This window comes from Streptomyces sp. NBC_00457 (assembly GCF_036014015.1).
In the GTDB taxonomy this organism is placed as follows: Bacteria; Actinomycetota; Actinomycetes; order Streptomycetales; family Streptomycetaceae; genus Streptomyces.
This window is the reverse complement of record NZ_CP107905.1, coordinates 3,498,753-3,555,971: the sequence shown is the minus strand read 5'-3', so window position 1 is coordinate 3,555,971 and position 57,219 is coordinate 3,498,753. Positions and strand designations below refer to the sequence as shown.

The 57,219-nt window shown below is 70.0% G+C and carries 53 protein-coding genes, 5 tRNA genes and 1 pseudogene (2 of these 59 running past the window's edge); 39 read left to right on the top strand and 20 right to left on the bottom strand.

The genetic code is table 11. The features are described from left to right. The 5 genes and pseudogenes from OG828_RS15985 to OG828_RS15970 all read left to right on the top strand — a co-directional run. Positions 1-654: the 3' end of an AAA family ATPase gene (locus OG828_RS15985; RefSeq protein ID WP_328438402.1), read on the top strand. The gene continues 834 nt to the left of window position 1, outside the view; only the last 654 of its 1,488 coding nucleotides appear in the window; the start codon falls outside the window, past its left edge; it ends in the stop codon at positions 652-654. 140 nt (positions 655-794) lie between these two features. Then, positions 795-947, top strand: a pseudogene (locus tag OG828_RS15980) (ATP-binding protein); the annotation flags it as partial. A 41-nt stretch (positions 948-988) separates the two neighbouring features. Continuing rightward, positions 989-2,599, top strand: coding sequence for a carbohydrate binding domain-containing protein (locus tag OG828_RS15975; RefSeq protein WP_443062405.1), 1,611 nt, complete (start codon positions 989-991; stop codon positions 2,597-2,599). A gap of 9 nt (positions 2,600-2,608) precedes the next feature. Further along, positions 2,609-2,995 carry a hypothetical protein gene (locus tag OG828_RS49545; RefSeq protein ID WP_443062404.1) on the top strand — a complete coding sequence of 129 codons (387 nt, stop codon included), beginning with the start codon at positions 2,609-2,611 and terminating at the stop codon, positions 2,993-2,995. Between the two features lie 92 nt (positions 2,996-3,087). Continuing rightward, positions 3,088-4,437, top strand: coding sequence for a hypothetical protein (locus OG828_RS15970; protein ID WP_328501515.1), 1,350 nt, complete (start codon positions 3,088-3,090; stop codon positions 4,435-4,437). A 137-nt stretch (positions 4,438-4,574) separates the two neighbouring features. Here the strand turns inward: OG828_RS15970 and OG828_RS15965 are convergent, their stop codons facing one another. Beyond that, positions 4,575-5,357, bottom strand: a complete 783-nt coding sequence (locus OG828_RS15965; protein WP_328356365.1) for a serine protease — start codon at positions 5,355-5,357, stop codon at positions 4,575-4,577. 218 nt (positions 5,358-5,575) lie between these two features. Between OG828_RS15965 and OG828_RS15960 the strand changes: the two genes are divergently transcribed. After that, a complete protein-coding gene (locus tag OG828_RS15960; RefSeq protein WP_328501514.1) occupies positions 5,576-6,145 on the top strand; it encodes a YdeI/OmpD-associated family protein in 570 nt (189 codons plus the stop codon). 30 nt (positions 6,146-6,175) lie between these two features. Here OG828_RS15960 and OG828_RS15955 read toward each other — a convergent pair whose 3' ends face one another. After that, positions 6,176-6,787: a YceI family protein gene (locus tag OG828_RS15955; RefSeq protein ID WP_328501513.1), complete on the bottom strand. Its 612-nt coding sequence runs from the start codon at positions 6,785-6,787 to the stop codon at positions 6,176-6,178. A gap of 403 nt (positions 6,788-7,190) precedes the next feature. Between OG828_RS15955 and OG828_RS15950 the strand changes: the two genes are divergently transcribed. Further along, the gene (locus OG828_RS15950) at positions 7,191-8,786 is read left to right on the top strand and encodes an acyl-CoA carboxylase subunit beta (protein WP_328501512.1); all 1,596 of its coding nucleotides are present in this window, start codon (positions 7,191-7,193) and stop codon (positions 8,784-8,786) included. Positions 8,787-8,843: 57 nt separating this feature from the next. Continuing rightward, positions 8,844-9,035 carry an acyl-CoA carboxylase subunit epsilon gene (locus tag OG828_RS15945; protein WP_328438398.1) on the top strand — a complete coding sequence of 64 codons (192 nt, stop codon included), beginning with the start codon at positions 8,844-8,846 and terminating at the stop codon, positions 9,033-9,035. A gap of 166 nt (positions 9,036-9,201) precedes the next feature. Here OG828_RS15945 and OG828_RS15940 read toward each other — a convergent pair whose 3' ends face one another. The 8 genes from OG828_RS15940 to OG828_RS15905 all read right to left on the bottom strand — a co-directional run bounded on the left by OG828_RS15940 (position 9,202) and on the right by OG828_RS15905 (position 19,770). Further along, entirely contained in the window at positions 9,202-9,783 is a 582-nt protein-coding gene (locus tag OG828_RS15940; protein WP_026243582.1) for a GTP-binding protein, read from the bottom strand. Further along, positions 9,764-10,348: a DUF742 domain-containing protein gene (locus OG828_RS15935; protein ID WP_210577338.1), complete on the bottom strand. Its 585-nt coding sequence runs from the start codon at positions 10,346-10,348 to the stop codon at positions 9,764-9,766. The genes OG828_RS15940 and OG828_RS15935 overlap by 20 nt, the downstream gene beginning before the upstream one ends. Positions 10,349-10,442: 94 nt before the next feature. After that, positions 10,443-10,856 carry a roadblock/LC7 domain-containing protein gene (locus OG828_RS15930; protein ID WP_033321188.1) on the bottom strand — a complete coding sequence of 138 codons (414 nt, stop codon included), beginning with the start codon at positions 10,854-10,856 and terminating at the stop codon, positions 10,443-10,445. A 10-nt stretch (positions 10,857-10,866) separates the two neighbouring features. Continuing rightward, positions 10,867-14,148 (bottom strand): nitrate- and nitrite sensing domain-containing protein, encoded by a 3,282-nt coding sequence (locus OG828_RS15925; RefSeq protein WP_328501511.1) that lies wholly within the window; start codon positions 14,146-14,148, stop codon positions 10,867-10,869. Positions 14,149-14,536: 388 nt separating this feature from the next. Continuing rightward, the gene (locus OG828_RS15920) at positions 14,537-15,112 is read right to left on the bottom strand and encodes a GTP-binding protein (RefSeq protein WP_301984520.1); all 576 of its coding nucleotides are present in this window, start codon (positions 15,110-15,112) and stop codon (positions 14,537-14,539) included. Then, a complete protein-coding gene (locus OG828_RS15915; protein ID WP_210577342.1) occupies positions 15,093-15,488 on the bottom strand; it encodes a DUF742 domain-containing protein in 396 nt (131 codons plus the stop codon). Before OG828_RS15915 ends, OG828_RS15920 begins: the two co-directional genes overlap by 20 nt. Positions 15,489-15,600: 112 nt before the next feature. Beyond that, positions 15,601-16,014: a roadblock/LC7 domain-containing protein gene (locus tag OG828_RS15910; protein WP_030231800.1), complete on the bottom strand. Its 414-nt coding sequence runs from the start codon at positions 16,012-16,014 to the stop codon at positions 15,601-15,603. A gap of 9 nt (positions 16,015-16,023) precedes the next feature. After that, positions 16,024-19,770: a sensor histidine kinase gene (locus tag OG828_RS15905; RefSeq protein WP_328501510.1), complete on the bottom strand. Its 3,747-nt coding sequence runs from the start codon at positions 19,768-19,770 to the stop codon at positions 16,024-16,026. Positions 19,771-20,317: 547 nt separating this feature from the next. Here OG828_RS15905 and OG828_RS15900 point away from each other — a divergent pair. The 10 genes from OG828_RS15900 to OG828_RS15855 all read left to right on the top strand — a co-directional run bounded on the left by OG828_RS15900 (position 20,318) and on the right by OG828_RS15855 (position 24,799). Beyond that, on the top strand, positions 20,318-20,506 hold the full coding sequence (locus OG828_RS15900; RefSeq protein WP_210577346.1) for a hypothetical protein: 189 nt from the start codon (positions 20,318-20,320) through the stop codon (positions 20,504-20,506). 124 nt (positions 20,507-20,630) lie between these two features. Then, positions 20,631-21,407 (top strand): fumarylacetoacetate hydrolase family protein, encoded by a 777-nt coding sequence (locus tag OG828_RS15895; protein WP_210577348.1) that lies wholly within the window; start codon positions 20,631-20,633, stop codon positions 21,405-21,407. After that, entirely contained in the window at positions 21,400-22,884 is a 1,485-nt protein-coding gene (gene gltX, locus OG828_RS15890) for a glutamate--tRNA ligase (protein ID WP_328501509.1), read from the top strand. The genes OG828_RS15895 and gltX overlap by 8 nt, the downstream gene beginning before the upstream one ends. Before the next feature lie 56 nt (positions 22,885-22,940). Further along, a complete protein-coding gene (locus tag OG828_RS15885) occupies positions 22,941-23,456 on the top strand; it encodes a hypothetical protein (protein WP_328356339.1) in 516 nt (171 codons plus the stop codon). 45 nt (positions 23,457-23,501) lie between these two features. Continuing rightward, complete coding sequence (locus tag OG828_RS15880; protein WP_328438394.1) at positions 23,502-24,233, top strand: HAD family hydrolase; 732 nt, start codon at positions 23,502-23,504, stop codon at positions 24,231-24,233. A gap of 91 nt (positions 24,234-24,324) precedes the next feature. Continuing rightward, positions 24,325-24,396, top strand: a tRNA-Gln gene (locus OG828_RS15875). 21 nt (positions 24,397-24,417) lie between these two features. After that, a tRNA-Glu gene (locus tag OG828_RS15870) sits at positions 24,418-24,490 on the top strand. Between the two features lie 29 nt (positions 24,491-24,519). Next, positions 24,520-24,592 (top strand) — tRNA-Glu (locus OG828_RS15865). A 20-nt stretch (positions 24,593-24,612) separates the two neighbouring features. Continuing rightward, a tRNA-Gln gene (locus tag OG828_RS15860) sits at positions 24,613-24,684 on the top strand. Between the two features lie 42 nt (positions 24,685-24,726). Continuing rightward, a tRNA-Glu gene (locus OG828_RS15855) sits at positions 24,727-24,799 on the top strand. A 153-nt stretch (positions 24,800-24,952) separates the two neighbouring features. Here OG828_RS15855 and ndgR read toward each other — a convergent pair. Beyond that, positions 24,953-25,669: an IclR family transcriptional regulator NdgR gene (gene ndgR, locus OG828_RS15850; RefSeq protein WP_007384919.1), complete on the bottom strand. Its 717-nt coding sequence runs from the start codon at positions 25,667-25,669 to the stop codon at positions 24,953-24,955. Between the two features lie 221 nt (positions 25,670-25,890). On the opposite strand from ndgR, the gene leuC reads away from it, so the two are divergent. The 4 genes from leuC to OG828_RS15830 all read left to right on the top strand — a co-directional run bounded on the left by leuC (position 25,891) and on the right by OG828_RS15830 (position 29,225). Continuing rightward, on the top strand, positions 25,891-27,324 hold the full coding sequence (gene leuC, locus OG828_RS15845) for a 3-isopropylmalate dehydratase large subunit (protein WP_328356333.1): 1,434 nt from the start codon (positions 25,891-25,893) through the stop codon (positions 27,322-27,324). A gap of 11 nt (positions 27,325-27,335) precedes the next feature. After that, positions 27,336-27,929, top strand: a complete 594-nt coding sequence (gene leuD / locus OG828_RS15840) for a 3-isopropylmalate dehydratase small subunit (protein WP_328371888.1) — start codon at positions 27,336-27,338, stop codon at positions 27,927-27,929. Positions 27,930-28,217: 288 nt separating this feature from the next. Further along, positions 28,218-28,448 (top strand): hypothetical protein, encoded by a 231-nt coding sequence (locus OG828_RS15835; RefSeq protein WP_210577360.1) that lies wholly within the window; start codon positions 28,218-28,220, stop codon positions 28,446-28,448. A 138-nt stretch (positions 28,449-28,586) separates the two neighbouring features. Next, a complete protein-coding gene (locus OG828_RS15830; RefSeq protein ID WP_328501508.1) occupies positions 28,587-29,225 on the top strand; it encodes an HU family DNA-binding protein in 639 nt (212 codons plus the stop codon). A 77-nt stretch (positions 29,226-29,302) separates the two neighbouring features. On the opposite strand, the gene OG828_RS15825 is transcribed toward OG828_RS15830, so the two are convergent. Both OG828_RS15825 and cofC read right to left on the bottom strand, forming a co-directional pair. After that, a complete protein-coding gene (locus tag OG828_RS15825) occupies positions 29,303-29,506 on the bottom strand; it encodes a hypothetical protein (RefSeq protein ID WP_328356325.1) in 204 nt (67 codons plus the stop codon). A gap of 116 nt (positions 29,507-29,622) precedes the next feature. Further along, complete coding sequence (gene cofC, locus OG828_RS15820; RefSeq protein ID WP_328504878.1) at positions 29,623-30,261, bottom strand: 2-phospho-L-lactate guanylyltransferase; 639 nt, start codon at positions 30,259-30,261, stop codon at positions 29,623-29,625. A 141-nt stretch (positions 30,262-30,402) separates the two neighbouring features. On the opposite strand from cofC, the gene OG828_RS15815 reads away from it, so the two are divergent. The 3 genes from OG828_RS15815 to OG828_RS15805 all read left to right on the top strand — a co-directional run bounded on the left by OG828_RS15815 (position 30,403) and on the right by OG828_RS15805 (position 33,411). Then, positions 30,403-31,179 carry a lysophospholipid acyltransferase family protein gene (locus tag OG828_RS15815; protein ID WP_328501507.1) on the top strand — a complete coding sequence of 259 codons (777 nt, stop codon included), beginning with the start codon at positions 30,403-30,405 and terminating at the stop codon, positions 31,177-31,179. Further along, positions 31,176-32,186 (top strand): NAD(P)H-dependent glycerol-3-phosphate dehydrogenase, encoded by a 1,011-nt coding sequence (locus OG828_RS15810; protein ID WP_210577382.1) that lies wholly within the window; start codon positions 31,176-31,178, stop codon positions 32,184-32,186. The genes OG828_RS15815 and OG828_RS15810 overlap by 4 nt, the downstream gene beginning before the upstream one ends. Before the next feature lie 70 nt (positions 32,187-32,256). Then, on the top strand, positions 32,257-33,411 hold the full coding sequence (locus OG828_RS15805; RefSeq protein ID WP_328501506.1) for a D-alanine--D-alanine ligase family protein: 1,155 nt from the start codon (positions 32,257-32,259) through the stop codon (positions 33,409-33,411). Between the two features lie 18 nt (positions 33,412-33,429). Here the strand turns inward: OG828_RS15805 and OG828_RS15800 are convergent, their stop codons facing one another. Then, positions 33,430-33,912: a DUF3515 domain-containing protein gene (locus OG828_RS15800; RefSeq protein WP_328501505.1), complete on the bottom strand. Its 483-nt coding sequence runs from the start codon at positions 33,910-33,912 to the stop codon at positions 33,430-33,432. A 19-nt stretch (positions 33,913-33,931) separates the two neighbouring features. After that, entirely contained in the window at positions 33,932-34,165 is a 234-nt protein-coding gene (locus OG828_RS15795; RefSeq protein WP_003997603.1) for an Lrp/AsnC family transcriptional regulator, read from the bottom strand. Positions 34,166-34,371: 206 nt separating this feature from the next. Between OG828_RS15795 and OG828_RS15790 the strand changes: the two genes are divergently transcribed. After that, complete coding sequence (locus tag OG828_RS15790) at positions 34,372-35,337, top strand: thiamine-phosphate kinase (RefSeq protein WP_210577387.1); 966 nt, start codon at positions 34,372-34,374, stop codon at positions 35,335-35,337. Beyond that, entirely contained in the window at positions 35,334-36,131 is a 798-nt protein-coding gene (thiD, locus tag OG828_RS15785) for a bifunctional hydroxymethylpyrimidine kinase/phosphomethylpyrimidine kinase (protein WP_328501504.1), read from the top strand. Before OG828_RS15790 ends, thiD begins: the two co-directional genes overlap by 4 nt. A 98-nt stretch (positions 36,132-36,229) precedes the next feature. On the opposite strand, the gene rpmB is transcribed toward thiD, so the two are convergent. Next, on the bottom strand, positions 36,230-36,415 hold the full coding sequence (gene rpmB / locus OG828_RS15780; RefSeq protein ID WP_003993230.1) for a 50S ribosomal protein L28: 186 nt from the start codon (positions 36,413-36,415) through the stop codon (positions 36,230-36,232). A gap of 254 nt (positions 36,416-36,669) precedes the next feature. Between rpmB and OG828_RS15775 the strand changes: the two genes are divergently transcribed. Beyond that, entirely contained in the window at positions 36,670-38,430 is a 1,761-nt protein-coding gene (locus OG828_RS15775) for a DAK2 domain-containing protein (RefSeq protein ID WP_328504877.1), read from the top strand. A 20-nt stretch (positions 38,431-38,450) separates the two neighbouring features. Here the strand turns inward: OG828_RS15775 and OG828_RS15770 are convergent, their stop codons facing one another. Next, entirely contained in the window at positions 38,451-42,140 is a 3,690-nt protein-coding gene (locus OG828_RS15770) for a hypothetical protein (protein ID WP_328501503.1), read from the bottom strand. Then, positions 42,137-43,966 (bottom strand): HSP90 family protein, encoded by a 1,830-nt coding sequence (locus OG828_RS15765; protein WP_328504876.1) that lies wholly within the window; start codon positions 43,964-43,966, stop codon positions 42,137-42,139. The genes OG828_RS15770 and OG828_RS15765 overlap by 4 nt, the downstream gene beginning before the upstream one ends. A gap of 167 nt (positions 43,967-44,133) precedes the next feature. On the opposite strand from OG828_RS15765, the gene recG reads away from it, so the two are divergent. From recG to mutM, 8 genes are all read left to right on the top strand, one after another. Continuing rightward, positions 44,134-46,332, top strand: coding sequence for an ATP-dependent DNA helicase RecG (gene recG / locus OG828_RS15760; protein WP_328501502.1), 2,199 nt, complete (start codon positions 44,134-44,136; stop codon positions 46,330-46,332). Between the two features lie 83 nt (positions 46,333-46,415). Beyond that, positions 46,416-47,003, top strand: coding sequence for a 16S rRNA (guanine(966)-N(2))-methyltransferase RsmD (rsmD, locus tag OG828_RS15755; protein WP_328356300.1), 588 nt, complete (start codon positions 46,416-46,418; stop codon positions 47,001-47,003). A 26-nt stretch (positions 47,004-47,029) separates the two neighbouring features. Then, on the top strand, positions 47,030-47,509 hold the full coding sequence (coaD, locus tag OG828_RS15750; protein WP_328371877.1) for a pantetheine-phosphate adenylyltransferase: 480 nt from the start codon (positions 47,030-47,032) through the stop codon (positions 47,507-47,509). 157 nt (positions 47,510-47,666) lie between these two features. Beyond that, positions 47,667-48,740, top strand: a complete 1,074-nt coding sequence (locus tag OG828_RS15745) for an ATP synthase F0 subunit B (protein ID WP_328501501.1) — start codon at positions 47,667-47,669, stop codon at positions 48,738-48,740. Positions 48,741-48,884: 144 nt separating this feature from the next. Continuing rightward, positions 48,885-49,532: a YceD family protein gene (locus OG828_RS15740; RefSeq protein ID WP_328371875.1), complete on the top strand. Its 648-nt coding sequence runs from the start codon at positions 48,885-48,887 to the stop codon at positions 49,530-49,532. A 2-nt stretch (positions 49,533-49,534) separates the two neighbouring features. Further along, entirely contained in the window at positions 49,535-49,708 is a 174-nt protein-coding gene (rpmF, locus tag OG828_RS15735) for a 50S ribosomal protein L32 (protein ID WP_007493396.1), read from the top strand. A gap of 19 nt (positions 49,709-49,727) precedes the next feature. Further along, positions 49,728-50,582: a ribonuclease III gene (gene rnc / locus OG828_RS15730; protein WP_328371872.1), complete on the top strand. Its 855-nt coding sequence runs from the start codon at positions 49,728-49,730 to the stop codon at positions 50,580-50,582. 80 nt (positions 50,583-50,662) lie between these two features. Continuing rightward, positions 50,663-51,523, top strand: a complete 861-nt coding sequence (gene mutM, locus OG828_RS15725) for a bifunctional DNA-formamidopyrimidine glycosylase/DNA-(apurinic or apyrimidinic site) lyase (RefSeq protein ID WP_328501500.1) — start codon at positions 50,663-50,665, stop codon at positions 51,521-51,523. Here the strand turns inward: mutM and OG828_RS15720 are convergent. Then, the gene (locus OG828_RS15720; protein WP_328501499.1) at positions 51,496-51,897 is read right to left on the bottom strand and encodes a winged helix-turn-helix transcriptional regulator; all 402 of its coding nucleotides are present in this window, start codon (positions 51,895-51,897) and stop codon (positions 51,496-51,498) included. The two genes, mutM and OG828_RS15720, sit on opposite strands and share 28 nt — an antisense overlap. Before the next feature lie 49 nt (positions 51,898-51,946). Beyond that, positions 51,947-53,071 (bottom strand): CAP domain-containing protein, encoded by a 1,125-nt coding sequence (locus OG828_RS15715; RefSeq protein ID WP_328501498.1) that lies wholly within the window; start codon positions 53,069-53,071, stop codon positions 51,947-51,949. 161 nt (positions 53,072-53,232) lie between these two features. Between OG828_RS15715 and OG828_RS15710 the strand changes: the two genes are divergently transcribed. The 3 genes from OG828_RS15710 to smc all read left to right on the top strand — a co-directional run. Further along, a complete protein-coding gene (locus tag OG828_RS15710; protein WP_328501497.1) occupies positions 53,233-53,514 on the top strand; it encodes an acylphosphatase in 282 nt (93 codons plus the stop codon). A gap of 380 nt (positions 53,515-53,894) precedes the next feature. Then, complete coding sequence (locus tag OG828_RS15705; protein ID WP_210577425.1) at positions 53,895-54,128, top strand: hypothetical protein; 234 nt, start codon at positions 53,895-53,897, stop codon at positions 54,126-54,128. 229 nt (positions 54,129-54,357) lie between these two features. Then, positions 54,358-57,219, top strand: partial view of a chromosome segregation protein SMC gene (smc, locus tag OG828_RS15700; protein ID WP_328501496.1) — the 5' portion only. It continues 723 nt past the right edge of the window; the window shows 2,862 of its 3,585 coding nt (coding positions 1-2,862); it begins with the start codon at positions 54,358-54,360; the stop codon falls past the right edge of the window.

Sequence of the window (57,219 nt, the reverse complement as noted above, 5' to 3'; positions counted from 1 at the left end):
ACAGCCGGCGGCATCGCCGGCTGCCTGGAACGGCCGACCAGCGACATCACCCACCCGCTGACCGTCCTCCAGGACTGCGGTCTCGTACGACGAGAAGTGGACGCCTTCCGCCGCAACCGGAGCGTCTACCGGGTCGGCGAACCACTGATCGCCTTCGACCACGCCATCGCGCGGCCCAGACTCCCGCTCCTCGACCGGGGGTTGGCCGAACAGGTCTGGCGCAGCGCACAGAGCCGTTTTCAGTCGGGCGTCGTGGGCCCGCACTTCGAGCAGGTCTGCCGTGACTGGGTACTGCACTTCGCCGCGCCGGAGACCTTCGGCGGGATGCCGATCGACGTCTCGTACGGCACGGTCGCCGACCCGCACACCCGCACCAGCCACGAGGTCGACGTCGTGGTGCGCGGGGCGGTGGGCCAGGACAACGGCGTGCTGCTCTCCCTCGGGGAAGCGAAATGGGACCGCGTCATGGGCACCGGCCACCTCGACCGGCTCCGCCACATCAAGTCCCTGCTCGCAGGGCGCGGCCAGGACACCTCGGCGGTACGCCTGGCCTGCTACAGCGGCGCCGGCTTCACCGACGACCTGAGGGCGTCGGCGGACGCGGCCGGTGATGTGGTGCTGGTGGATCTGGGGCGGCTGTACGGAGGGGAGTGACGAGTCATGGGAGGCCGCTCCTGTGGCTGGGGCGGGGCGCGGTTTCCCCCTCTTCCTACACGTGCCTGTCCTGCCGCGCGAGCCCAAGGAACGCGGCCCAAGGTTCTGGTGTCACGGTGAGGTTGGGGCCGGTGTACTTGGAACACGGCCGCGGCCTGCTGCTCGTGGCCGCGCTGGCCGACAAGTGGGGCGTGAGGGAGCGGGATCCGGGCAAAGTCGTCTGGTGCGAGTTCAGGGTGGCCGGGTGCCTTGACGGCTCTCTGGGGCACCAGTTCACTCACGCCGTGAGGTAAGTGTGGACCAAGAGAGCCAAGGGGGAAGCTCTGTGCGTTCCATGCGACGAACCGCCCTGCTCGTCTCCGCCGCCCTGCTGACCGGATTGCTGCCGCTGACCGCCGCGAGCGCGGCGGCCGGCGCCGATGAACCCACTCCCGTCCCCGTCGACCGCTTCGAGGGCGAGGTCCCCTTCGCGAGCCCGCCCGCAGAGGGCCTCTTCACCTGGGGCAGCGACACCGACGACCCGCCCGCCCTCCAGCTCAGCCCGAGATCAGACGCCCCCGAGGGCGAGAAGGTCCTGGCCGGCAGCTACGACATCAGCGGCTACGGCGGCTTCACCCACAACTTCGCCTTCGACAAGCCGGCCCACGACTGGTCGGCCGGCAAGGGCATCCGCTTCTGGTGGGACGGCCGGAACAACGGCAAGAAGATCGCCTTCGAACTCAAGGACGGCGGCGCCAACGGCGAGGCCTCCGAGCTGTGGACGACCTCTTTCACGGACGACTTCAGTGGCTGGAAACAGATCGAGATCCCCTTCACCGACTTCACGTATCGCACGGACTACCAGCCCGTCGGCGGCATCGACCAGGTCCTCGGCCTCACCGAGATGTGGGGCTACGCCGTCACGCTCCCGGTCGGCGTCAAGAGCGACTTCGCCATGGACGGCGTCGAGCTCTACGGCAAGGCGGATCAGTCGCTGCGCGCGTCCGTCACGACCGGCGCCGCCGTGTACCCGGTAGGGGAGGGCGGCACGGCGGGCGTGAAGATCTCCGTCGTCACCACCGGGTCCGCTCCGATCGACGAACCCGTGACCGTCGTCTACGAGACGGCGGGCGGTACCGCGACCCCCGGCAAGGACTACACCCCGGTCACCGGCACGATCACCTTCCCCGCCGGCACCGCCTCCGGCACGACCCGCACCGTCCAGGTCCCCACTCTCAAGGACCGGTCCGCCGAGTCCGCGGAGACGGTCCCGTTGAAGCTGACGGTCACCGGTGCCAAGGCCCCGGCCGAGACACCGCAGGTCGTGGTCGACGCGCACGGACTGCCCTACCTGAACACCAAGCTGCCGCTGAAGAGGCGCGTCGCCGATCTCCTCTCCCGCATGACCCTGGCCGAGAAGGCCGGTCAGATGACCCAGGCCGAACGCGGAGCGCTCACCGCGCCGGGTGACATCGCGGCGTACGACCTCGGCTCGCTGCTCTCCGGCGGCGGCTCGACGCCGACGCCCAACACCCCCGAGGCCTGGGCGAAGATGATCGACGGCTTCCAGCTGCGGGCCCAGGCGACCCGCTTCCAGATCCCGCTGATCTACGGCGTCGACGCGGTGCACGGCCACAACAACCTGGTCGGCGCGACGATCATGCCGCACAACATCGGCATCGGAGCGAGCCGCGATCCCGGGCTCGCTCACAAGGCGGGCGCGGTGACCGCCGCCGAGGTCCGGGCCACCGGCATCCCGTGGGACTTCGCGCCCTGCCTCTGCGTCACCCGCGACGAACGCTGGGGCCGCTCCTACGAGTCCTTCGGCGAGGACCCCGCCCTCGTCGAGTCCATGGAGACGGTCATCCAGGGTCTCCAGGGCCGTGCGGACGGACGGGACCTGGACCGGAACGACAAGGTGCTCGCCACCGCCAAGCACTTCGTCGGCGACGGCGGCACCGAGTAGGTGGCGGACGTGCTGTACGGCAGGCGCCCGTTCACCGGGCAGCTTCCCGTGACCTGGCCGAAGTCGCAGGCGCAGCTGCCGATCAACGTCGGCGACTCGGCGTACGACCCGCAGTTCCCGTACGGCTGGGGCCTGACCACGCTGACGAAGGTCCCGCAGGGCGGGGCGGCCACGCTGAAGGCGCTCGGGATCGCCGCGGCGCTGGCGGAGAAGGCCGGGTCGACGGAGGCCGGCCGCGCGATCGTCGGCAAGGCGCGGCTGATCGTCCAGGAGAGGAGCGGCACGAAGATGACGGCGGCGGTGGCGAAGCCGTTCGCCGACGCCGATCACCTCCTGACGACGGGACGCTATGCGGCGGCCGTGCAGAAACTGACGGCGGCCTACCGGGAGGCCTGAGGTACGGGCCGGGTGGGAGATGCGGTGCGCGGCCCGCATCTCCCACCGACGGAGACGCCCGATCCACGGGTCTTTCAGGTACTTTCGACAGTATGAAGGTCGCGATACCGCGCCGAGGCTTCATCGGACTGCTGATCGCCCTGGCGCTCGCCGCGCTGACCGTCGTAGCGGCGAACGCCCCGCGCGCCTCCGCGGCCACGAGCGTCTCGGCCGTAGCCGAAGCACTCAAGGAGAGCCCCGTCTACGTCGACCCGGCCGCCTCCGCGCAGCTGTCGACGTCGGACGCGGACGCGCTCGCCGAGCAGATCAAGGACGCGGACAAGCCGCTGTTCGTGGCGGTTCTGCCCGCCGACCAACCCACCGAGAACCTCTTCGAGAACCTGCGCACCGCGACGGGCATCACGGGCGCCTACGCGATCCGCCTGGGTGACGACTTCCAGGCCCGGGCCGATTCGTCCGTGCTCTCGAACGACGCCGTGCGGAACCTCGTCACCAGCGTGCAGGACGAGCCGACCACCCAGAGCCAGCTCACCGCCTTCACCGACCGGGCCCTGGCCAACATGGGCGGCTCGGCCCCGTCCTCCTGGGGCTCCACCGGCACCGACGACGGCGTGCCGGTCGCCGGGCTGATCACGATCGGCGCGGTGCTGGCGGCCGGCGGCGCGGGCGCGTACACGATCGTCCGCCGCAACCGGCGTCGGCACGAGGAGGAGCAGCGGGCCGCGCTGGAGAAGCTGCGGGTCGTCGTCGACGAGGACATCACCGCCTTCGGCGAGGAACTGGACCGCCTCGACTTCCATCCGGGCGAGCCCGGCGCGGACGACGCCATGCGGGAGGACTACGAGCACGCGCTCGACGCCTACGACAAGGCGAAGACGCACATGGCGGAGGCCGAGAAACCCGAGCACGTCCGTGCCGTCACACAGTCCCTGGAGGACGGCCGCTTCGCGCTGGCCCGGCTGGCGGCGAGGCGGGAGAAGAGCCCGCTGCCCGAACGCCGTCCGCCCTGCTTCTTCGATCCGCGGCACGGTCCGTCCGTCGCAGACGAGACCTGGACGCCGTCCGGCGGCGCACCCCGCGAGGTGCCCGTCTGCGCGGCCGACCGGTCCCGGCTGGCCGACGGCCGCGATCCGCTGGTCCGCGAGGTGGACACCGACTCCGGCCGCCGCCCGTACTGGGAGGCGGGCCCGGCGTACGGCCCCTGGGCGGGCGGCTACTTCGGCGGCGGCATCCTGCCCGGCCTCCTGATCGGCACCATGCTCGGCTCCATGATGGCCACCCCCGCCTACGCGGCCGACTACGGCTCCGGCTACGGCGACTTCGGCACCGGCGGCTACGAGGGCGGCGACGTCTCCGGCGCCGACTTCAACACGGACGACTTCAGCGGCGGCTTCGGCGGAGGCGACTTCGGGGGAGGCGGGGACTTCGGCGGAGGGTTCTAAAAGACGCTCGGTGGGGCAGCGCCCCGAAGGGGCGCGGGGAACTGCGCGACCAGCCACAACGCACCCGCAGCCGACCGACAAGGGCCCCGGCGCACACGTCCGCGCCGGGGCCCATCAAGCCGTACGAGACAGGAAACTCAGAGCGAGGACGCCGCCGAGGCGATCGCGGAGGCGAAAGTGGACACCTCGGTGTAGACACCCGGCGCGTTCGGCCGGGCACACCCGATGCCCCAGCTGACTATGCCGACCTGAACCCACGCGTTGGACGCGTCACGGCGGAACATGGGCCCACCGGAGTCACCCTGGCACGTGTCGACCCCGCCGGAGGCGAACCCCGCGCAGATCTCCTCGTTCGCGACGAGGCCGCTGTACCCGCTGTAGGTCCGGCACGTGGCGTCACTGACGAACGGCACGGTCGCCTTGAGCATGTACCGCTGCTGGCCGCCGCCCTCGCTGGCGGCGCCCCAGCCGGCGACGGTGAAGGTGCCGGTGTTGTACTGGTTGGTCGTGGCGATCTTCAGCGTCGGCAGGTTGATCGGCTGGGCGAGCTTGATGAGGGCCCAGTCCTTGCCGGTGCCGTTGTAGCCGGGGGCCCGGTAGACGTAGGTCGAGCGGACCTGGACGCGGCCGGAGGTGGACTGGAGGTCCACGACGCCGGCGGTGGCGGTGATGCTGGTGTTGGGGCCGGTCGAGCTCACGCAGTGCGCGGCGGTGAGCACGATCTGCTGGGTGTAGAGCGCGCCGCCACAGCCCATGGAGAGCCGGACCATGAACGGGAACTCGCCCTGCGCGGCGCGGGTTCCGCCGACGACGGGCGCGGGGGCGGCCTGCGCCGAGGACACGGGCTGAAGGCTGACGACCGCGAGCACGGCCGCACCGGCGACCGCGCATCTCTTGAGGGCTTTGAGGAGAGTCTTCAACGTGACGCCTTCCGTGGGGGGTTGGCAATCGACCGGCCGACGCCGCTTCATGGCCGACATGAAGCTTCTGGCATGGACCGGTCAATTCCTGGTTGCTGGATTATGTGGACGCTGTGAGCGCGTGCACAAGGACCGAAAACCGGCCAACCACCTAGTTCCTTCGTGGCGTGATCGCGACGGTGACGACGCGGCACAGAGGGCGCGCCTACGGTTTCCCCATGACGTCTCCCGACGAGCCGCAGCCCCGCCCCTTCGCGTCCGTCGCCGACCTGGACGCCTGGCTCACCGCCCACCCGGCGCCGCACCCCGGCCTGTGGGTGAAGGTCGCGAAGAAGGGCTCGGGCATCCCCTCCGTCACCGCCGCCGACGTCAATGACGTGGCTCTCTGCCACGGCTGGATCACGGGTCAGCGCAGGGCGCTCGACGAGTCGTACTTCCTCCAGCGGATCACTCCGCGCAGGCCGGGCAGCCTCTGGTCGATGGTCAACGTGCGGCGGGTGGCGGAGCTGACCGACGCCGGCCGGATGCGCCCCGCGGGACTTGCGGAAGTGAACGTGGCCAAGGCGGACGGGCGTTGGGAGGCGGCGTACGAGTCGCAGAAGGAGGCGACGGTCCCGGCGGAACTGGCTGCGGCCCTGGACGAGAACCACCGCGCCAGGGCGGCCTTCGAGAAGCTGGGCAGGACCGACCGCTACCAGGTCATGCTGGGCCTCCTGCGCGCCCGGACCCCGCAGCGCCGGGCGGATCAAGTGGCCGCAATCATCCGGGAGTTGACGAAGCGCCGGTGAGCCGAGGCTCACCGGCGCTGTCGCGGAGCGTCACGCGTTCTTGATCGCCGAGATGTCGAAGTTCAGCTTGATCTTGTCGGAGACCAGGACGCCGCCGGTCTCCAGCGCCGCGTTCCAGGTCAGGCCCCACTCGGAGCGCTTGATCTCCGCCTTGCCCTCGAAGCCCACGCGCTCGTTGCCGAAGGGGTCCTTCGCGGCGCCGTTGAACTCCAGGTCGATGGTGAGCGGCTTGGTGACACCGAGGATGCTCAGGTCGCCGGTGATCCGGTAGTCCTCGGCGCCGAGGGCCTCCGCCTTGGTGGAGCGGAAGGTCATCGTCGGGAACTCCTCGATCTTGAAGAAGTCGGAGCTCTTCAGGTGCCCGTCACGGTCCGCGGAACCCGTGTCGACGCTGTCCATCTTGACGTCGATGGTGGCGGTGGACTGCGCCGGGTCGGTGCCGTCCAGGTGCAGCGAGCCGGTGAAGTCGAGGAATTTGCCCTTGACGTTCGTGACCATGGCGTGGCGGGCGACGAACCCGATCGAGGAGTGCGACGGGTCGATGGTGTAGTCGCCGGTCAGGGCGGCCAGGTCGGGCGCCGCCGAGGCGGACTCGGCAGCGGCGGTCTCGGTGGTGTCTTCCTTGCGGCCGAAGATGCCCATGATCTGCTCCAAAGGGGACGGGTCGCGGCTCCGGGCGGAGACCACGGCCGGTGATGTTGAACATTCAACGAGCTCAACACGGCCGACCGTAGACCTATTCCGTTCGAGCTTCAACGTCTTCCGCGCCATGTTCTTGAAACGGAGTCGAGCGGTCACCTCGGGTACCCTCGACCGGCCGTCGAACCACGCTCGAGTTTCACTCCGGCGATGGCATGTGCCCCACGTGAATGTGAGGTGGCTCTCGGCTGACGACTTTGTGCGACCCCTACAAGCCGGATCCCCTCTGACCAGTCGGAAAGGCTGCATGCCGTCGTGGTTCTGTTCAGGGGTACCAGGAAAACAGGCCGGAGACTGTACGGAGTCGACGGCCCTCTTTCCTTGCTGTCCTTCGTAAGGTCGCTACATGACCGTTTTGGATGAGGCGCCGGGTGAGTCCACGAGCGAGCCGACCGACGCCCGCGGGCGCGTGGCCGAGCTGCACGAGATCCGCGCGCAGGCGGTGGCCGGGCCGAGCGAGAAGGCGACGACGGCGCAGCACGCCAAGGGCAAGCTGACCGCCCGGGAGCGCATCGAGCTGCTGCTCGACGAGGGTTCCTTCCGGGAGGTCGAGCAGCTGCGCCGGCACCGGGCGACCGGGTTCGGTCTGGAGGGCAAGAAGCCGTACACGGACGGTGTGATCACCGGCTGGGGCACGGTGGAGGGCCGCACGGTCTTCGTCTACGCCCATGACTTCCGCATCTTCGGCGGCGCGCTGGGCGAGGCCCACGCCACGAAGATCCACAAGATCATGGACATGGCCATCGCGGCCGGCGCGCCGCTGGTGTCCCTCAACGACGGTGCGGGGGCCCGTATCCAGGAGGGCGTCTCGGCGCTTGCCGGGTACGGCGGCATCTTCCAGCGCAACACCAAGGCGTCCGGGGTGATCCCGCAGATCTCGGTGATGCTGGGCCCGTGCGCGGGCGGCGCGGCCTACAGCCCGGCGCTGACCGACTTCGTGTTCATGGTCCGCGAGACCAGCCAGATGTTCATCACCGGCCCGGACGTGGTCAAGGCGGTCACCGGCGAGGAGATCACCCAGAACGGCCTCGGCGGCGCGGACGTACACGCGGAGACCTCCGGCGTCTGCCACTTCGCCTACGACGACGAGGAGACGTGCCTTGCCGAGGTCCGCTACCTCCTGTCGATGCTCCCGCAGAACAACCGCGAGAACCCGCCCCGGGTGGACTCCACGGACGCCCTGGACCGCCGCAGCGAGGTCCTCCTCGACCTGGTCCCGGCGGACGGCAACCGGCCGTACGACATGGCCAAGGTGATCGAGGAGATCGTCGACGACGGCGACTTCCTGGAGGTCCACGAGCGCTGGGCCCGCAACATCATCTGCGCGCTGGCCCGGCTCGACGGCCAGGTCGTCGGCATCATCGCCAACCAGCCGCAGACGCTCGCCGGGGTCCTCGACATCGAGGCTTCGGAAAAAGCTGCGCGCTTTGTCCAGATGTGTGACGCTTTTAATATCCCGATCGTCACTTTCCTCGACGTCCCCGGGTTCCTCCCCGGTGTCGACCAGGAACACGGCGGGATCATCCGGCACGGAGCGAAGCTGCTCTACGCCTACTGCAACGCGACCGTGCCGCGGATCTCGCTGATCCTGCGCAAGGCCTACGGAGGTGCGTACATCGTCATGGACAGCCAGTCCATCGGTGCCGACCTGACGTACGCCTGGCCGACGAACGAGATCGCGGTGATGGGCGCGGAAGGCGCGGCCAACGTCATCTTCCGCCGGCAGATCGCCGAGGCCCCGGACCCCGAGGCGATGCGGGCGCGGATGGTCAAGGAGTACAAGTCCGAACTGATGCACCCGTATTACGCGGCCGAGCGCGGTCTGGTCGACGACGTGATCGACCCCGCGGAAACCCGCGAGGTCCTGATCAAGTCCCTGGCGATGCTGCACACCAAGCACGCAGACCTGCCCTCCCGCAAGCACGGCAACCCTCCGCAGTAACCCAGCGGACCCTCTGCGCTACCCGCGCGGAAACCTCTCTCACGGAGACTGAGACCTATGAACACCCCTGACATCCGCGTCGAGAAGGGCCACGCCGAGCCCGAGGAAGTCGCCGCCATCACGGCCATCCTCCTCGCCCGCGCCGCCGCCCAGCCGCCCACCGAGCCGACCCACCGAGGCCGCGCCAGGGCAGGCTGGCGCCGCCTGGAACGCGAGCCCGGCTTCCGGGCCCCACACAGCTGGCGCTGACACCAGCGCCCCCGAAGGGGCGCGGGGAACTGCGCGACAAGCCACAAACGGCCCGCAGGCGGCCAACTACCCGCAGGGGCAGCCCAGTAGCCGCACGCAGCACGCCAAAAGGGGGCGCCCTCTCCAAACGGAGAGGGCGCCCCCTTCGTGCACCTGCACCGCGCGGCTAGCGCAGTCGCGCCATCAGCGCATGCTCCACAAGCGTGATCAGCGTCGACTTCGCGTCAGCCCGGTGGCGGGCGTCCGTCGTGATGATCGGGGTGTCGGGGCCGATCTGGAGGGCCTCACGGACCTCGTCCGGGTTGTACGGCTGCTGTCCGTCGAAGCCGTTGAGGGCGATGACGAACGGGAGTCCGCTGTTCTCGAAGTAGTCGACCGCGGGGAAGCAGTCGGCGAGACGGCGGGTGTCGACCAGGACGACCGCGCCGATGGCACCGCGCACCAGGTCGTCCCACATGAACCAGAACCGGTCCTGACCGGGGGTGCCGAACAGGTACAGGATGAGGTCCTGGTCCAGGGTGATGCGGCCGAAGTCCATGGCGACCGTCGTGGTCGTCTTGTCCCCGGTGTGGGTGAGGTCGTCGATGCCTGCCGAAGCAGACGTCATGACGGCCTCCGTGCGCAGCGGGTTGATCTCCGAGACGGCGCCGACGAACGTGGTCTTGCCCACGCCGAAGCCGCCAGCCACCACGATCTTCGCGGACGTGGTGGAGCGGGAAGGCCCTCCGCTAGAGCTTGCGAAGTCCACTGAGCACCCTTTCGAGCAGTGTCACGTCTGGCTGGCCGCCGGCGTTCTCGTCGCCGCCGGGCTGATGGATGGCGACCAGGCCCGCCTCCGCCAAGTCGGCGACGAGGATCCTGGCCACGCCGAGGGGGATCGTGAGGAGAGCCGAGACCTCGGCCACCGACTTGATCTCTCGGCAGAGGTTGCAGATCCGCTGATGCTCGGGCAGCTGGCCCTGCATCTGATGCGGCTGCGCGGTGGTGTGCACCAGTGCCTCGATGGCGAGCTGGTAGCGCGGGCGCGTCCGGCCGCCGGTCATGGCGTACGGGCGCACCAGGGGGTTGCTCGTCGCCCCGGCGGGCGCCGGCTCAGGGGAGCGTCGCTGCGGCTGCACCGGTTGGATGCGGGGCTGATGCGGCTGGTCGTACGGCCCGGGACCCTGCGGACCCTGAGGCGCGTACGGTTGCCGCCGCTGGCTCGGTGCGGAGGGGAAGTTGTACCGGTTCGCCGACCCGTCGTCCTGACCCGGGCCCTGGGCAGGGCCGTATGACCAGTTGCCCGAAGACGAACCGCCTGGGGGTGTTGCCACTTTCTCCTCCTCCGACTGTGCCTGGCACCCATCACTGTGGAGCCGCGTCCCGAAACCTTACGGCCACGGGACGCCAAAACGCACCGTCTGACTGTTAGTTGAGAAGGCTCCCTTGGAGCTCCGCACGCAGATCAGGGGTGAGGACCGTACCGGCACGGTCCACCAGAAGCGCCATCTCGTACCCGACGAGGCCGATGTCCGCCTCCGGGTGTGCAAGTACTGCGAGCGACGAACCGTCGGAGATGGACATGATGAACAGGAATCCCCGCTCCATCTCCACAACCGTCTGGTTCACACTGCCGCCCTCGAAGATGCGCGAGGCACCGGCGGTCAGTGAGGTCAGACCGGAGGCGACCGCCGCGAGCTGGTCGGCGCGGTCGCGCGGAAAGCCTTCGGACATCGCCAGAAGGAGTCCGTCGGCGGAGACCACCACCGTGTGCGACACCCCGGGGGTGTTGTCCACGAAGTTGGTGATCAACCAGTTCAGGTTCTGCGCCGCCTGGCTCATCGGGCTCACACTAACGCTCCTGGTTGTAGGTGCTGTCAGGACCACTGTGTTGATTCCTAGTGGCCTGGCCGTTCGTTTCACTTCCCGCGCTGCGGCCCCGCTGGACACCGCGGCGCAGGTTGCTCAGCCTGCCCCGGACGTCCTCGGGAGCGCGGGAGACCTGTGGGCCACCCTGAGGGGTCGCTTCGGCGGTGCCTTCGACCAGGTTGGCCTTGGGTACCCGCCGCGGCAGGCCGGAGGCGGTCACTCCGCCCGCCTTGGGCTTGCGGAGCTGTGCGGCCTGCTGCCAGCGCGCGTCGTTCGCCGAGCGCCAGTCGCCATTGCCGCTGCCGTTGCTTTCCGGTGCGGAGGCCGGCTGCTCCTGGTTCACGGGCCGCGAGCCGTTGCCGTTCGCGGGGGTGGATCCGCGGCGGGGCAGTCCGGCGTCGGTCAGCTCGTGAGACGCGGAGGGGGCCGGTCCCGGACGGTCGAAGCCTACGTGGTCGCTTTCACTCGCGTCAGCGGCCTGCGTGGACTCCGTTTCCGGAGCGTACTCGGACCCGTAGCCGTTCTGGTAGTCGTTCTGCTGCGGCCAGTCGTCCTGGTAGCGGCGCTCCTCGAAGGCCGCGAACGTCTCCGGCGCGGAGCCGCGGGGCGCCGAGTGGTCCTCCTGGACCGGCTCCGGATAGGAGGGCTCGGGGTAGCCGCCGTTGGACGAGAACGTGTCGCTCTGCGGCAGGCCCCCGTTCGGCGCGTAGTACGGCTCGTCGTACGCCGGACGCTGCTGCTCCTCGTACGGCGTCTGCTGCCGCTCGTCGTACGCCGTCTGCTGGTCGTACCCGCCGGGCTGCTCGGGGTAGCCGCCCTGGCCGCCCTCGTAGGGCTGCTGCAGGTCGTCGAAGGCGTCGGCGTACGAGGGGGCGGAAGCGTCCTGTGCGGGCTGCTGGCCCGGGTTCTGCGGACTCTGGGACTCCAGGGCCGCCCGGCGCTCCTCGCGCATCAGGGAGCGGCCTACGGGATCCAGCTCGCGTATGTCGTCCGGGACCTCGGAGTAGCGGCTGTCGTCGAAGCCGAGCTCCGCGGCCGTACGCAGCGGCTGGCGGTTGAAGTCCTCACCCTGGAAGCTGCGCTCCGGGATGATCTGGGAGACCGTGAACTCGTCCGGGGCCGTCTGGTAGTCGCCGCCACCACCGTGGGTGATCGCGTCGGGCAGCATGACCAGGGACGTCGTACCGGCCTGCTCGCCGGAGGGGCGCAGCTGGACCCGGATGCCGTGCCGGTCGGACAGCCGGCCGACCACGAACAGGCCCATGCGCTGGGAGATCGCGGCGTCCACGGTCGGCGGGTTGGCCAGCTTGTGGTTGATGTCCGCGAAGTCCTCGGCGGTGAGGCCGATGCCCTTGTCGTGGATCTCGATCATCACGCGGCCGTCGGGCAGCCGGGTCGCGGTGACGCGGACCTTGGTCTGCGGGGAGGAGAACGTGGTGGCGTTCTCCAGGAGCTCGGCCAGCAGGTGCACGAGGTCGGTCACGGCGCGGCCGTGGATCTCGGCCTCCGGGACGCCGGAGAGCTCGATGCGCTCGTACTGCTCCACCTCGGAGGAGGCGGCGCGCAGCACGTCGACCAGCGGGACCGGCTGGTCCCAGCGGCGGCCGGGCTCCTCGCCGGCGAGGACCAGGAGGTTCTCGCCGTTGCGGCGCATACGGGTCGCGAGGTGGTCCAGCTTGAAGAGGTTCTCCAGCTGGTCCGGGTCGGCCTCGTTGTTCTCCAGGTCGGTGATCAGGGTCAGCTGGCCCTCGATCAGCGACTGGTTACGGCGCGACAGGTTGGTGAAGATCGCGTTGATGTTGCCCCGCAGCAGGGCCTGTTCGGCGGCCAGCCGGACCGCCTCGCGGTGGACCTGGTCGAAGGCGCGGGCGACCTCGCCGATCTCGTCGGTCGAGTTGATCGGGATCGGCGCGACCCGGGTGTCGACGCGGCCGGGGTCGGTGCGCGAGAGCTGGTCGACCAGCATCGGCAGGCGCTGCTCGGCGATGCCGAAGGCGGCGTTGCGCAGCTGGCGCATCGAGCGGGACATCTGGCGGGCCACCATGCCGGCCAGGATGAACGCGGCGAGCAGGGCGACCACGACGGCGGCACCCACGATGAAGGCGTCCCGCTTGGCGTTGTCGGCGATCGTCGCGGCCTCGCTCACCGCGGTGTCGGCCAGGTCGTTCTCGATCTGCTGGTAGGCGTTGTACTTGAGGGTGTTGACCGCCCACCAGTTCTGGGCGGTGATGCCCTTCTCACCGAGCGCCTCACGGACGGAGGGGTCCATGCCCTCCATCGTCGCGATCGCCGAGACCATGTCGGTCGGGTTCGACGGCGGCGGTACGTACTTCTCGCCCTGCGCGGCGGCGTCGGCGGCGGCCTGCTTGGCCATCGCCGCACCCTCGGTCTTGATCTTCGCCTCGGCGTCCTCGAGCTTCTGCGCGTCCGCCTCGGTGCCACCGCCGATGTACTCCTCGACGGCGATGCCTTCCAGGTACGCGTACGAGGAGAGGGCGACGCGCTGCTTGCCGAAGCCCGCGGCGTCCGGGCCGGGCTTGATCAGCAGGTGCATGCCGATGGAGCGCTGCAGCGACAGGGCCGCCTTGGTGAGCTCGATGGCGTAGACGGTCCGGCCGTAGCTGGTGATGTTGCCGGTGCCCAGACCGAGCTCGTTGGCGAACTCGGTGAGGGGGTGCGCGACCTCGACGTAGCCCTCTTCGGTCTGCACGCCGGTCAGCTTGCTCGTGTACGCGGCCGCGCGCAGCTTGGCGAGCTTCGGCTCCTCGTCGCGGAACAGCTTCAGGCGGCGCTCCAGGCCGGGCTTGGACGGCATGCTCTGGGCCGCTTCGTCGAAGGCGTCGGCGGCCTTGTCCGTGGCCGCGCGCAGCTTGGTGACGGTCGCCTTGTCCTCGGCGCTCTGTGCGCTGCCCTTCAGCAGGGGCGCGGCGGTGGTGTCACGCTCGACGTAGAGCGCGTCGGCGTAGTTCAGGGAGGCCCGGACCAGGCGCGCGGTGTTCTCCGCGTCCTCGGCCTCCTGCCAGGTGTCGATCGAGCTCTTCACCTGGAAGCCGCCCATGACCAGGCCGACCACCACGGGTATGAGCAGGATCGCGTTCAGCCGGGTCGGCACGCGCCAGTTGCGTGGGGAGAAACGGCCGCCGCTCGGAGCCGGCGCGGCCGTTGGCTCCGATCCGGGTACATGGGCGGGCGCCGCTCCGCGCGGCGGCGGGGTGAAGTTGCCCCGCGCCGACGACGGCTCGGGACCGTTCTTGCTTCGCCTCACTCGACCAACAACCTCTCGGCGGTCGGCACCTTCGTTGTGCCGCAGTGTCTCAGAGCCCTGTTCGTCATCGACTGATGAGTACGTCTTTGACTATTGGGCAGTTCAGGCATTCCAGCACGTGGCCGTGCGCTCTTCCAAACAGTGGAAAGTGATCATTACAAGCGATGTAAGCCCCAGATAAAACGGTCATAAAGAGCGAGCCCCGTCAAATGACGGGGCCTTCGTGTGCGCAGCGACACGAGTCGACCGCGACGCGTGGCGGTACCACCCGATTCCTCTGCCGAAACGTTATGAACACCGTGGCCGACCGTGTCAAAGGACACAGTCGGCTCCGGGACATCTACGACAACTGCCGTATGGCGCTTCCGACTTGAATGTGACGTTAGCGCTACCTCAGACGAGCCATGAGAGCGTGCTCGACCAGCGTGATCAGGGCACTCTTGGCATCCGACCGGTGTCGGGCGTCCGTCGTGATGATCGGAGCGTCCGGACCGATCTGCAGCGCCTCGCGCACCTCTTCGGGAGCGTACGGCTGGTGTCCGTCGAAGCCGTTGAGCGCGACGACGAACGGCAGACCGCTGTTCTCGAAGTAGTCCACCGCCGGGAAGCAGTCCGCCAGGCGCCGGGTGTCCACCAGGACCACGGCACCGATGGCGCCGCGCACCAGGTCGTCCCACATGAACCAGAACCGGTCCTGACCGGGCGTACCGAACAGGTACAGGATCAGGTCCCGGTCCAGCGTGATGCGGCCGAAGTCCATGGCCACCGTGGTGGTGGTCTTGTCCCCGGTGTGGGTGAGGTCGTCGATGCCCGCGCTCGCGGACGTCATCACGGCCTCGGTGCGCAGCGGGTTGATCTCGGAGACGGCGCCGACGAACGTCGTCTTGCCGACGCCGAAGCCGCCGGCCACCACGATCTTCGCGGAGGTGGTGGCCCGACCTCCGTCAGAGCTTGCGAAGTCCACTGAGCACCCTTTCGAGCAGTGTCACATCGGGCGCGCCGGTGCTCTCGTCGCCGCCCGGCTGATGGATGGCGACGAGGCCGGCCTCGGCGAGGTCGGCGACGAGGATCCGCGCCACGCCGAGCGGCATGGCGAGGAGAGCCGACACCTCGGCGACCGACTTCACCTCACGGCACAGATGGCAGATGCGCTGGTGCTCCGGGAGGAGTCCCATGAGCGCCGCCGGGTCGGCCGTGGTGCTGATCAGGGCCTCGATGGCGAGCTGGTAGCGCGGCCTGGTACGGCCGCCGGTCATCGCGTAAGGACGTACCAGCGGCTCGTCGCCTTCGTCCCCGTACGGCTCCGCGTACGGATCATGAGAGGCGGTGGGCGGGGTCATGAATCCTCCGGGCGGGACAGCAAGTCGGTCAGTCGTGCCGTCAAACGGTGGCCGGTGGGGGGATTGTGTCGGCCGGACGGTGATTTGGTGAGACGGGTGGATCCGGGGCGGGTCAGTGGAGCAGACTTCCTTGCAGTTCGGCGCGCAGGTCGGGCGTGAGCACTGCGCCCGCGCGGTCGACCAGCAGCGCCATCTCGTAGCCGACCAGACCGATGTCGCACTCGGGATGGGCGAGGACGGCCAGGGACGAGCCGTCCGAGACGGACATCAGGAACAAGAAGCCGCGTTCCATCTCGACGACCGTCTGTGCCACGTCGCCCCCCTCGAAGATCCGGGAGGCCCCGGCCGTCAGCGAGGTGAGACCCGACGCGACGGCCGCGAGCTGATCGGCCCGGTCGCGCGGGAAGCCTTCCGACAGCGCCAGAAGGAGACCGTCGGCGGACACGACGACGGTGTGGGACACCCCTGGGGTGTTGTCCACGAAGTTGGTGATCAACCAGTTCAGGTTCTGTGCCGCCTGGCTCATCTGCCTCAACTAACGCTCCTGCTGGTGAGTGGGGTTCGGGAAGCTGCCGGTCTGACCGCTACCGGCCTGGCGACCCTGCGAAATACCCCGACGGAGATTGGTCAGCCGGCCGCGTACGTCATCAGGCGCACGGGAGACCTGCGGACCGCTGTTGTGCTGTTGCTGCTGAGCCGTACCCGGGACGAGGTTCGCCCTGGGTACCCGGCGCGGCAGGCCGGAGGTGGTGACTCCGCCCGCGGCCGGCTGACGTACGCGCTCCGCCTGCCGAATGAGATCGTCATTCGGCGAGCTGCGCCAGTTGCCGGTTGCGGGACGCTGAGGGGCGGGAGCGTGCGGCGGCTGCGACGGGGCGGCCGGCGGGGGAGCCGAGCCGTTGCCCTGCTGCGGTCCGCCCTGGCTGCCCTGACCGTGGAACCAGTTGGTCTCGAGAGTGTCGTACAGCGGCGTACGTCCGTCACCAGGGCCGGCCGGCGGCAGCGCCTCGGGCTCCTGGCGGGTGGGCCGCTGCTGCGGACGCGGCGGTACGGGCGGACGCCCGGCACCGTAGCCGTTGGTGCCGTTGGCGCTCGCCGGGTTCTGCCGACCGGGCTGCGGCGGGTAGCCGTAACCGCCGGTGGAGCCGTTGTTGTCGTACCCCTGCGGGGCCGGCTGGTTCCCGGTCTGGCCGAAGACGTCCGGGCGGACGAACTGGCCCGTGTCCTGGCCGGAGCCGGAGTTCCGCGGAACCGCTCCGGGGCGCGGGAACTCACCGGAGTTCTGGTCCGGCCGGGGGAACTCACCGGTGTGATTCGGGGCGCTGGTGCCCGGACGTGTGAACTGCCCGGTGTTCTGCGGCCCGTTGGCGCCCGGCTGCTGCGGGGCGCCGAAGTCGGCGGGGCCTTGGCGGCCGTCGTTTCGCGGAACCGCCGGGAACCCGGAGGTCGAGGCCGGGCCCTGCCGGTCGTCGATCCGTGGCATCGGTGCGGTCTGCGACGGGTCGCGCTGCTCGTCGTGTCCGCGCGGGGTGTCGAGCGAGGCGCGCGACACCGACGGCTGCGCGTTCTCGTCGCTCCAGCTCGGCGTGCGCGGCTGCTGCGCGTTGCCGCCCGGCAGCTCGGCCCGTGCCCCGCCCCGCGGCGGCAGCTGCGGCCGACGGCCACGACGCCCACTGCCACGCCCGGATTCCTTGTTCGATACGGCGTCCTGCGCGTTCTGACCCTGTGACGGCCCGCCCGTGCCCGCGGCCGTCAGGCCCTGCGGAGCACCCGGTGCCTGGCCGCCGAAGCCGGCGCCCGCACCGGCCGGAGCCGGCCGACCGCCCTGCTGAGGCGCCGACGGACCCTGCGGTCCGCGCGCACCCGGCTCGGGACGTCCACCCGCACCGCCACCGCTGCCCGGCAGCGCGGCCCGCGGCCCCGGAGCGGCACCGAGCCGCCCACCGGGAGCACCCGCACCGGCACCGAGAGCACCGCCACCCTGGCCCGCGCCTGAGCGACGGGCCGCGGCGACACCGGCGGCGGCCTGCGCCGCGGCCGGACCACCGGAGGAACCGGCGCCACCCTGGCCGGGCTTGGGCTGCGGCTTCTTGCCGCCCTGGGCGACATCGACGGGGAGCATGACCAGCGCGGTCGTTCCACCGGAGTCGGACGGGCGGAGCTGAATACGGATGCCGTGCCGCTGCGAAAGGCGGCCGACCACGAACAGACCCATGCGGCGGGACACCGACACGTCCACGGTGGGCGGCGAGGCGAGCCGCTCGTTGATCGCGGCGAGGTCCTCGGGGGAGAGACCGATACCGGTGTCGTGGATCTCGATCAGCACGCGGCCGTCGGGCAGCGCGTGACCGGTGACCTTGACCTTGGTCTGCGGCGAGGAGAACGAGGTGGCGTTCTCAAGCAGCTCGGCGAGCAGGTGCACGAGGTCGTTGACCACGCGTCCGGCCACTTCGGTGGTCGGCACGGCGGCCAGCTCGATGCGCTCGTACTGCTCCACCTCGGAGGCGGCGGCGCGGAGCACGTCGACGAGCGGGACCGGGCGGGTCCAGCGGCGGCCGGGCTCTTCACCGGCGAGAACGAGGAGGTTCTCACCGTTACGGCGCATGCGGGTCGCGAGGTGGTCGAGCTTGAACAGCGAGGACAGCTGGTCCGGGTCGGCCTCGCGGGACTCCAGCTCGGAGATCAGCGACAGCTGGCGCTGGATCAGACCCTGGGAGCGGCGCGAGAGGTTGGTGAACATCGCGTTGACGTTGCCCCGCAGCAGGGCCTGCTCGGCGGCGAGGCGGACCGCCTCGCGGTGCACGTCGTCGAAGGCCGCGGCCACCTTGCCGATCTCGTCCCGGGAGTGCACACCGACCGACTCGACGGAGGTGTCGACGTCCTGCGGGTCGGACTCGGACAGCTGCTTGACCAGCTCGGGCAGGCGGTCCTGGGCGACCTTGGTCGCGGTCTCCTGCAGCCTGCGCAGCGAGCGGATCATGGACCGGGCCACGACGAACGCGCCGACCAGCGAGACACCGAGCACGAGCAGGATCAGCGCACCGGAGATGATCGCTTCGCGCTCCGACTCGGCGCGCAGCTCGCGGGCCTTCTGCTCCATCTGCCCGAGCAGCGTGGTCTCGATGAGGTCCATCTGGTCGATCTTGGACGAGCTGGCGTCGACCCAGTCCAGGTAGGAACGCTTCTCCAGGTCGGCCAGACCGTTCGCCTGGCTGAGCGCACGGTCGGCGTAGGTGTCGGCGGACTCGATCGTCGGGTTGCCGTCTTCGATCGGCTCGAGCAGCGAGGCGGCGCTGTCCGCGCCGTAGATGCTCCGGAAGCTCAGCAGCTCGGACTTCTCGCTCTCCAGCGCCGACTCGGCGTACAGCCGGTCGTTCTCCGAGAGGTTGCTGTTCGAGCTCTTGGGGTCCTGCGGCAGCGCCGCGGCGATGACCGCGCGCTGGACGGAGGCGTACTCCTTGGCGGAGGAGAACGAGGCCAGCGCACGGGTGCGCTGGATCATCTCGGGGTTGCTGGTGGCCTCCGCCATGTCCTGCGAGAGGTCGAGCAGGTGGGTGATCAGACGGTGGTAGGCCTCGACTGTCTGGGTGGAGTTGCGCTCGGCCTCGTACGCGCTCTCACGGATCTTCGCCAGGTTGCTCAGGTCACCGACCAGGCCGACGAGGCTGTCGCGGACGCCCTGGAGGTCACCGTCCTTGCTGGAGGCGTCGACCAGTTCCGCGGCGTCGCGGAAGTTGTCCATGGAGCGGTCGGTCTTGACCCGCAGGCCCTTGACCCCGACATCGGTGGTCGCGTTGGCGCCGTGCGCCAGCGGGCCCGCGGACTGGTCGCGCTCCTCCTGGAGCGCGGCGGCCAGTTCGGTGGCCTGCTTGGTCATGTCCGTCAGCAGCTTCATGTTGTCGAGCTGCTGGATGTCGTTCATGTTGTCGCTGATGCGCAGCGCGCCCAGCGAGGTGGCCGCGACCACCGGGAGCGCGAGCAGCGACACCAGACGCGTGGAGATGCGCCAGTTGCGCAGGGCTATTCGCGATCCGGGGCCGGAGGCGCCCTTCGGCGGCTTCACGGTCGGTGCCGCGGAGTCACCGGTGCCCGGGGAGCCGGTGGCTCCGGTGGATGCCGTGGCGCCGGAAGTTGCGGACGCGCCACCACGCCCGCCGTCGCCGGACGCCAGGCCCGGGTTCTGGGCGTGCTGGGGCGAGGAACTGCCGGCATTGGGGCCAGTCCCGCCGTGCGGCTCCGGCTCCGCCGAAGCACTGCCATCCCTCTTGAAACGTCCCTGCACTAGCGTCGCAACCTCTGGACCAGGCGCCCCTCCGTAAACGGAAGGACGGTGTCGGCGTCGTAGGGGGCGCCCTGAATTTGCGCCCCCCGGTGGTCGTGAGTGACCGGCGCTGGCTCCCCCTTCTCACCGCCGCTCGGCGCTCGTCGCGCCCCCTGTGCGCCGGCTCGATCCTGCGGCGGTCCGTGGAATTCCAGCACAGTGCAGGATCTCCAACAAGGCCCGTGGGTCAGGCTGTGACCTCCGTGACACCACGTGAGGGCTGCGTCACCGGACGTAGAAAGTGATCCGCACCAAAACGGACTTACCGCAACGAGTCACCGGTCAGCAGGGGAGTCCCAGTCGCCATGATCAGGAGCGGAATGCGGGCTTCAGGCCGCCAATGTCCGTTTCGTGGGGGTCGACTGCAGGTCTGAATTGACCGGTTTGCCCATTGATCCGTGAGCAAACTCACACGGCGATCATTGAGTCTGGATGTCTTCAGAAGGGAATTGCATGTTTAGCCTGACGCTTTACAACAGCAGCCCAACTGTGAAGGCACCTGACACCCGTGAAGACGACGATGATGTTCCGCACGATAGCCAACCCGCGGCGCACGACGCTGGCGCACCTCGAGGACGCCGACGACCTGCACACCCCGGACCACCCGGAGCACTCCGTCGAACTCCCGGCCCACACGGCCAATCCCCGCCGCACCGTCCTCATGGACATCCCGGCCCAGGCCACCGCCGCGCGGTAACCGCTCCGTACGACGCCCAGGGCGCCCGCGACCACGCGCGAGGCGCCCGCCCCTCGGGTCCGCCCCGCCGCGCTAGCCTGGAGCGTCAGACTTCAGTCGGTTCAGTCAAGGGGCCAAGCATCCCGTGCGCATCGCCAGATTCTCCATCGACGGGAACGTCGCCTTCGGCGTGGTCGAGGGTGACAAGCCGGACGAGCTCGTCCTGGACATCATCAAGGGCATCCCGTTCGCGGACTTCGAGCTCTCCGGTACGAAGGTCCCGCTGAGCAAGGTCAGGCTGCTGCCGCCGGTGCTCCCCAACAAGGTCGTGGCCTTCGGCCGCAACTACGCCGAGCACGCGCGCGAGCTGGGCAACGAGGTGCCCGACGCCCCCTTCGCCTTCTTCAAGCCGTCCACCTCGGTGATCGGCCCCGGCGACGAGATCCAGTACCCGTCCTTCTCCGAGGACCTCCACCACGAGGCCGAACTGGCCGTCGTCATCGGCCGCATGTGCCGCGAGGTCCCCCGCGAGCGCGTCAAGGACGTCATCCTCGGCTACACCTGCGCCAACGACATCACCGCCCGCGACGTGCAGAAACGCGAGAAGCAGTGGGCCCGGGCCAAGGGCTTCGACACCGCCTGCCCGCTCGGCCCCTGGGTGGAGACCGACCTCGACCCCAGCGATCTCACCATCCAGCTCACGGTCAACGGCCAGCAGCGCCAGCTGGGCCGCACCACCGAGATGATCCACTCGATCGAGGAGCTGATCGTCAACATCTCCGAGGCCATGACGCTGCTCCCCGGCGACGTGATCCTCACGGGCACCCCGGCAGGGGTCGGCCCCCTCAGCGTCGGCGACGAGGTCGCCGTCACCATCGAAGGCATCGGCACTCTCACCAACAAGGTTGTCAAGCGTGGCTAGCGCACCCGGCTCCCCCGTACGCGTCCGTTTCTGCCCCTCGCCCACCGGTAACCCGCACGTGGGCCTGGTCCGCACCGCCCTGTTCAACTGGGCGTTCGCCCGCCACCACGGCGGCACTCTGGTCTTCCGCATCGAGGACACCGACGCGGCCCGCGACTCCGAGGAGTCGTACACCCAGCTGCTCGACTCGATGCGCTGGCTCGGCTTCGACTGGGACGAGGGCCCCGAGGTCGGCGGCCCGCACGCGCCGTACCGCCAGTCGCAGCGCATGGACCTCTACAAGGACGTCGCGCAGAAGCTCATCGAGGCCGGCCACGCCTACTACTGCTACTGCTCCCAGGAGGAGCTGGACACCCGCCGCGAGGCCGCCCGCGCCGCCGGCAAGCCGTCCGGCTACGACGGCCACTGCCGCGAGCTGACCGCACAGCAGGTCGCCGAGTTCCAGGCGCAGGGCCGCACGCCCATCGTCCGCTTCCGGATGCCCGACGAGGCGATCACCTTCACGGACCTGGTCCGCGGCGAGCTGACGTTCACCCCGGAGAACGTCCCGGACTACGGGATCGTACGAGCCAACGGCGCGCCCCTGTACACGCTCGTGAACCCGGTCGACGACGCCCTGATGGAGATCACCCACGTCCTGCGCGGCGAGGACCTGCTCTCCTCCACTCCGCGGCAGATCGCCCTGTACAAGGCGCTGATCGAGCTCGGCATCGCGAAGTCCGTGCCCGCCTTCGGCCACCTGCCGTATGTGATGGGCGAGGGCAACAAGAAGCTCTCCAAGCGTGACCCGCAGTCCTCGCTCAACCTCTACCGCGAGCGCGGCTTCCTCCCCGAGGGCCTGCTCAACTACCTCTCCCTCCTTGGCTGGTCACTCTCCGCCGACCAGGACATCTTCACGATGGACGAGATGGTCGCGGCCTTCGACATCGCGGACGTGAACCCCAACCCGGCCCGCTTCGACCTGAAGAAGTGCGAGGCGATCAACGGCGACCACATCCGTCTGCTGGATGTGAAGGACTTCACGGAACGCTGCGCGCCATGGCTGCGGGCCCCCTTCGCACCGTGGGCCCCGGAGGCCTTCGACGAGGCGAAGTGGCTGGCGATCGCGCCCCACGCGCAGACCCGCCTGAAGGTGCTGTCGGAGATCACGGACAACGTCGACTTCCTGTTCCTGGCGGAGCCGGTCGCGGACGAGGCCTCGTGGACCAAGGCGATGAAGGAGGGCAGCGACGCCCTGCTGCGTACGGCCCGCGAGAAGCTGGAGTCGGCCGACTGGACTTCGGCGGAGTCGTTGAAGGAGGCCGTCCTGGCCGCCGGCGAGACCCACGGCCTCAAGCTCGGCAAGGCCCAGGCCCCGGTCCGCGTCGCCGTCACCGGCCGCACGGTCGGTCTACCGCTCTTCGAATCCCTGGAGATCCTGGGCAAGGAGAAGACACTGGCCCGCGTCGACGCGGCGCTGGCGAGGCTGGCGGCGTAGAGATTGTTCATGGTGAGTTCAGGTGGACAACTCCTCTTCACTTGATCCTCACGTTCATGACAAGACCGAGAACGGTACTCAGGCTGACCCTGCCCCCCGCGCTCAGCGTCCTGCTGCTGGCCGCGGCGGGCACCCTGTCCCCGGCGTCGGCCGAGACCTACTGGACCTTCAGAAACGACTACGAGGGCACCTGTCTCACCGCGTCGACCACGACGGGCAACGTCTGGGGAGCCGCCTGCAACGACTCGCTCGCCACCCGGCAGTGGCACTGGGGCAACGAGACATACACCGACCTGCAAGGGAAGAAGTACAAGCGGCTGGTGAGCAGGGCCAACGGCAACTGCCTCACGACCGACCAGAAGACCCTCACGAACACGGTCTGGACGAGCCGCTGCGGCTCCGGCGAACAGTTCTGGAAGGCCGACGCCGACGTCGACAAGATCGAGAACGCCGACGGCTACGACCTCCGCTCCTCTTCCAACGGCGACGCGCTCTACACCAGCCCGTACCGCGTGGTGGACCTGTACGACATCGAGCCCGAGCGGTTCACCTGGTGGGGCGCGCACAGCTGACGCGTTCCCCGGACGAGCCGCCCGGCACCGGGTTACCGTCGGATCATGAGCATTCGGGCCGTGGTGTGGGACGTGGACGACACTCTCTTCGACTACACCACGGCCGACCGTGCCGGAATGCGCGCGCACCTGGTGGCTGAGGGCCTGCTCGGCGGAGACGAGTCCGTGGAGCAGGCCCTGGTGCGTTGGCGGGAGGTCACGGACCGGCAGTGGGCGCGGTTCGCCGCGGGGGAGGCGTCGTTCGAGGGCCAGCGCCGGGACCGGGTGCGGGTGTTCCTCGGCGAGGAGCTGACCGACGCCGAGGCCGACGCCTGGTTTCTGCGGTACATCGCGCACTACGAGGCCGCCTGGGCGCTCTTCCCGGACGTACTGCCCGTCCTGGACGCTCTGGCGGCCAGCCACCGGCACGCCGTGCTGTCCAACTCCAGCCTCACCGTCCAGGACCGCAAGCTGCGCGTTCTCGGCGTGCACGACCGCTTCGAGACCATCCTCTGCGCCGCGGAACTCGGTGTCTCCAAGCCGGAGGCCGGCGCCTTCCACGCGGCCTGCGAAGCCCTGGACCTCGCCCCGCGACACGTGGCGTACGTGGGCGACCACCCGGAGATCGACGGGCAGGGCGCCGCGGAGGCCGGACTGCTGTCGGTGTGGATCGACCGTGACGGCGTGTACACCGGGGCTGACGCCCTCGCCGGCCCGCACCGGATCGCCTCGCTCGCCGAACTCCCCGCGCTGCTCGGCGCGGATACCCGTTTTGGAGCCCCGTCCACCTTCGGGTAATGTTCTTCCTGCGCCGCCGGAGAGTGGGCCGAGAGGCCCGAAACCGGAGGCGCAAGCTAGAACGAGATCCCCTGAGGGGCTTGCGTTCCAGTGGCCTATGGTGTAATTGGCAGCACGACTGATTCTGGTTCAGTTAGTCTTGGTTCGAGTCCAGGTAGGCCAGCTCGCAGAGCTCATCTGCAAAGCCCCCGTTGTGTAGCGGCCTAGCACGCTGCCCTCTCAAGGCAGTAGCGCCGGTTCGAATCCGGTCGGGGGTACGGCGATCTCCGCCGAGATGATCGCTAGGGCCCCCGTTGTGTAGCGGCCTAGCACGCCGCCCTCTCAAGGCGGTAGCGCCGGTTCGAATCCGGTCGGGGGTACAAACTGGTCTAAACCACATTGGTCTATGGTGTAATTGGCAGCACGACTGATTCTGGTTCAGTTAGTCTAGGTTCGAGTCCTGGTAGACCAGCTCGGATCTGCGGCGATGTAAATCAACGCTTGCAAGATCCTCGCCCCCGTTGTGTAGCGGCCTAGCACGCCGCCCTCTCAAGGCGGTAGCGCCGGTTCGAATCCGGTCGGGGGTACACACAGTGAAGGCCCTCCACTTCGGTGGGGGGCCTTCGTCGTCCTCATGCGTCAACCGGGCGTACGGCAGCGTCAGTTCGATGTCCCAGGAGGGATCGGGGAGGGGCTGCCGCGGCGTTGAGGCGGCCCTCCCCGAGGATGTTCCCGAAACGTCAGCCGGTGCGGCGCAGGGCCTCGGAGAGGCGGGCCGCGGCGTCGATGACCGCCTGGGCGTGCATACGGCCCGGGTGGCGGGTGAGGCGCTCGATGGGGCCGGAGACCGAGACGGCGGCCACCACGCGGTTCGACGGGCCGCGTACGGGCGCGGAGACGGACGCGACGCCCGGCTCGCGCTCACCGATGGACTGGGCCCAGCCCCGGCGTCGTACGCCCGAGAGCGCGGTGGCGGTGAAGCGGGCGCCCTGGAGGCCGCGGTGCAGGCGCTCCGGCTCCTCCCAGGCCATGAGGATCTGGGCCGAGGAGCCCGCCTTCATCGTGAGCGTCGAGCCGACCGGGACCGTGTCCCGGAGGCCGGACAGGCGCTCCGCCGCGGCGACGCAGATGCGCATGTCGCCCTGGCGGCGGTAGAGCTGCGCGCTCTCGCCCGTGATGTCCCGGAGGTGGGTGAGCACCGGGCCCGCGGTGGCGAGGAGACGGTCCTCGCCGGCGGCCGCGGCCAGTTCTGCCAGGCGCGGGCCGAGAATGAAACGGCCCTGCATGTCGCGCGCCACCATACGGTGGTGTTCCAGAGCCACGGCCAGGCGGTGCGCCGTGGGTCGTGCCAGCCCGGTCGCCGCGACCAGACCCGCGAGGGTGGCCGGACCGGACTCCAGGGCGCTCAGGACAAGGGCTGCCTTGTCCAGAACGCCGACGCCGCTACTGTTGTCCATGAAACGATACTCGCGTCTCACTCTGTGAAACGCAAGTTCAATTTTCCATGGAACACGCCACTCTGGAAGACACGAAGGCACAGCGGCCCGCGGACCAACGGGCCCGGCGGTGGGCGTCCGCGAACAAGGGCGTCAGGGCGAGCCGCCTCATTTGGGGCGTCGCCGCCTCCTCAAGATCTCTAGTTGGGTCGGCGCAACTCTGGCCGGCCGGAGGGAAAGCGATGGGTAGGACACTCGCGGAGAAGGTCTGGGACGACCATGTCGTCCGGCGCGCCGAGGGCGAGCCCGACCTCCTCTTCATCGATCTGCACCTGCTGCACGAAGTGACCAGCCCGCAGGCCTTCGACGGTCTGCGCAAGAGCGGTCGCCAGGTGCGCCGGCTCGACCTGACCATCGCCACCGAGGACCACAACACCCCGACCCTCGACATCGACAAGCCCATCGCCGACCCGGTCTCCCGGATCCAGCTGGAGACGCTGCGCAAGAACTGCGCCGACTTCGGCGTACGACTGCACCCGCTGGGCGACGTCGAGCAGGGCGTCGTCCATGTCGTCGGACCGCAGCTGGGCCTCACCCAGCCCGGCACGACCGTCGTGTGCGGCGACTCCCACACCTCCACGCACGGCGCCTTCGGCGCGCTGGCGTTCGGCATCGGCACCTCCCAGGTCGAGCATGTCCTGGCCACCCAGACGCTGCCGCTGGCCCGCCCCAAGACCATGGCCATCACCGTCGAGGGCGAACTGCCCGACGGCGTCACGGCCAAGGACCTGATCCTGGCGATCATCGCCAAGATCGGTACGGGCGGCGGCCAGGGCTACATCCTGGAGTACCGCGGCCCCGCCATCGAGAAGCTCTCGATGGAGGCCCGGATGACCATCTGCAACATGTCGATCGAGGCCGGCGCCCGCGCGGGCATGATCGCTCCCGACGAGACCACCTTCGCGTACCTCGAGGGCCGCCCGCACGCGCCCGAGGGCGCCGACTGGGACGCGGCGGTGGAGTACTGGAAGACGCTGCGCACCGACGAGGACGCCGTCTTCGACGCCGAGGTCCTCATCAACGCCGACGAGCTGTCCCCGTTCGTCACCTGGGGCACCAACCCCGGCCAGGGCGCGCCGCTTTCGAGCGCGGTCCCCGACCCTGCTTCGTACGAAGACGCTTCGGAGCGCCACGCCGCCGAAAAGGCCCTGGAATACATGGGGTTGGAGGCCGGGCAGCCGCTGGGCTCCATCAAGGTGGACACCGTCTTCGTAGGCTCGTGCACCAACGGCCGTATCGAGGACCTGCGCGCGGCCGCCGAGATCATGAAGGACCGCAAAGTCGCCGACGGCGTACGGATGCTGGTCGTGCCCGGCTCCGCGCGGGTCGGTCTGCAGGCCGTCTCCGAGGGCCTGGACCTCGTCTTCAAGGAGGCCGGCGCCGAATGGCGGCACGCGGGCTGCTCGATGTGTCTGGGCATGAACCCCGACCAGCTGGCGCCCGGTGAGCGCTCGGCGTCCACCTCCAACCGCAACTTCGAGGGCAGGCAGGGCAAGGGCGGTCGTACGCACCTGGTGTCGCCGCAGGTCGCCGCCGCGACCGCCGTGCTCGGCCACCTGGCGTCCCCCGCCGACCTGAACGACCAGTCTGCCGTCCGTACGCCCGCTGGAGTCTGAGAACCATGGCCATGGAAGCATTCACCACCCACACCGGCCGGGCCGTCCCGCTGCGTCGCAGCAACGTCGACACCGACCAGATCATCCCTGCTCACTGGCTCAAGAAGGTCACGCGGGACGGTTTCGAGGACGGATTGTTCGAGGCCTGGCGCAAGGACGAGAACTTCATCCTCAACCGGCCCGAGCGGCAGGGCGCGAGCGTTCTGGTCGCCGGCCCCGACTTCGGCACCGGCTCCTCGCGCGAGCACGCCGTCTGGGCGCTGCAGAACTACGGCTTCAAGACGGTGATCTCGTCCCGCTTCGCCGACATCTTCCGCGGCAACTCGCTCAAGAACGGCCTGCTCACGGTGGTTCTGGAGCAGAAGATCGTGGACGCGCTGTGGGAACTCACCGAGAAGGACGCGACTGCCGAGGTCACTGTTGACCTTGAGGCTCGTGAGGTGCGCGCCGAGGGCATCACCGCCGCCTTCGAGCTGGACGAGAACGCCCGCTGGCGGCTGTTGAACGGGCTGGACGACATCTCCATCACGCTCCAGAACGAGGCCGACATCGCGGCGTACGAAGCCAAGCGTCCGTCGTACAAGCCGTGGACGCTGAAGGTCTGAGCCGAGAGCGCCGCAAGAGCTGAGTCGAAGGCCCGGCGCAAGTCGAGTTTCGGCCACCACAACACCCCCGCTGTACCCCCGATCAGCTCGATCGGGGGTACAGCTTTGTCTGCACCCGAACGGCCCTGCGTGGATCGGCGGGTGTCTTCAACTTCCCACGTTAGAGCGGTTGTTGCCGGGGTACGCGAGTCTTGTAGCCGCGGCTTTCGCGCGTGCCCGGAAGGCCGTTTGAGGCGGCAGTTGCACCCTGGGCAGGCGACAACTCGCCCCAGATGGCACAATCTGTGCATGGAACACGACGGCCAACTCGAGCTCTATGCGGCAGTCGCGGGCCAACTGAAGGAAGCGCACGCAAGGGTGCGCGCACTGCAAGTCCCGGAGGGCGTACGGATGGCGCTGACCCGGAAGCTGCTGGTCATTACGGCCGCGGCCAAGCACGATCTCGCCGATGCGACAAGGCGTCTGGAGCGGTTCACTGCCGACCTCGACGAGGGTCGATTCCCCGAAGAGGAACGCTGAACAGCCCTTAAGACCGTCGAGTCCGCTGCGGCACAAGGGTGATAAGCCCGTTTCGTGTTTGATTTGCGGTATATATCTGCCTAACGTGCGAAAAAGCTTGAACACTTTCGTTCTGGCGATGTCTCCGAAGGGGAAGACGTGAACAAGGCGCAGCTCGTAGAAGCGATTGCCGACAAGATGGGCGGCCGCCAGCAGGCCGCCGATGCTGTCGACCACGTACTGGACGCGATCGTCCGCGCGGTCGTCTCGGGTGAGCGGGTGTCGGTCACCGGCTTCGGTTCGTTCGAGAAGGTCGACCGTCCCGCCCGTTACGCCCGCAACCCTCAGACCGGCGAGCGGGTTCGGGTCAAGAAGACCTCCGTGCCGCGCTTCCGCGCGGGCCAGGGCTTCAAGGACCTGGTGAGCGGCTCGAAGAAGCTCCCGCGCGGTGGCGAGGTCGCCGTCAAGAAGGCGCCCAAGGGCAGCCTGACCGGCGGTGCCTCGGCCACGGTCAAGAAGGCCGCGGCCAAGAAGACCACCAAGGCGGCCGCCGCGAAGAAGACCACGGCGAGGAAGGCGGCGGCGAAGAAGGCCACGCCGGCCGCCAAGAAGACCACGGCGAAGAAGACGACCGCGAAGAAGACCACCGCGGCCGCCAAGAAGACCGCGGCCAAGAAGACCACCGCCAAGAAGGCGACGGCCAAGAAGGCCCCGGCGAAGAAGGCGACGGCCAAGAAGGCCCCCGCCAAGAAGTCGTCCGCGCGCAAGACCACCGCCAAGAGGGCCACCGCTCGCTAGTAAGCGGGGCACAGGGGTACTCACGTGCCGGGCCGGACTCCCTCATGGAGTCCGGCCCGCGGTGTTTTTCGCCGCGTTCACAGGGTCTGTAGCGTCACCAGCGTGATGCGCGGGCCGTCCTTGGGGCCCTCCACCTCGATCCGAACGCGTTGCCCGGGGCGGAGCAGGCGGAGGCCGCCGGCGTCGAAGGCGGGGGCGTCGAAGGGGAGGGGGGTGCCGTCGTCGAGCAGCACGCTGCCGGTTCGGGTGGTTGCGTCGTAGGTGTATGCGGTGGCCTGCATGCTCACAGAGTATGGGCTGCCTTGGGTTGTTCGTTGGGTGCGGCGCCGTTGGGGCTGGTCGCGCCCACGCGGCGGAGCCGCATATCGATACAGCCCCGCGCCCCTACGGGGCGCTCTCACAACCCCGTGATCAAGAGGCGTGCCGTTGCCTTTGCTGTTCTTGGGCCTACTCCCAGTGTCAGTGCCGTGCGCAGATCCTCGCCGGTGTCCACGTCCTGGCGTACGGAATCCACCGCGTCCAGGGTCAGTTCCACCGCGCCGGAGGCGTGGTGGCGGGCTCGGGAATCGGTGCCGAATTGTGGGTGCAATTCCCGGCCGGGGGTGGCTGCCAGCAGAGTTGTGCCGATTGCGGCCGCATCCGGGAGAAAAGCGCGGGGGAATTCCGCGGCCGCGTTCAGGACTCGGGCCAATTCCGCTGGCCGCAGGGCGGGAAGATCGGCGTTGAGTGCGGCCAGGGCGGTGCGGGGGCGGGACGCCCGTACGACCGTCGCGGCGTGCGTCAGAGCCGCGTTCAGGCCGCCCGCGGGTTCGTCGGGGACGATACGGGCGCCCAGTGCGGCCAGCTCACGGCCGGCCAGGGCGTCGCCCGTGACGACCGCCACATCACGGACCGCCGGGCAGACCAGCGCGGCCGCCACGGTGTCCTGGGCGAAGGCGAGGGCGAGGCCCGGGCGCAGCCCGTCGGCGGCGGTGTCCGAGAGCCTGCTCTTGGCGTGCGCCAAAGGCTTCAGGGGTATCACCAAGGTCCACTGCACCAGCGTTCGTCCCTCTCTTGTCGCGGCCATTGTCACCTGCCATCTGGCGGGCGGGTGCTCGGGGCGTACGGTGTTCTCGACAGACCGGCGGCCTGGGGCGACACTTGTGCGGCCCCTCAGGCCCTAGAGGGAGGTGTCCGCGTGCCCCGCCGCAGAATCGGCTTCTGGTACCGCTTCGCAGCGGTCCTCTGCAAACCGCCGCTGGTGGTTCTGATCAAGCGGGACTGGCGTGGAATGGAGCACATTCCGGCCGAGGGCGGATTTATCACCGCGGTGAACCACAATTCGCACATCGACCCCTTCGGCTACGGGCACTTTCAGTACAACACCGGCCGTGTTCCGCGATTCCTCGCGAAGAGCAGTCTTTTCAGGAAGGGGTTCGTCGGCGCCGCGATGCGCGGCACCCGGCAGATCCCCGTCTACCGGGAAACCACGGACGCGCTGAGCGCGTTCCGGGCCGCGATCGCCGCCGTGGAGCGCGGCGAGTGCGTGGTGTTCTACCCCGAGGGAACGATCACTCGTGACCCGGACCAGTGGCCCATGACCGCCAAGACCGGTGCCGCGCGCGTCGCCCTGCAGACCAAGTGCCCGGTGATTCCCGTCGCCCAGTGGGGCGCCAACGAACTGCTGCCGCCGTACGCCAAGAAGCTCAACGTCCTTCCGCGCAAGACCCACCACGTGCTCGCGGGCCCGCCCGTCGACCTGACGCGCTTCTACGACGAGGAGATGACCCCGGAGCTGCTGAAGGAGGCGACCGAGGTCATCATGGCCGCCATCACTCGCCAGCTGGAGGACATCCGCGGTGAGAAGGCGCCCGAGACGCCGTACGACCCGCGCCAGGAGCGGATCGAGCAGCGGCGCAGGAGCAGGGTCCAGACGGAGGGCAAGGCCGTACAGGAAGAGGGGCAGGGCACGTGAGCAAGCCGGTCAAGGCGGCTGTCTTCAGCGCCGGTTCGTGGGGTACCGCCTTCGGCATGGTGCTCGCCGACGCGGGCTGCGAGGTCACCCTCTGGGCGCGTCGGCCGGAGGTCGCCGACGCCATCAACTCCAGCCGGATGAACCCCGAGTACTTCCCCGGCATCGAGCTCCCGGAGAACCTGCGGGCCACCACCGACCCCGCCGAGGCCGCGGCCGGCGCCGACTTCACGGTCCTGTCCGTCCCCTCGCAGACCCTGCGCGGCAATCTCGCCGAGTGGGTGCCGCTGCTCGCACCGGGCACGATCCTCGTCTCCCTCATGAAGGGTGTCGAACTCGGCACCGCCATGCGGATGAGCGAGGTCATCGAGGACGTCGCCAAGGTGGGCCAGGACCGTATCGCCGTCGTCACCGGGCCCAACCTCGCCCGTGAGATCGCCGCCCGGATGCCGGCCGCCTCCGTGGTCGCCTGCACCGACGAGGCCATGGCCCAGCGGCTCCAGGCCGCCTGCCACACGCCGTACTTCCGCCCGTACACGAACACCGACGTGGTGGGCTGCGAGTTGGGCGGTGCCGTGAAGAACGTCATCGGCCTCGCCGTCGGCATCGCGGACGGCATGGGGCTCGGTGACAACGCGAAGGGGTCCTTGATCACACGCGGTCTCGCCGAGACCACCCGGCTGGGCCTCGCGATGGGCGCCGACCCGCTGACGTTCTCCGGACTCGCGGGCCTGGGCGACCTGGTGGCGACCTGCTCCTCGCCGCTGTCCCGCAACCACACCTTCGGCACCAACCTCGGCAAGGGCATGACCCTCCAGGAGACCATCGCGGTCACCAAGCAGACCGCCGAGGGCGTCAAGTCCTGTGAGTCCGTGCTGGATCTGGCCCGCAGGCACGGTGTCGACATGCCGATCACGGAGACGGTCGTCGGCATCGTGCACGAGGGCAAGCCTCCGGTGGTCGCCCTCAAGGAGCTGATGTCGCGCAGCGCGAAGCCCGAACGACGCTGAGCGACGCCCGGGCAACACCGGGATACGGACGCTGTGTCCGGGCGCTACCAACGGGTACCCTCAACGCGATATGAGCACCGAGAACCTCCCCCAGAGCCCCCAGCAGCCGCCTCGCAAGGCGCGCGTGGCCGTCGTGTTCGGCGGACGCAGCTCCGAACACGGGATCTCCGTGGTCACGGCCGGCGCCGTCCTCAGCGCCATCGACCGGACCAAGTACGACGTCCTGCCGATCGGCATCACCCAGGACGGCCGCTGGGCGCTCACCGCCGACGAACCGGAACGCATGGCGATCACCGAGCGCCGTACGCCCAACGTCGCGGAGCTCGCCGAGTCGAGCGAGGGCGGTGTGGTGCTCCCCGTCGACCCGGGAAACCGCGAAGTCGTCTACAGCGAGCCCGGATCGGTGCCCAAGGCGCTCGGTGAGGTCGACGTCGTCTTCCCTGTCCTGCACGGCCCGTACGGCGAGGACGGCACCCTCCAGGGCCTCCTGGAGCTGTCCGGAGTGCCGTACGTGGGCTCGGGTGTGCTCGCCTCGGCCGTCGGCCAGGACAAGGAGTACATGAAGCGGGTGTTCACGTCGTTCGGGCTGGCGGTCGGCCCGTACGTGGTGATCCGGCCCCGTGAGTGGGAGCAGGACGAGTCCGGCGCCCGCAAGAAGATCGTCGACTTCGCCGGCGAGCACGGCTGGCCGCTCTTCGTGAAGCCCGCGCGCGCGGGTTCGTCGATCGGCATCACCAAGGTCGACGACCTGGCAGGGCTCGACGACGCGATCGCCGAGGCCCAGCGCCACGACCCCAAGATCCTCGTCGAGGCCGCGCTGCGCGGCCGTGAGATCGAGTGCGGCGTGCTGGACTTCGAGGACGGCCCGCGGGCCTCGGTGCCCTCCGAGATCCCCTCGCCCGAGACCCACGCCTACTACGACTTCGAGGCCAAGTACATCGACTCCACCCCGGGCATCGTCCCCGCGCCGCTCACGCCTCAGGAGACGGCCGAAGTCCAGAAGCTCGCCGTCGACGCCTTCGAGGCAGCCTCCTGCGAAGGCCTCGTCCGCGCCGACTTCTTCCTCACGGACCAGGGCTTCGTCATCAACGAGATCAACACCATGCCCGGCATGACCCCGATCTCGATGTACCCCCAGATGTGGCAGGCGAGCGGAGTCGGCTACCCGGAGCTGGTGGACAGGCTGATCCAGGCGGCACTGCGCAGGTCGACGGGCTTGCGGTGACTGAGGTCCCCCCTGCGCTCAGTCGGCGATGCCCTCCGGCACCGCCTTCTTGACGGCGGGCGCCAGATCGACCAGTGGCGCCAAGCCGTCACCCGTGCGGTCCTTGGGGATGGTCACCTCCACGTATGCCTTGCGCAACGTCGTGATGAACCGGAAGTCACCGCTGTCCTGCTCCTGCAGCAACCACCCGACGCCGTTCACATCGACCCCGTCGGACTCGGAGTCGTTCATCTCCTCAGGCCGCTCAACACCGCACCGCAGTATGATCGCCGGGTCCCCCCACCCCGCGGTCAACGCGGAGGCAGGTTCGGGATCCCGGCGATCCTGACCGTCGACCTTGGACGGCAACTCCGTGTCCAGGTTTCGGCACAGCTTCGTGACCTTGGTGCCCGGACCGGGAACCGCGGCCCGGGCACTGTCGTCTGCTGAGGAGCAGCCCGCGACGGTGATCAACAGAGCGATGGTGGGAAGACCGATGAGCCGGTGGGGAAAGCAGGTCACCGGCCAAGGGTAGAGGGGGCTACAGATGAACGACCGGGCAGGTCAGGGTTCGCGTGATGCCGTCCACTTGCTGGACCTTGGCGACCACCATGCGACCGAGGTCGTCGACGGTGTCCGCTTGCGCACGCACGATCACGTCATAAGGTCCTGTCACGTCCTCGGCCTGGATCACCCCAGGAATCTTGCTGATCGTTTCGGCGACGGTCGACGCTTTGCCGACCTCCGTCTGGATCAGGATGTACGCCTGTACCACGGAACCTCCAGGGCGGCCACGAGGATCATGTGGGGAAAAGGAACGCCACGGTATCGCGTCGCCGCTCGCCGCGGGGAGACCTGCGGGGACCGGGGCTTGCGCGCCGGGGTGCAGGCACGACAGAAGTTGACGGTCGACTCGACCGTATCGAGGACACTGGTGACGCGCGACCGGGCACGGACAGGCACAGAAGGGGCGAAAGGACAATGAAGGGCACTGTTGGTGAGCTGGGGGAGTTCGGGCTCATCAGGGAGCTCACCTCCCGTCTCACCACCACCCCGGCGGTCCGGGTCGGCCCCGGCGACGACGCCGCGGTGGTCGCCGCACCCGACCGCAGGGTCGTGGCGAGCACCGACATCCTCGTCGAGGGGCGGCACTTCCGCCGCGACTGGTCCACGGCCTACGACGTGGGCCGCAAGGCCGCCGCGCAGAACCTGGCGGACATCGCGGCCATGGGTGCCGTACCGACCGCGCTGCTGCTCGGCCTGGTCGTCCCGGCCGAACTCCCGGTGGCCTGGCCGACCGAGATGATGGACGGGCTGCGCGACGAGTGCCAGGTCGCGGGGGCGTCGGTGGTCGGCGGGGATGTCGTACGAGGCGACATGATCGTGGTGTCCATCACCGCGCTCGGCGATCTGCGCAACCAGGAGCCCGTGACGCGGGGCGGTGCGCAGCCCGGGGACATCGTCGCGGTGACGGGCTGGCTGGGCTGGTCGGCGGCCGGGTACGCGGTGCTGTCGCGCGGGTTCCGTTCACCGCGGGCCTTCGTGGAGGCGCACCGGCGCCCGGAGCCGCCGTATCACGCGGGACCGGCGGCGGCCGGGCTCGGCGCGACCGCGATGTGCGACGTGAGCGACGGGCTGATCGCCGACCTCGGGCATATCGCGGAGGCCAGCAAGGTCCGTATCGACATCCGCTCCGGCGCGATCGACATCCCCTCCCAGATGAACGACATCGGGCAGGCCGTCGGCGTCGACCCCATGCAGTGGGTGCTCACCGGGGGAGAGGACCACGCGATCGTGGCGACGTTCCCGCCGGACGTGAAGCTGCCCGCCCGCTGGAAGGTCATCGGCGAGGTGCTCAACCCCTCGGCGCTGCCCCAGGTGACGGTCGACGGGGCGCCGTGGACCAGCAAGGGCGGCTGGGACCACTTCGGGGACATCGAGTCGTGAGCGCGCCGCCGAGGGTGCTGACGGTCGCGGGCTCCGACTCGGGCGGAGGCGCCGGAATCCAGGCCGACTTGAAGACGATGCTGGCGCTCGGCGTGCACGGCATGAGCGTCGTCACCGCGGTGACCGCGCAGAACTCCCTCGGCGTGCAGGGGGCTTGGCCGCTGCCCGTGGAAGCGGTGCGGGCCCAGTACCGGAGCGTCGTCGACGACATCGGCGTACAGGCCGTGAAAACCGGGATGCTCGCGTCCCCCGAACTCGTCGAGGCCGTGGCCGAGTTGATCGCCGGTACGGACGCTCCGGCCGTGATCGACCCCGTGGGTGTCTCCAAGCACGGGGACTCGCTGCTGGCGTCGTCCGCGCTGGATTCCGTACGGACGAAGCTGCTGCCGGTCGCCACGGTGGCGACGCCCAACCTCGACGAGGTGGCCCAACTCACGGGCGTGCGCGTGGAGTCGGAGGAGCAGCTGCGGAGGGCCGCGGCGGCCGTTCTCGCCTACGGGCCGCGCTGGGTGCTGATCAAGGGTGGGCATCTGCCTGGGGACGCCGTGGATCTGCTCACCGACGGGGCGGAGGAGCACTGGCTGCGGGCGCCCCGGCACGACAACCGGCACACGCACGGCACGGGCTGCACGCTCGCCTCGGCGATCGCTTCAGGGCTGGCGAAGGGGCTGCCGGTGCCGGAGGCGGTGGCGGCGGCGAAGGAGTACGTCACCGGGGCGATCGAGGCGGGGTTCGCTCTCGGTGGGGGGATCGGGCCGGTGGATCATGGGTGGCGGTTCAGGGCGGACGTCTAGGTGCGCGTACAGCGTGCGCGTACAGCAAAAAGCCGGTCCACCAGAGGTGGACCGGCTTCTGCAGCGAACCAGCAGTGGCCGCGCGCTACCGCGTAGCGTCAGCGCGAGACCTTGCCGGCCTTGATGCACGAGGTGCAGGCGTTCACGCGCTTCGGCGTCCCGCCGACCACGGTACGGACGCGCTGGATGTTCGGGTTCCAGCGACGGGACGTACGGCGGTGCGAGTGCGAGATGTTGTTGCCGAAGCCCGGCCCCTTGCCGCAGACGTCGCAGTTGGCAGCCACGGGTCACTCCAAAGACTTCAGATGCACTTACGGTTGAACCCGGCAGGCCGGGATCAGGATCGCAGGAAAGAGATCTGAGTGGCGTTGCCAGGGAAATGGCCCGATCTGCATCGGGCAACCGGAGCAGCATACAACGACTGCGCCAGTACAACGAAACTACCATGGCTGCTCAGGGCCCCGCTCCAGCCCACTTCCGGTGGACACCGGCCCGGGGTCTACGCTGCGTGCCACGTCCAGCACTCAAGGAGGCGCAGGTGGCGCAGGTGCCGCAGACATTCTTCGATGCTCTCGCGGTGCGCACCTGGTGCGGTCTCGCGCTGGAGGCGCTGGGGCGCTCGCGTGAGGAGATCGACGCGATCAACGTCTACCCGGTGGCCGACGGGGACACCGGCACGAACCTGTATCTGACGGTGGAGTCGGCGCTCGCCGCGGTCGAGGCGGTCTTCACCGGCCACGAGGTCGGGGGCGGTGCGGGGGCGCCGTCGCTGGCCGACACCGTGCAGGCCATGGCGCACGGGGCGCTGCTCGGGGCGCGCGGGAACTCCGGGACGATTCTGGCGCAGCTGCTGCGGGGGATGGCGCAGGTGCTCGCTGCCGCTGGAGACGGTGGTGCCTCTTCTCTTGGTGAGGCCTCTGGTGAGGCTTCTGGTGAGACCCCTCACAGTGATGCCCGCGGGTTGCGGATCGCGCTCCGGCACGCGGCCGACTCCGCCCGGCAGGCCGTGGCCCACCCCGTGGAGGGCACGGTTCTCACGGTCGCCTCGGCCGCCGCGGACGCCGCCACCGGAGCCGAGGGGGACTGCGGGACGGTCGCGCGGGCGGCCTACGAAGGCGCGCGGGCGGCCCTCGCCGCGACACCGGGCCAGCTGGCCGTCCTGGAGCGCGCGGGCGTCGTGGACGCGGGCGGGCGGGGGTTGGTGGCGGTGCTGGGGGCGCTGGTGGAGACGTTCACGGGGGAGCGGCCGGCGGCGGTGGCCGTGGCGTCGCCCGTGCCCGTGGCCGTGGCGGCGCCGGTGGACGGGGAGCACGCGCGCGTGCCCGCCGAAAGCCTCGTCGACTGCCTGGACGGGGCAGCCGACCTGGAGGAAGGCGGGCCCGCCTTCGAGGTGATCTACCTGCTGGAGGCCGAGGACGCGGCCGTGACCCGGTTGCGGGAGCGCCTCGACGCGCTCGGGGACTCGCTCGTCGTGGTCGGCGGCGACGGGCTGTGGAACGTCCATGTGCACGTGGACGACGCGGGCGCCGCCGTGGAGGCGGGCGTCGAGGCCGGGCGGCCGTACCGGATCAGGATCACGCACTTCGCCGTCGGTGACGTGCACACCACCGGCGGCGGACGCCCGCCCCGGGAGCGCGTCCAGCGTGCCGTCGTGGCCGTGGTGCCCGGCGAGGGGCTGGCCGGGCTGTACACCGAGGCGGGCGCGACCACGGTGCTCGCGCGCCCCGGCGAGCCGCCCGCGAGCGGGGAGCTCGTCGACGCCGTACGACGGGCCCACGCACTCGAGGTCGTCCTGCTGCCCAATGACGCCGACCTGCGTCACACCGCCGCCGCGGCGGCCGAGCAGGCGCGCACGGAGGGCATCCGGGTGGCGCTGATCCCGACGCGCTCGGCGGTGCAGGGGATCGCGGCGCTGGCCGTGCACGAGCCGGACCGCCGGTTCGACGAGGACGTCGTCCAGATGACCTCGGCGGCCGGCGCGACCCGCTACGCCGAGGTGACCGTCGCCGAACGCCAGTCCTGGACCACGGCCGGGATCTGCCAGGCCGGTGACGTCCTCGGCCTCATCGACGGCGACGTGGCCGTGATCGGCTCGGAGGTCACCGCCACCGCCGAGACCGTCATCGACCGCATGCTCCAGGCGGGCGGCGAGATGGTCACCCTCGTCCTCGGCGACGAGGCACCCGACTCCATCGCCGAGCGCGTCGAAGCGCGCGTACGGGAGGTGTACCTCGCCGTCGACACGGTGGTGTACCGGGGTGGGCGGCAGGGGTCGCTGCTGCTCATCGGCGTCGAGTAGGCCGGATTGCTTTAAAGGCCCTATTCCTCCGTCTGCTCTTGCATCAGTTGGAGCATCTGCTCCGCCTCCGCCCGCCGGGCCTGTACCGTCTCGTCGCCGTCGTCGGCACCGTCGTACGCGACCAGTACCGCACGCGCGCGTGCGGCGGCCCGGTCGGGGCGGCTCAGGTCTGCCTCCAGCCAGCCGGCGGCGAGTTCGGCGCCGGTGCGGGCGTGCAGGGCGTCGTCACCGGCGGCGGCGAACACCCTGACCGCGTCCACCATCTGGCACAGGGCTTCTTCGAGGGTGGCCCTGATCGAGTCGTCCTCGGCGTCCTCGGTGGCGGACCGGGCGAGCAGGTCGCCGAACTGCCGGTGGGTGTGGCCGAGTTCGGCGGTGAGGCGTTGCCGTGACTCCTCGTCGGCGGTCGCGTCCCGTGCTGTCGCGCAGTCGCGGACCGCGCCCGCCATCAGCTCCCGTGCCCCGTCCGGCCCGTCCTGTGTGCGCAGCGCGAGCCAGGCGCGGGCGCGCAGGGAACGCACCAGGCCATGCACGTTGCCGAGTTCGCGCCACAGGTCGCCCGCGCGCGCGTAGGCCCGGTCGGCCTCGTCGTGCAGCCCCGCGTGCCCCAGGGACTCCGCGGCGAGATGGGCGAGCGTGGCGTGGTCGTGCTGCTCGGGCCAGTGCCGGGCGATCTCGGCGGCCTGCAACCGCCGTTCGGCCGCCGCGCGGTGCTCGCCGAGCTCGCTCAGGCAGTCGCCGAGCCACCACTGCGTCTGTACGACCGCGCCGTCGCCGTGCGTTTCGGCGGTCAGGTCGGGCAGCGCGGACTCCAGCACCTCCGCGGCCTCCGCCCACCGTCCCTGGCGCAGCAGGAACCCGCCGAGCTGATGCCGGGCCCAGGCGCCGAGCGTCGGGCCCTCGCCCGCCTCGTCGGCCCAGTGCGCCGCGTCCAGGGCGTGTTCGGCGGCCTCCGCGGAGTGGCCCCGGCCGCCCAGCACCTCGGCGAGCTGTAGGTGCAGCTGGGCCCGGCCGACCGGCTCCAGGTGCGGTCCGCCGTGCTCCAGCGCCGCCCGCAGCGCCCGCTCGGCCTCCGCCGTGTCGCCCAGGTGGTGCGCGAGCCCCGCCAGCCGGGCCTCGTACTCCACCGCGAACCACGGCAGCCCCGCCCCGACGAACGCCGCCGCGGCCCGCGCGAACAGCTCCGCCGCCCCCGCCACGTCCCCGGCATGCGCGGCCAGCTCCGCGAGCATCGCCTGCGCCTCCGCGGCCCGCGACGCAAGCCGCACATCGTCCCCGGTACGCCCTTCGACCAGCGCCAGCACCTCCCGTACGGCGGCTTCGGCATCGACGAAGACCCGCCCGGCCGGCGAGCCACCGAGCCCATCCGCCGAGAAGCGCCCGACGGACCCATCCCGCGCGGAACGGTGGTCCGGGACCTCGCCGTCCGGAAAGCCGTCGTCCCCGGCCGCGTCCGGCAGGGAGCCGTGAGCCGGTGCTTCGCTGCCCGGGGAGGCGTCGTTCCTGGCTGCGTCCGGTAGGGGGCCTGGGTCGTCTGGGGTGCCGTGGGCCGCGATCTCGCCGCCAGGGAAGCCGTCGTCTCCGGCCGCGTCCGGCGGAGAGCCGTGGGCTGGTGCTTCGCTGCCCGGGGAGGCGTCGTTCCTGGCTGCGTCCGGTAGGGGGCCTGGGTCGTCTGGGGTGCCGTGGGCCGCGATCTCGCCGCCAGGGAAGCCCTCGTCCCCGGTCGCGCCCGGCAGGGAGCCGTGGGCTGGTGCTTCGCTGCCCGGGGAGGCGTCGTTCCTGGCTGCGTCCGGTAGGGGGCCTGGGTCGTCTGGGGTGCCGTGGGCCGCGATCTCGCAGCCCGGGAAGCCGTCGTCTCCGGCCGCGTCCGGCGGAGAGCCGTGGGCTGGTGCTTCGCTGTCCGGGAAGCCGTGGTTCCTGGCTGCGTCCGGTAGGGGGCCTGCGTCGTGTCGAGAGCCGTGGGCCGGTGGCTTGCTGTCCGGGAAGCCGTCGTCCCCGGTCGTGTCCGGCGCGAAGCCTGCGTCCTGGCGGGAGTCGTAGCCCATTGTTTCGCCGGCCGGGAAGCCGTCGCTCGCATTCGGCGGCGCGTCGTCGTCCGGGGCTGTGGCGCCCGACGAATGGTCCGCCTCGTGCACTCGCCGCATCAGGATCCGGGCCTTGCCCATCAGCACCGACGCTGTCTGCGGGAGGCCGGTGCCGCCGTCGGAGTAGAGGGCCAGGACCTCGTCGTAGGGGCCTGCCACGGCGGTGAGCGCGCCGGCCGTGTCGCCCGCGAGCGCGCGCATGTATGCCGCACGCGTGCGTGCCGCGAGGGCCTCGCCGGGGTCGCCCGCCTCCGCGTACAACTGAGCGGCGTGCTCGAACAGGTCGATGCCTTCCGGGCCGAGGTCCATCGCCTGGTGGTCGGCGATCTCGGCACGGTCCCGAGGGGACAGTTCGACCCCCTCGGCGGCCCGGGCGACCGCCGCCCATGCCTCGATCGCGTTCGGCTGCAGGGTGTCCGACAGCCGCCGGGCCTCGGCCAGCAGCGCGGGCAGATCGGGCTCCACGGACTCATCGTGCGCCGGAACCGGCGGGACCGGAACCGTCGCGGGACGTGCCGAGCGCACCCCGAGTGGCAGTCGCTCCACCAGTGGCCGCCGTTCCATACGCGCGCGTGCCCGCTCGCTCACATGCGCCGTGCCGTTGCGCTGGTCGAACCGCCCGGCCAGCGCCAGGGCCTCCACGCGCGCGTGGGCGGCGAGTTCGCCCGCCGTCCACTCCCGTCCGGCCGGCCCCGGTACCCGCCGGCCGCCCAGCCCCAGCGCGGTCAGCCGGTCCATGAGCAGGGCCACGACACTCATGAAGTCCAGCCTGCTGCGCGGATGCCCGGTGTCGGTGAAGTACGCCGGCCGCTCCGCGAGCATTTCCAGGCCACGCGCCTCGTTGCCGGTCAGCGCGCAGAACTCCACATGGTCCGCGTACGCGCCGCGCATGCTCTCCATGGCCCGGACGAGCCGGAAGCCCCGCAGATGGTTGGCCCGCGCCTCGTCCAGGCGGCCCAGCCGCAGCAGCGGCACCAGGGACGACGCCAGCACCGAGTGCGGCTCGTGGGCGCAGGTGAACTCGCCCGCCAGAACCGGCGCCCACAGCTCCAGCGCCGCCGCGTCCCGCCCCCGCTCCGCCTGCCACCGCCCCTGCCCGTGCAGCTCGCACGCGTGGCAGTCGGCCATGCGGTCCCGGTCGGCGGCCAGCCACGCGGCGTACGCCCGCTCGGCCCGGTCGACGTCCCCGATGTGCGCGGCCACACTGAACTCGGCGCTGCGCACGGCCCGTTCGGAGTGCCCGGCGAGCCGGTAGCGGTGTTCCATCTCGCCGAGCCACTTCTCGACGGACGCGAGCGGGATGTGCGGCTGGTCGAGCATGCCGGACGACATCCACTTGAAGACCCAGTGCAGCGAATGGGTCTCGTACTCGTCGAAGTCCTCGGGGTGTTCGTCCCACATGCGCAGCAGGCGCGCGAAGGGGACGAACATCTTGTCCTTCTCGGAGCTGTAGTTGTAGACCTTCAGCTGGTGCCCGAGCGCCTCGATCACCGCAAGGGGGATGTTCAGCTTCTCGGCCTCGGCGAGCAGCTGCTCCGCGCGCGCGTTGCGGGCCGGGCCCTCCGGCTGCTCGCCGTTCTCCGCCATCGCCCGGCGCAGGGAGTCGAAGTCCGTGATCTCAGTCATCGCTGACCGTCCTCGCTGTGCGTGGCCCACTCCAGGAGGCCGATGAACGCCCGGTTCAGCAACGCCGAGTCGGCGGGCCTCAGCGGCCGCTGCGCCATCAGCAGGGCCTGCCCGTACAGCGACTCCGTGGCGGTGCCGATCAGTTCGGGGTCCCGCAGCGAACTGATCCTGCGGATCAGCGGGCTGAGATGGTTGAGCACCAGACGCGCGCGCGGGGCGCTGCCGCGCAGCGAACCGAGGATGCCCGCCCAGAGATCGTCGGCCTGCTCCTCGGTCTCCGCGCGGGCCTGCTCGTGCCGGGCCGCCCGGTCGTCCAGGTGCAGCGCGGGCACGGACAGCGGATGGAAGGCGCGCAGGACGACATCACAGCCCAGCGGGTCGAGCTTCGCCCGCGCCGCCGCCAGGAACCCCGCCAACGCCAGCTCCTCCGCCGGATCGACCGCGTCCAGATGCGCGGTCACCGTGTCGGCGTCCAGCTCGGCGACCACCGTCCCCGGCCGCACCGACGGCAGCGCCTCGACCAGCTCACTGTCGTACGTGTAACCGCCGTTGATCACCCCGACGCCCTGCGCGGACGCGATCGGCGCGACCTGCCGGTACTCCTCGACGGTCCGGGTGAAGTGCACCACCGGGTGCCGCTGCGCGAACTCCTCCAGGGACAGCCGCCCGTCGGTCGTCTCGAAGGGCAGCCACGGCAGCATCGTGCGCAGCATCTCCTTGTCGTGCCGCGCAAGGGACTTCACGCCCAGGTAGTGCACCGACAGGAAGGCCGCCAGCCGCTCCGGATCACCGGCAGCAAGTCCCGTGAGCCACGAGCGAATCCGTTCCCCGAGGGCGTCCCGTACGGCGGCGAGGGTCTCGTCCTCGTACAGCGACTCGCGCGAGGCGGTAGGCCGCAGGCTGTCGGTGTCGAGCACACAGCGCACGAAGAACGCCCAGTCGGGCAGCAGCTGTTCGGCCCGCTCGGTCAGCAACATGCCCTTGAGATGGACGCGATGACTCGCCCGCTGCGCCGGGCTGACCGCGGACGGCAGCACGTACGCCACCCCCCGGACACCGGCGAGCGGCACGTTCAGCTCGATCGCGTCCAGCGGGGTGAAGCCGAACAGATCGTGACAGTGCCGGGCCAGGGCCACCCTTCGGGTGGCGGGGGAGGGGTACGTACGGTCCCAGGGCGCGGGCAGGTCCGTGATCGCCTCGTCGCCGACCCGGACGTCGTACGGCAGCAGGGACCCGAAGTCCCGGGCCAGCGCGAGCACCCGCTCCTCGGTCAGCCACTCGCCGGCGCCGGGCCGCGCCACCAGGTGCACGGTGGTGCCCGGTTCGGTGCGGGCGTCCGGCGGCAGGCTCCGTACGGTGTACGAGCCGTCGTCCGCCGCGGTCCACTCCACGGGCGCCGCACCGGGCGTACGGGCGCTCAGGCTGACGACCCGGATCCGCTCGGCGACGACGAAACAGGCCAGCAGGCCTATGCCGAACTGGCCGAGGAACTCGGACCGGGCCTCCTGCAACCCCTCCGCCCGCTTCGAGCTGCGGCCGATCGTCGCGAGGAGGTTGTGCACGTCCGCTTCGGTGAGCCCGATCCCGGAGTCCTCCACACGCAGGGTCCCGCCCTCCGCGTACAGCCGCACGCGGGCCGGGGAGTCGGGCTGTTCGGCACGTCTCGCGGTGATGGCGTCGACGGCGTTCTGCAGCAGTTCCCGCAGATAGACCTTGGGACTGGAGTAGAGGTGATGGGAGAGCAGGTCCACCAGACCGCGCAGGTCGACCTGGAACGTATGAGGTGACTGGGGTGCCTGGGATGACTGTGAGGTCTGGGAGTCCATCGTCACGGCGCCGGTGGGGGGAAGGGCGACGGCGCGGGGTCGGGCGGTCCCGTTGAGGCGGTGACCGCGGAAAGGATGGCCGGAGCGCGTCATCCTATGGCCGGAACGAGCCGCCTGACCAGGGGTTTCCGGAGACATCTACGGCATTGTCAGTGGTGTGGTGTGCAATGGATCTCGTGCCCGCACTGGAAGAACCACTGAAAAAGGTGCTCGGCCCCGCCACCGCGAAGGTGATGGCCGAGCATCTCGGCCTGCACACCGTCGGCGACCTTCTGCACCACTACCCGCGCAGATATGAGGAGCGGGGCCAGCTCACACACCTGGCCGACCTCCCCATGGACGAGCACGTGACGGTGGTCGCCATGGTCGCCGACGCCCGGCTGCACACCTTCGCCTCGTCCAAGGCTCCCCGGGGCAAGGGCCAGCGCCTCGAAGTCACCATCACCGACGGCAGCGGCCGACTCCAACTGGTCTTCTTCGGCCACGGCGTTCACAAGCCCCACAAGGAACTGCTGCCGGGCACACGCGCGATGTTCGCGGGCAAGGTCTCCGTCTTCAACCGCCGTCTCCAACTGGCGCACCCGGCGTACGAGTTGCTGCGCGGCGACGCGGAGGAAACCGTGGAGACGTGGGCCGGCGCCCTCATCCCCATCTACCCCGCCACCGCCAAGCTGGAGTCCTGGAAGATCGGCAAGGCGATCCAGACGGTCCTGCCCAGCGCCCAGGAGGCCCTCGACCCCCTCCCGGACACCCTCCGTGAAGGCCGCGGCCTGGTTCCCCTCCCCGAGGCCCTGCTCAAGATCCACCGCCCCCACACCAAGGCGGACATCACCGACGCCCGCTCCCGCCTCAAGTGGGACGAGGCCTTCGTCCTCCAGGTCGCCCTCGCCCGCCGCCGCCACGCCGACGCCCAACTCCCGGCAGTCGCCCGCAAACCCAAGCCGGACGGCCTCCTCACGTCCTTCGACGACCGCCTCCCCTTCACCCTCACCGAAGGCCAGCAGAAGGTCTCCAAAGAGATCTTCGACGACCTGGCGACCGAGCACCCGATGCACCGGCTGCTCCAAGGGGAGGTCGGATCCGGAAAGACCATGGTGGCCCTCCGCGCCATGCTCGCCGTCGTCGACGCGGGCGGACAGGCCGCGATGCTCGCCCCCACCGAAGTGCTCGCCCAGCAGCACCACCGCTCGGTCGTCGAGATGATGGGCGAGCTGGCCGAGGGCGGGATGCTGGGCGGTGCCGACCAGGGGACCAAGGTCGTCCTGCTCACCGGCTCGATGGGCGCCGCCGCCCGCCGCCAGGCGCTGCTCGACCTGGTCACCGGCGAGGCCGGGATCGTGATCGGCACGCATGCGCTGATCGAGGACAAGGTGCGGTTCCACGACCTCGGCCTGGTCGTCGTCGACGAACAGCACCGCTTCGGCGTCGAGCAGCGAGACGCCCTGCGCGGCAAGGGCAAGCAGCCGCCCCACCTGCTCGTCATGACCGCCACGCCCATCCCGCGCACCGTCGCCATGACCGTCTTCGGCGACCTGGAGACCTCCGTCCTCGACCAGCTCCCCGCCGGGCGCTCACCGATCGCCAGCCATGTCGTCCCGGCCGCCGACAAGCCGCACTTCCTCGCCAGGGCCTGGGAGCGGGTGCGCGAGGAGGTCGGCAAGGGGCATCAGGCGTACGTCGTGTGCCCACGGATCGGCGACGAGGAGGAGGACCCGAAAAAGAAGAAGTCCCCCGAGGACGAGGCCGAGAAGCGCCCACCGCTCGCCGTCCTGGACATGGCCGACCAACTCGCCAAGGGCCCCCTGCAAGGCCTCGGGGTCGAGGTCCTGCACGGCCGTATGCACCCCGACGACAAGGACGCGGTCATGCGCCGCTTCGCCGCCGGCGAGACCCATGTCCTGGTCGCTACCACAGTCATCGAGGTCGGCGTGAATGTCCCCAACGCCACCGCCATGGTGATCATGGACGCCGACCGCTTCGGCGTCTCCCAGCTCCACCAGCTGCGTGGCCGAGTGGGCCGAGGCTCCGCGCCGGGGCTCTGCCTCCTGGTGACCGAGATGCCGGAAGCCAGCCCCGCCCGCCAGCGCCTGAACGCCGTGGCCGCCACCCTCGACGGCTTCGAACTCTCCCGCATCGACCTCGAACAACGCCGCGAGGGCGACGTCCTCGGCCAGGCCCAGTCCGGCGCCCGCACCAGCCTGCGCATGCTCGCCGTCATAGAGGACGAGGAGATCATCGCGGAGGCGAGAGACGAAGCGGCGGCGGTGGTAGCGGCAGACCCCGAGCTGACAGCACTTCCCGGCCTACGGACAGCGCTGGAAGCCCTCTTGGACGAGGAAAGAGAGCAGTACTTGGAAAAGGGGTGAAGGAGACCCACCTCTCAGGGGCGCGGGGAACTGCGCGACCAGCCACACTGATACCTGAACCCGCCCACAACCAAGGACCAAAGATGACCCGCGTGATCGCCGGCGCAGCCGGCGGACGTCGCCTAGCCGTCCCCCCGGGGACCGGTACGCGCCCCACCTCCGACCGCGCACGCGAAGGTCTCTTCTCCACCTGGCAGTCCCTCCTCGGCGGCCCCCTGGTCGGCGAGCGGGTCCTCGACCTGTACGCGGGATCCGGCGCCGTGGGCCTGGAAGCCCTGTCCCGAGGCGCGGGCCATGTCCTCCTCGTCGAGGCCGACGCCCGCGCCGCCCGTGTCGTCCGGGAGAACGTGAAGAACCTCGGCCTCCCCGGCGCCGAAGTCCGGGCAGGTAAAGCAGAACAGATCATCCGCACAACCCCGCCTGAACAGCCGTACGACATCGTCTTCCTCGATCCGCCGTACCGAGTCTCAGATCACGATCTTCGGGAGATCCTGCTCACACTCCGCACCGAGGGCTGGCTAGCGCCGGAGGCGCTCGTCACCGTGGAGCGCAGTACCAGAGGCGGCGAGTTCGGCTGGCCGCCCGGCTTCGACGCGATCCGGGCCCGTCGTTACGGCGAGGGGACGTTTTGGTACGGTCGCGCCGCCTCTACGTGCGAAGACGCACGATGACCGGACCGGAGAGCGAGGGATCTCAAGTGCGCCGCGCCGTCTGTCCCGGGTCGTTCGACCCGATCACCAACGGACACCTCGACATCATTGGCCGCGCCTCCAGGCTGTATGACGAGGTCTACGTCGCGGTGATGATCAACAAGTCCAAGAAGGGCCTGTTCGAGATCGACGAGCGGATCGACCTGATCCGCCAGGTCACCGCCGAATTCGAGAACGTCCGGGTCGAGGCCTTCCACGGTCTGCTCGTCGACTTCTGCAAGGAACGCGACATCCCCGCCATCGTGAAGGGCCTGCGCGCGGTCAGCGACTTCGACTACGAGCTGCAGATGGCCCAGATGAACATCGGCCTCTCAGGCGTGGAGACGCTCTTCGTGCCGACCAACCCCACCTACAGCTTCCTGTCGTCCTCCCTGGTCAAGGAGGTCGCGACCTGGGGCGGAGACGTCTCCCACCTGGTCCCGCCGGCGGTCTTCGAGGCCCTTGCCGAGCGCCTGAGGAAGGGCTGAGCGGGCCGTATCACGGGCGCCCGGAAAACCACTGAGGAAACCCCCGGAAAATCCCCCGGAAGCTGACAATCCGTCACCCGCTGTCCGGCGGGCACCCCATGGCCGTACAGTCGACCCGTCCGTCTCCATCACAGTTGTAGAGAGTGGCGAGCACACGGTGGACGTGCAGAAGAAGCTCGACGAGATCGTCGCCGCGGTCTCCAGTGCCCGGTCGATGCCCATGTCGGCCTCGTGCGTGGTCAACCGCGCCGACCTGCTCGCGCTGCTCGAAGAGGTGCGCGAGGCTCTGCCCGGCTCCCTCGCGCAGGCCCAGGAGCTGATCGGCGGCCGTGAGCAGATGGTCGAGCAGGCCCGCCAGGAGGCCGAGCGGATCATCCAGACCGCGCACGCCGAGCGCGGCTCGCTGATCTCCGACACCGAGGTCGCCCGCCGCTCCCAGAGCGAGGCCGACCGCATCCTCGCCGAGGCCCGCAAGGAGGCCGAGGAGATCCGCGCCGAGGCCGACGAGTACGTCGACTCCAAGCTCGCCAACTTCGAGGTCGTCCTCACCAAGACCCTCGGCTCCGTCGGCCGCGGCCGCGAGAAGCTCCTCGGCACCGGACCCGGCCTCGACGAGCAGGGCTACGAGGACGAGGACGCCCCCGAGCGCAGCCACGACCCCGAGACGCTGCGCCGCACCGCCGACGAGTACGTCGACGTCAAGCTGGGCGCCTTCGAGGCGGTCCTCGCCAAGACCCTGGAAGCCGTCGGCCGCGGCCGGCAGAAGCTGCACGGCCGTATCGCCTCGGACGACCTCGGCGCCCTCGCCGATGACATCAGCACCGTCCAGCACTCCAGCGACGCCGACTACCTCACCGGCCTCGCGGCCCTCGCCGAGCAGGACGCCCAGGCCCCGCACCAGCCCGAACAGCCCCAGCAGCCGGACTACGGCCAGCCGCAGCCGGCGTACGGCTACCAGCAGACCGCGCAGCAGGACCCGTACGGCGGCGGCTACCAGCAGCAGGCCTACGCCCAGCAGGACGCCTACGGCTACCAGCAGGCCGACCCGTACGCCTACCAGGGCTACGACGCCCAGCAGCAGGCGTACGACCCGAACCAGGTGCCGCAGCAGGCTCAGCAGGCTCAAGAGCCCCAGCAGGGCTACGCCCTCGACGAGACCAGCCTCTTCGACACCGGCATGATCAGTGCCGAGCAGCTGCGGGCCTACGAGCAGGGGCGCGGCAACGGCTGAGGCCCCGGTGCCCAGCGGATTGGGACGAGAGCGAAAGGTCCAGTATCCTGGCTCTTCGGTCGCGTGTACGTCCGCGATCAATGCTGCCCGGGAGACATCAAGGGCGGCGTCCCTCTGAGCTCGAAGATCGAAAGCAGGAACGGCGTGACAGCCCGCCTCGACCACCGCAACCCTCTCGTGTTCGACACGCACGAGCTGGGTCGGCGGCCTGGTGCGCTGCAGCGCCTGACCCGCGAGATCGGCGCTCCCAAGGATCTCGGGATCCAGGGAGTCATCGGAGTGCCGGAAGGCGCACCGGTGGAGCTCGAGCTCCGGCTCGAGTCGGTCATGGAAGGTGTGCTTGTCACAGGCACCGCCCGTGCACAGGCAAAGGGGGAGTGCGTAAGGTGTCTGGAGCCGCTCGAGCTGGCGCTCGAAGCGGACTTCCAGGAGATGTTCTCGTACCCTGACGCCGACGACCGGGGCCGCGTCAAAGCGGAGCCGGCCGACGACGCCGAGGAAGACGAGGACAGGCTCTTCATCGAGGACGGCCTGTTCGACCTCGAACCCGTGCTGCGCGATGCGGTGGTGCTCGCACTGCCGATGCAGCCGGTGTGCCAGGAAGACTGCCCAGGTCTGTGCGCCGAGTGCGGCGTACGCCTTGCGGACGACCCGGACCACCATCACGACGCCGTCGACATTCGTTGGGCGGCACTGCAGGGACTCGCCGGTTCACTCGGAGACGGCGAGAAGGACGAGATGAGCGGCGGCGCGACTCAGTCAGCACGCGCCGACGAGAAGCAGGAGAAGTAGCCGTGGCTGTTCCGAAGCGGAAGATGTCGCGCAGCAACACGCGCCACCGCCGGTCGCAGTGGAAGGCTGCGGTCCCCACCCTGGTTGCGTGTGAGCGCTGCCACGAGCCCAAGCTGCAGCACATCGCGTGCCCGTCTTGCGGCACATACAACAAGCGCCAGGTCCTCGAGGTCTGAGCGGCTGGTGAGAGGCACTGTGTCCACGCCGAAGAAGAACTCTGCGGAGACCACGGCCTCGTCCCACACGCTGTTGGAAGGGCGGCTCGGGTACAAGCTCGAGTCCGCCCTTCTGGTGCGTGCGCTGACCCACCGGTCCTACGCATACGAGAACGGCGGTCTGCCGACGAACGAGCGGCTGGAGTTCCTTGGGGACTCCGTGCTCGGCCTCGTCGTCACGGACACGCTGTATCGCACCCACCCCGACCTGCCCGAAGGCCAGTTGGCCAAGTTGCGGGCCGCGGTGGTCAACTCGCGTGCGCTGGCGGAGGTCGGCCGCGGTCTCGACCTGGGCTCCTTCATCCGGCTCGGCCGCGGTGAAGAGGGCACGGGCGGACGGGACAAGGCGTCCATCCTCGCCGACACCCTGGAAGCGGTGATCGGCGCGGTCTATCTCGATCAGGGTCTGGACTCGGCGTCCGAGCTGGTCCACCGACTGTTCGACCCACTGATCGAAAAGTCATCGAATCTCGGAGCCGGCCTGGACTGGAAGACCAGTCTCCAGGAGCTCACCGCGACCGAGGGGCTCGGCGTACCCGAGTACCTGGTCACGGAGACCGGCCCCGATCACGAGAAGACCTTCACTGCTGCCGCCCGCGTCGGAGGCGTCTCGTACGGCACCGGCACCGGCCGCAGCAAGAAGGAGGCGGAGCAGCAGGCAGCTGAGTCCGCGTGGCGGGCCATCAAGGCCGCCGCGGACGAGCGTGCCAAGGCTGCCAAGGTCGCGGCGGCAGAAGTCGAAGCGGTCAAGGCCGCAGCGGCGGAAGCCGAAGCGGCCGAGGCCGAGGTGGCGGAAGCCGCCGGAGGCGCCGACGAGGCGCAGGCCTCCGCCTGACGAACAGCGCAGGACGAGCGCCCGCCCCGCCTTGCGGGGCGGGCGCTCGGCTCGTACACCGGCTCGATACGGGAGACCCCATGCCCGAGTTGCCCGAGGTCGAGGTCGTACGGCGAGGCCTTGCGCGGTGGGTCGCCCATCGCACCGTCACCGACGCCGAGGTCCTCCACCCGCGCGCGGTCCGCCGCCATCTCGCCGGCGCCGACGACTTCGTACACCGCCTCAAGGGCCACCGCATCGGCACCCCCAGCCGCCGCGGCAAGTACCTGTGGCTGCCCCTTGAGGACACGGACCAGTCGATCCTGGCCCACCTCGGCATGAGCGGCCAGCTGCTGGTCCAGCCGCAGGCGGCACCCGACGAGAAGCACCTCAGGATCCGGGTGAGATTCGCCGACGACCTCGCCACGGAACTCCGCTTCGTCGACCAACGCACCTTCGGCGGCCTGTCGTTGCACGACAACACCCCCGCAGGCCTGCCCGACGTCATCGCGCACATCGCCCGCGACCCGCTCGACCCCCTCTTCGACGACGAGGCCTTCCACCAGGCGCTGCGCCGCAAGCGCACCACCATCAAACGGGCCCTGCTCGACCAGTCGTTGATCAGTGGCGTCGGCAACATCTACGCGGACGAGGCCCTTTGGCGCGCACGCCTCCACTACGAGCGCCCCACCTCGACCTTCACCCGCCCGCGCACCGCCGAACTCCTGGGCCACGTGCGGGACGTGATGAACGCGGCCCTGGCGGTGGGCGGCACCAGCTTCGACAGCCTCTACGTCAACGTCAACGGGGAGTCGGGCTACTTCGACCGCTCGCTCGACGCGTACGGCCGTGAGGGACTGCCCTGCAAGAGGTGCGGTACGCCGATGCGCCGCCGCGCCTGGATGAACCGGTCGAGCTACTTCTGCCCGAAGTGTCAGCGGGCGCCGCGCGTCTCGTCGTAGCGCATCCGTGCGGTGAGCACGTCGTCCATGCGGCCCTCCACGAAATGGATGAGGGCCAGCAGGCGCTCGGCGACCTCGCGGCCGAGCGGGGTCAGTTCGTAGTCCACGCGGGGCGGGTTGGTCGGCTGGGCCTCGCGGTGCACCAGGCCGTCACGCTCCAGTGCGTGCAGCGTCTGGGACAGCATCTTCTCGCTCACGCCGTCCACGCGGCGGCGCAGCTCGTTGAAGCGCAGCGACCCCTCGTACAACGCGCCGAGCGTCAGTCCGCCCCAGCGGCCCGTGATGTGCTCCAGCGTGCCGCGCGAGGGGCAGGCCTTCGCGAACACGTTGAACGGCAGCTCCTGCTCGGCCGTCCGCTCCTGCGTGATGTCCATGCCTCAAGCGTACTCGGGTGCAGCGCTAACCAGAAGTTAGTGCTATGTCTCAGTACCCGAAGTTCTGCGTCCACCACGGCCCACCGGACCCGAGGTGGACACCCACGCCCAGCGTCTTGAAGTCGCAGTTCAGGATGTTGGCCTTGTGCCCGGGGCTGTTCATCCAGGCCTCCATGACGGCGGCCGCGTCAGACTGGCCGCGGGCTATGTTCTCGCCGCCGAGGTCGGCTATCCCGGCTGCTTCGGCGCGGTCCCACGGAGTGGCTCCGTTGGGGTCGGTGTGGTCGAAGAAGCCCAGGTCGGCCATGGCGTCGCTGAAGTCCCGGGCCAGCTGGGCCAGCGCGCTGTTCGCGGAGACCGGGCTGCAGCCCACCTTCGCCCGCTCCTGGTTGACGAGCTTGAGCACCTCGGCCTCGGCCCTGGCCTCGGCGGACACCGTCACCGGGGCGCCGGTGTCCTTCTCCGGCGCCTTGGTGGCCGGGCGCGACGGGGTGGGCGTGGGCTTCGGCTTCTTGGTCTTGGCCGGCGGGGCCTTCGGCTCCTTGGACGGAGTCTCGGTCGGCGCCGTGGACGCCGAGGCGGACGGCGCCGGCGAGGCCGCACGCTCGTTGTCCCGGCTAGCCGACTCTTCGGTCTCGCGGCCCTCGGCGGCGCCGGACGTGCCGCCCTGCTCGGTCGCGCTGTTCGAGGGCGTGTCCACGGCCTGCACGCTGTCGCCGCTGTCGCTGCCGCCACCGAGCTGGTAGTTCTCCACGCCGGGCACCACACCCGTGGCCACCGCGACCGTGCCGATGGCGACCGCGGCGGAGACGCCGAGCAGTCCGGCACGCACCGGACGCACCGCCTTCTTCTTACGGCGGTGCCCAGCGGTTCGCCGGCCACCCCCGCCGGGTGCGGCGTCAGGGAAGACGACGCGGTAGTCCTCGTCCGAGGCGAAGAGGTAGCGCTCGCTGCGCGCGGTGGTCTCGGCGTACGCCTCGGTGCCGGGGTAGGGCGCCTCGGTGTTCAGGTAGGGCGCCCTGCCCGGGATGGAACGGTCTGCCGCGTACGCGTCGTATGCGTCGTACGAGTCCTGCGGGTCGTGGCTCCCTGTGCGGGAACCGTACGTTTCTGTGACCCCCGTGGCGCGGCCCGTGGCGGCGCGGCCGGCGGCTGAGCGTCGGTGGCGTCCCATGTCCTTGCCTTCCTCGTCCTGTGCGGTCGACTCGCCCGTGCGGTCAACGCAACCTCACTCGATCGAGTGAGTTTCATATGAGATTCATTGGGGCTGGACGGTACCGCATGGCGCAGGGTGAGGAAGTGCCGTGAGAGACATTGGCCCGTTAGGTTGCCCTCATGAGCGAGGATGTGCGGTTGGTCGCCTGGGTGCGTGGACGCGTCCAAGGTGTGGGTTTTCGCTGGTTCACCCGGGCCAAGGCGCTCGAGATCGGCGGCCTGAGTGGTTTTGCTCTCAATTTGGAGGACGGACGGGTCCAGGTGGTCGCGGAGGGCCCGCGCGGAGCGTGCCAACGGCTCCTCGACTGGCTCGGGAGCGCCGACACGCCCGGCCGCGTCGACGGAGTCACCGAGATCTGGGACACACCCCGCGGCGGCTACGACGGCTTCTCGATCCGCTGAGCGATTTCTGTAAAGCGGCCCAGGTGGAAGCGGAGGTACATGCCACCGGCAGCTGCCCCGAGCAGAAAGAGCCTGGTGGTTGCCAAGAACCGGTTGCCATGGCAGGCTCCGCACGCAAGGATGATCGTCACGCCCTGAGGGGCCCGCAGGAGCAGCAGCGCCGCCGGTTTCACGGCCGCGCGCCCCCGGGATGCCCGCCAAAGCAGGGCGTGATCGTGTTGACCGTCAAACTTTTTGGTGAGACGCTGAAAGCCCCGCGCACCTTAGCTGTTTGGCATGGAGAACGGCAGCACAACTCAACAGTGCCAAGCACCGCGGGTGCGAATCCCTCACGACCCACACCGCATCGGTCGGTCACTCATTGTGGAGGACCATCCATCATGGCAAAGGCGCTTCTCGGTTACGTCGGCGGCTCCGACCCTCGACTCCTCGCCGAGATGCGACGGCTCCAGCAGCGTGTCCAGGACCTGGAATCCGAGCTCGGACGAATCCAGGCGGAGAACGACTCGCTGACGGCTGCCGCTTCTCACGACAGGATCATGGAGAGCATGGACTCTCACGACAGGGTCATGGAGAGCATTGACGCACACCAGGCGGAGCCTGCGCTCACCTGATCACTGCATCACACAGCACCACACAACGACAGCAGTGGTTGGGCTGCCTGTATCAACCGCTGAGTTGTCAGAGTTTGCAAGGGACGCTTCGGCGTCCCTTCTTTCTTGCTCCCGCGCATCCTTTCACCCTCTTTAACGTCTGGTGTGCCCTGCACGTTCATGGGTGAAACCGCGGGGGTGCCCCAGGGTTCGGCGTCCGAGATACCGGTGGGAGGTAGAGTCCAGCGGCGTGCACCTCAAGGCCCTGACCCTCCGCGGGTTCAAGTCGTTCGCCTCGGCGACCACGCTCCGGTTCGAGCCGGGGATCACGTGTGTCGTAGGACCGAACGGCTCGGGCAAGTCCAATGTGGTGGACGCGCTCAGCTGGGTCATGGGTGAACAGGGCGCCAAGTCGCTGCGCGGCGGCAAGATGGAGGACGTCATCTTCGCCGGCACCACCGGCCGCCCGCCGCTCGGCCGCGCCGAGGTGTCCCTCACCATCGACAACTCCGACGGCGCGCTGCCCATCGAGTACGCCGAGGTCACCATCACGCGGATCATGTTCCGCAACGGCGGCAGCGAGTACCAGATCAACGGCGACACCTGCCGCCTGCTCGACATCCAGGAACTCCTCTCCGACTCCGGCATCGGCCGCGAGATGCACGTCATCGTCGGCCAGGGCCAGCTCGACTCCGTACTGCATGCCGACCCCATGGGCCGCCGCGCCTTCATCGAAGAGGCCGCGGGTGTGCTGAAACACCGCAAGCGCAAGGAGAAGGCCCTCCGGAAGCTGGACGCGATGCAGGCCAACCTCGCGCGCGTGCAGGACCTGACGGACGAGTTGCGCAGGCAGCTGAAGCCCCTGGGCCGCCAGGCGGCGGTGGCGCGCAGGGCCGCCGTCATCCAGGCCGACCTCCGCGACGCCCGTCTCCGCCTGCTCGCCGACGATCTCGTACGACTCCGAGAGGCGCTCAACGCCGAGGTCGCCGACGAGGCAGCACTGAAGGAACGTAAGGAAGCCGCCGAGCTGGAGCTGAAGAAGGCGCTCCAGCGGGAGGCGCTCCTGGAGGACGAGGTACGGCAGCTCACGCCGCGACTCCAGCGCGCCCAGCAGACCTGGTACGAACTCTCCCAGCTCGCCGAACGCGTCCGCGGCACGGTCTCGCTGGCCGACGCCCGTGTGAAGAGCGCCACGTCCGCGCCGCCCGACGAGCGCCGGGGCCGCGATCCCGAGGACATGGAGCGTGAGGCCAACCGGATCCGTGAGCAGGAGGCCGAGCTCGAAGCGGCCTTGGAGGCGGCCGAGCGGGCGCTGGACGACACGGTCGCGCACCGCGCCGACCTGGAGCGCGAGCTGGCCATGGAGGAACGGCGCCTGAAGGACGTCGCCCGCTCCATCGCCGACCGCCGCGAGAGCCTCGCGCGCCTGAACGGCCAGGTCAACGCGGCCCGTTCGCGTGCCGCATCCGCCCAGGCCGAGATCGACCGCCTCGCCGCCGCCCGCGACGAGGCCCAGGAACGCGCCGTCGCCGCCCAGGAGGAGTACGAGACCCTGAAGGCCGAGGTCGACGGCCTGGACGCGGACGACGCGGAACTCGGCGAGCAGCACGAAGCGGCCAAGACAGCACTGACCGAGGCGGACGTCGCCCTGACGGCGGCCCGTGAGGCGGCCACAGCAGCGGAACGCAAACGCGCCGCCACCCAGGCCCGCCACGAGGCGCTGGCGATGGGACTGCGACGCAAGGACGGAACCGGAGCGCTCCTGGGAGCGAAGGACCGGCTCACCGGCCTGCTGGGCCCGGCGGCCGAGTTGCTGACGGTGACCCCTGGTTACGAGGTCGCGCTGGCAGCGGCGTTCGGAGCGGCGGCGGACGCGATCGCGGTGACGTCACCATCCGCCGCGGCGGACGCGATCCGCCTCCTGCGCAAACAGGACGGCGGACGGGCGGCCCTGCTGCTCGCCGGTGACGCAGACGCGCCCCAAAGCGGCGCGGAGAACGGCGCGACCAGCCACAACGAACCCACGGACGCCCGACTACGGCACGCTGCCGAGCTGGTCCGCGGCCCGTCCGACCTCATGCCGGCCGTCCGACGGCTGCTCCACCGCATCGTCGTCGTCAGCACCCTCGAAGACGCCGAAGAGCTCGTCTACGCCCACCCCGACCTCACCGCCGTAACCGCCGAAGGCGACCTCTTGGGCGCCCACTTCGCGCACGGCGGATCCGCCGGAGCACCCAGCCTCCTCGAAGTGCAGGCCTCCGTGGACGAGGCCGCCGCCGAGCTGGAAGAGCTGGCCGTGCGGTGCGAGGAACTCACCGAGGCGCAGCACGCGGCGACCGAGCGGCGTAAGGAGTGCACCGCACTCGTCGAAGCCGTGGGGGAGCGGCGCAGGGCCGCCGACCGGGAGAAGTCGGCCGTGGCGCAGCAGCTCGGACGGCTCGCCGGTCAGGCGCGCGGCGCCGCCGGGGAGGCCGAGCGGTCCGCCGCGGCGGCGGCGCGGGCGCAGGAGGCGCTCGACAAGGCCGTAGAAGAAGCCGAGGAGCTGGCCGAACGGCTCGCCGTCGCCGAGGAGATGCCGGTCGAGGAGGAGCCAGACACCTCCGTACGGGATCGGCTCGCCGCCGACGGCGCCAACGCACGCCAGACCGAGATGGAGGCCCGCCTCCAGGTCCGTACGCACGAGGAGCGGGTCAAGGGGCTCGCCGGCCGCGCCGACTCCCTCGACCGCGCCGCCCGAGCGGAGCGCGACGCACGCGCGCGTGCCGAGCAGCGGCGGGCGCGGATGCGGCACGAGGCGGCCGTGGCGGAAGCCGTCGCCTCCGGTGCGCGGCAGCTGCTCGCGCACGTCGAGGTCTCCCTCACCCGTGCCGACGCGGAACGCACCGCTGCCGAGAGCGCCAAGGCGCGACGTGAGCAGGAGCTGACCGTCGCCCGTAACGCGGGGCGCGATCTCAAGTCCGAGCTGGACAAGCTGACCGACTCCGTCCACCGCGGCGAAGTGCTCGGCGCCGAGAAGCGGATGCGGATCGAGCAGCTGGAGACCAAGGCGCTGGAGGAGCTGGGTGTCGAGCCGGCCGGGCTCGTCGACGAGTTCGGCCCGCATCAGCTCGTC

Coding starts and splice junctions, on each gene's coding strand:
- OG828_RS15975 (WP_443062405.1), top strand. CDS start 989: ATGCGACGAACCGCCCTGCTCGTCTCCGCCGCCCTGCTGACCGGATTG.
- OG828_RS15970 (WP_328501515.1), top strand. CDS start 3,088: ATGAAGGTCGCGATACCGCGCCGAGGCTTCATCGGACTGCTGATCGCC.
- OG828_RS15960 (WP_328501514.1), top strand. CDS start 5,576: ATGACGTCTCCCGACGAGCCGCAGCCCCGCCCCTTCGCGTCCGTCGCC.
- OG828_RS15955 (WP_328501513.1), bottom strand. CDS start 6,787: ATGGGCATCTTCGGCCGCAAGGAAGACACCACCGAGACCGCCGCTGCC.
- OG828_RS15950 (WP_328501512.1), top strand. CDS start 7,191: ATGACCGTTTTGGATGAGGCGCCGGGTGAGTCCACGAGCGAGCCGACC.
- OG828_RS15945 (WP_328438398.1), top strand. CDS start 8,844: ATGAACACCCCTGACATCCGCGTCGAGAAGGGCCACGCCGAGCCCGAG.
- OG828_RS15930 (WP_033321188.1), bottom strand. CDS start 10,856: ATGAGCCAGGCGGCGCAGAACCTGAACTGGTTGATCACCAACTTCGTG.
- OG828_RS15915 (WP_210577342.1), bottom strand. CDS start 15,488: ATGACCCCGCCCACCGCCTCTCATGATCCGTACGCGGAGCCGTACGGG.
- OG828_RS15910 (WP_030231800.1), bottom strand. CDS start 16,014: ATGAGCCAGGCGGCACAGAACCTGAACTGGTTGATCACCAACTTCGTG.
- OG828_RS15885 (WP_328356339.1), top strand. CDS start 22,941: ATGACAAGACCGAGAACGGTACTCAGGCTGACCCTGCCCCCCGCGCTC.
- OG828_RS15880 (WP_328438394.1), top strand. CDS start 23,502: ATGAGCATTCGGGCCGTGGTGTGGGACGTGGACGACACTCTCTTCGAC.
- ndgR (WP_007384919.1), bottom strand. CDS start 25,669: ATGGACAACAGTAGCGGCGTCGGCGTTCTGGACAAGGCAGCCCTTGTC.
- leuC (WP_328356333.1), top strand. CDS start 25,891: ATGGGTAGGACACTCGCGGAGAAGGTCTGGGACGACCATGTCGTCCGG.
- leuD (WP_328371888.1), top strand. CDS start 27,336: ATGGAAGCATTCACCACCCACACCGGCCGGGCCGTCCCGCTGCGTCGC.
- OG828_RS15835 (WP_210577360.1), top strand. CDS start 28,218: ATGGAACACGACGGCCAACTCGAGCTCTATGCGGCAGTCGCGGGCCAA.
- OG828_RS15825 (WP_328356325.1), bottom strand. CDS start 29,506: ATGCAGGCCACCGCATACACCTACGACGCAACCACCCGAACCGGCAGC.
- OG828_RS15805 (WP_328501506.1), top strand. CDS start 32,257: ATGAGCACCGAGAACCTCCCCCAGAGCCCCCAGCAGCCGCCTCGCAAG.
- OG828_RS15790 (WP_210577387.1), top strand. CDS start 34,372: ATGAAGGGCACTGTTGGTGAGCTGGGGGAGTTCGGGCTCATCAGGGAG.
- OG828_RS15770 (WP_328501503.1), bottom strand. CDS start 42,140: ATGACTGAGATCACGGACTTCGACTCCCTGCGCCGGGCGATGGCGGAG.
- OG828_RS15765 (WP_328504876.1), bottom strand. CDS start 43,966: ATGGACTCCCAGACCTCACAGTCATCCCAGGCACCCCAGTCACCTCAT.
- recG (WP_328501502.1), top strand. CDS start 44,134: ATGGATCTCGTGCCCGCACTGGAAGAACCACTGAAAAAGGTGCTCGGC.
- rsmD (WP_328356300.1), top strand. CDS start 46,416: ATGACCCGCGTGATCGCCGGCGCAGCCGGCGGACGTCGCCTAGCCGTC.
- mutM (WP_328501500.1), top strand. CDS start 50,663: ATGCCCGAGTTGCCCGAGGTCGAGGTCGTACGGCGAGGCCTTGCGCGG.
- OG828_RS15720 (WP_328501499.1), bottom strand. CDS start 51,897: ATGGACATCACGCAGGAGCGGACGGCCGAGCAGGAGCTGCCGTTCAAC.
- OG828_RS15715 (WP_328501498.1), bottom strand. CDS start 53,071: ATGGGACGCCACCGACGCTCAGCCGCCGGCCGCGCCGCCACGGGCCGC.
- OG828_RS15710 (WP_328501497.1), top strand. CDS start 53,233: ATGAGCGAGGATGTGCGGTTGGTCGCCTGGGTGCGTGGACGCGTCCAA.
- OG828_RS15705 (WP_210577425.1), top strand. CDS start 53,895: ATGGCAAAGGCGCTTCTCGGTTACGTCGGCGGCTCCGACCCTCGACTC.